The organism is Chryseobacterium herbae, assembly GCF_025154075.1.
Lineage (GTDB): Bacteria > Bacteroidota > Bacteroidia > Flavobacteriales > Weeksellaceae > Chryseobacterium > Chryseobacterium herbae.
Map to the genome: position 1 here is coordinate 1,267,279 of NZ_JAOAMU010000001.1, position 57,671 is coordinate 1,324,949.

Genomic DNA, 57,671 nt, shown 5'->3' on the forward strand with positions numbered 1-57,671 from the left:
AAAAAACCAATGGAAGTGGCTATTTTTTTAACCAAAAACTTGAAACAGCGATCATTGAGGAAGAATTAAGCCGTTCCCAAGTTAAAAACGGAGTTTTGAGGCAGCTGCTCGCTATGGGTTCATTTCGGTATCATTCTGAAATTTCGGGAAAAATAACGGCTCCGGTTTTAGTCATTCACGGAACGGAAGATCCAATTTTCCACCCAGACTGTGGCAAAGACATTGCAGATTCAATCCCAAATTCTGAACTGATTTTAATAGATGGAATGGGACATTCCATTCCTGTTGAACTATATGGTTTTGTTTGTAAAAGCATTGGAACTTGGTGTATGGGACTTAAGTAATGAGTTTTAAATTATTTTATGTTAAATCACAACATCTAGATTTATTGTTTTTTTTACCCAAAAACTAAAAATTAAACAATGAAAAATTTAAGGAGAATTTCAAGAGATTGATTAAAAACAGTTAAAGGCGGGGTGAAGACATGCCCTCCCGGAATACATTCATATCATTGCCCGGGAAGCCCTACTCCTCAATGTTATTGGGATACCAATACTCTTGAGTGTCCTGAATTATAATAAGCCGAGGCTGTCCCATTTTTGAGACAGCCTCTTTTTATAGATTACTGATTAAATTATTGTATTTCCAAGCTGATCAATTAGCTTTGGTTAAGACACCAATGCAAGATCTTCGCAATATTCTTAGCATCATCCACACCTCTGTGGTGCGTACCTTCCAGCTTGAGATTCAGCTCACCTAAAGCTCTGCTCATGCCTACACTTTTTCTTACGGTAGGATGCAACTGCCCGAACAATGTTTTCACATTGATATGGTCATCGCTCAATGGATAATCCACATTAAATCTTCTGGCCTGATTCTGAAGCATATTCAGGTCATAATTGCCGTAGCTCGCCCAGGTAAGGTCCTCAGAATCGTATTCTGCCCTCAGGATATCCAGAGCGTCTTCCAGCATGATGCCTTCATCATCCAGCATATTTTGTGTAATGGAAGTCAGTTCCGTACAGAAAGGACTCACCTTTGAATACTGTGGTTTCACTAAAATGCCTTCATTTTTGGAGACCTTGCCGGTAGCTGCATTCATGATGCACACCCCAATCTCAATGATCTCGCTTTCCTGGCCTCTGGGCGGTCTGTCATCCCAGCAGGTGGCTTCCAGGTCTATAATTAATATATTTTCTGTTGTTTTCATTTGTTTAAAATTTAATGTTTTAAAAGAGGGAAGATGGGAGCTGGAGGATGGAAGTTAATTTTGTACATCCATCACTGCCTGTTTCCCGCAGTCAACTTTTCTCCTATCTTTTAAAGGATGAAAGACTGGAGCTTGAGAATATTATCTTCCGGTATTGGACTTCCATCTTCTAATTTCTAATTTCTAGTTTCTAACCTCTAACTTCTATCTTTATTTCTACTCCAAAATCTTCCGTAAAATTTTGGCTGCGTTGTAAGCATCGTCTGCTCCGCTGTGGTGGTTGCCTTCAAAATCCATTTTCAGGTACTCAAGAGCTCTTTTCAGACCTATCATTTTATGAAGTCTGAAATGCTCTCTGAATTCTTCCATCACATTCAGATATTGTCCGCCAAAAGGAATTTCTATTCCGAGCCAGTCACACTGCTCGAAAATCTGTTCCTTGTCGAAGTTTCCGAAACCCGCCCAGGTAAGATCTGAAGAATGATATTCATCCACAATCTTTTCACAGGCTTCTTCAAAATAGATTCCTTTCTCTTCAATAAGCTGCGACGTAATTCCGGTCAGTTTTGTACAGAATTCATTGATCTCTGATCTTTCCGGAATAACATAAATGCTCTGTTTCTGGGAAATAGCTTTTGATTTTAAATCCAATTTGCAGATCCCTATTTCTATAATATCGACTTTCTCGCCAATGGGGATTCTGTCATTTTCCCAGCACGTAGCTTCCAGATCGATGATTAATATTTCGTTTGTTGTGTTCATAGTTTTTTTTTAAAATGTACAATGTAAAAAAGTACAATGTAAAATGTATTCATGATTGTGGTACTCCAGTGCAATTAGAATGGCTGACACTCATTACTCATTACTCATTACTCCTCTCTTGCTCCAAACGGGGGTGTCCATTTTTTTCGCTTCATCAATTCTTTGACTTCTTCGTAAGAAATCGGGTAAAAATCGTGACAATCTACTCCCACGTCGAAGCTTAAAGCCATTTCGTCATCGGGTAAAGTTCCGTGTGAATGGCCGTAGAGCTGCCAAACTCCGCGGTGTGAACCGTTCCAGCTACGCATGGCGTAATGCAGGAGAATGATTTTCTGCTTGCCGTTGCTGTTTTCCGGTTCATCAATTTTCAATTCATGATAATCTCTTACGGATTCGAATCGTTTGGGGTATGTGAGTGCGGCACCTTCGTGGTTTCCTCTGATCAAATGGATATTCCCGTTTAATCTGTCGAGAATTTCTTTGGTGAAATCCGGTTTTCCTAAACTGATATCACCAAGGTGGTAGACGGTATCATTGGTACCGATTCTTTCATTCCATCTTTTAATCAGTTCTTCATTCATATGGTCTAAGGACTCGAATGGTCTGTCTGAAAATTTTATAATATTAGCGTGACCGAAATGATGGTCCGCTGTAAAAAATATATTAGGTTTCATTTTTTTTAATTTGTTTGTTTAATTTTTACTACGTTTTTTTCCACAGATTACACAGAATACACAGATGTTCTGTTGGTTTGTGTAAATAACTGGTGGTATTTGTTTTTAAAAAAAAGACCGTTTTTCTTAACCACGGATTTCACAGATTTACACAGATGATTGTGTTTATTTGTGAAGATTATTAGTGGTATTTGTGTTTAAGAAAATCAATTCTTTTGTAGTTCAAATTTTTAATTAATTTTCGTGAAATGCTTTATAAAAAGCAGTTTCAATTTCAATAACATCAGTTTCCGTATATCTTCTTGAAAAGTGAATAGGAACGGCTTCTTTCACCTGACAGTCTTTCATGATCTTTCCGGATGCAGAAGCAAAACTGTGATAATTAAGTTTTGCAAATTCCTGATCTGAATCTTTATAAAAACTCTCAATATAAACGAGATCTGCCTCGCTGAACACCGTTTTTATTTTTTCATAATTTCCCTGATCTGCCGCATGATCCATGATTACCCCAAGCCTGTAACCTTGATTTCTGGTCAGTAAATGAAACAGATCAGATGCTTTGTAAACGGTTCCTTCAATCTCAATTTCCTTATCTTCATCATTATTTTCAAAAGCTGATTTCAGTTCGCTGATCCATTTTCCTTTTCTGAAGCCGGAAGCCTCTTCATGAAAGGTGACTGAATCTTTTTCTTTGAACAGATACGCAATGGAATCTGTTTTATGATCAAGAATCGCAAACTCTACTTTTACCTGATCATCTTCAAAAAGGAAATTCTGCATCTTGATCAGTTCCAGGTTCCAGTGTGGTGGACGAAGGATATACACATTAATTTCTTCAGGGGAAATAATCTCCCGGATCTCATATTCAATAGCCTTTTCATCGATCAGGTTCCAGGTGTAAGATTTTAACCGTGCTTCAATCTGGTGATGGATATTTTTCGGTCCGCAGATCACAACTCTTTCTCCGCTACCAATCTGATGTCTGAAAATTCCGTCAAAATTTGAAAAATGATCAATGTGTGTATGGCTGATGAATATTGCTGAAACCGACTGTATTTCTTTTACCGTCAGCTGGCTGGCTTCACCGCAGTCACACAAATAGTGTTTTCCTGAATTTGCAATTTTTATTAATATGCTGATGTCTTCTCTCAAAAGACTTTTTATCTCTGCCAGTATCATTGTATTAGTTTTTAAACATAAAAAAGTTCCGGTAAAAATATACCGAAACTAAACTTTAAGAGTCATCAACTCTTCTTTTATAAAATCAATCACTAAAGTATTCAACTTTTTGTTGATTCTTTTCTGTTCGTCTTTTTCCACTGAAGCGAAAGCATCCGGAAAATCTTTTCCAAAGTCTTCCAAAATGTCCTGAGCAAAAAGACCTATGATCTTGCCTATCATTTTGGATTCAAATTCTCCAACTTTGCTCACCACATTATGCAATCTGTTGACTGTAGCATACCTTTGAATTTCCTCCCAGATATTCTGAGCATTTTCTGAAAAATCTGCCGGTTTTTGGACTTCTTTACGGTCTTTTTTAACCATTTTAGATTTTTCGACCCACTTATCATTCTTGTTTTTAAGAATAACTCTGGCGCCATTTCCAAAATATCTGGTTTTCAAAGTTTTGACAATCGTTCCTTCGCACATATTGTTGTCCATTTCGGGTAGGCCCAACCAAGCCGGAATTTTAGAGTCAAATACATTCGGGAACCTCAAAGCGTCTTCCAAACTGCCCTGAAACACAATTTTAGCGTAGAAAAATCCGGTTTGCTCAAAAATCTGATTCACCACATCGGTGTCCAAATAAGTAGTTCCGTTCAACTTAATATCGAATCCATAAAATTCGTTATAAGGTGCGTATTCAATACCTTTTTGTACTTTGATAGCCTCTTTTACGGGTTCTACTTCTGTATGTTTGTAGCCACCTCCGAACAGTTCACCGTAGATCACTACCGTTTCCAATTCCGGGTGATTGGTTTTCACTTTTTGGAACAAATCAATTACATTTTTTCTGTAACGTTCTAAAATTTGGTGTGCGTTGTAGAATTTTTCATCCTTTTCAATAAAGGCGGTTCTCTTCGCGATCTTAATTTCCTTTCCATCGGTAAAGAAAGAGAAATTAGCCCCGTGAACCTTTTCCTGCACGATGAAAATCTCATCCCCAAAACCCTGCAACCTGATCTGATCGATCACGCGGGTTTGGTAAGCATTTTCTATAGAGTTATATGTTTTGAAAATCATTTTTTTAGTTTTTAGTTTTTTTATAGTTTTCCAAAAGGCTTAGAACATTTTCCGGCCTTTAGATCAATCATCTTCAGATTCTTCCTTTCCATCATCTTTGATATGATGATTCTGCAAAGTAAAAAAGTAATTACGCAATCTTTTTGCGCTGATCTAAAAATGTTGATTATAGTTGTTTAAAATTTTCCAAAAGGCTTAGAATATTCTTCTTGCCCACCGGATTCATGGAATGACAATAGAATTTTGGGAGATCCAAATAGTTATCCATACAATATTCTACCAGCCATTTGGCACAATCGTAGCCTGTTTTTTCAGTGTACTCGTCAGCATTGGGCTTCAGATAATGTACATCTGCCAGGTCATGGTCAAAAGAAATGAGTTCCGGAAGTCCTTTTTCCATAATTCTGTTAACAAACTGCTCGTAATTTCGAACAATATGCCAGTCTTTTTTGAGGAAAATATCCTGTTTGGTATAATGAAACGCCTCAATCGGGTATCTTATATCATCCAGAAATAATAATCTTTTGGTGATTTCCATCCTGTTATTTTTTAAGCCCGAAAGCCTTTGAATACAATCTTTATTTATTAAACCATCATATCAGCACAATTGGTACTTGCGAATGCGTAAGGTTTTGCTTTAAACACATAGCCCATTCCCAGAATATAGCCCATAGCATCTTTCAATGCTGCATTTGACTTAAAATCAGGGTCGGTATTAATGTCTGCGTGTACCTCCATTTCCACACCATAAGCATCCAGAACGGCACAGATAGCGTAAGCAATTTCTACGGATCTGTTGACCTCGTTCAGCATTCGTTCTTTGATACTGATCTTCTGTATTTCTCTTTCTTTTCTGATAAAGGTAAACGCTCCTTTTCCCTCACGGACAAATACTACTGCTGTAGCATAATTGATCGCTTCGCCGTACACGTGGGAATCTGAGCCCACACATACTTTCAGGCGGTGACCGTTAGCCTGTTCGCGGATGATGGCTTCTTCTACCAGCTGTGTGATAGGTTTTTGGAAAAAATTTCCTTTCATATTCTGCCATACTTCTTGTTGCGTTTCCATTTTTTTACATGTTTTAAATTCTGTTTTATATTAATTTATCAATTGTGAATTGTCAATCCGTTTTACGGTCAATTTTATAAAATTCACCATTGACAATTCACTATTGACCTTCATTTTTTGCACTCCGAACCGGACTCGAACCGATACCATCAGTTTTGGAGACTGAGATGCTGCCATTACACTATCAGAGTTTTTTTATAATTGATGGATGATGATTGATAATTGATACTATCTTGTCATCATCATTTATGTTTTGGTGGAACAGACAGGAATCGAACCTGTACCTCTAGTTTTTCAGACTAGCGTGCACACCTTGTACACCACTCTTCCTTGGTTATTAATAATGAGTAATTGGTAATGAGCAATGAGTCATCCCGACATAGTCCTATTGGCATTTATCATTCATCAATCATCTCTCATCATTCATGTTTTGTACAGAAAAAGGGATTCGAACCCTCAATATCTTGATCCTAAATCAAGCGCGTCTGCCAGTTCCGCCATTTCTGCAGGTTTTATTAATAGTGAGTAATAGGTAATCAGTAATTTTAAAAATTGACTTATTGACCATTCACAATTGATTACTCATTGCTATTACTCATTACTTATAAAATTGTGAATGATCGGATCAATTTTATCTCCTCGATCTGAACTTTCATGGTATTATTTATTCACAATTGATTTTTGACCATTCACATTTTGTACTCCATAAGGGAATCGAACCCTTATCATCTGCTCGAAAGGCAGGCGTCCTAGCCGTTAGACGAATGGAGCGTTTTAAACCAACTGACCAGGAATCGAACCTGAACAACAAGAGTACTTTTCCTGCATGCTGCCATTACATTACCAGCGGTTTTTGTGGAAGCGGTAGGATTCGAACCTACTCAGCAATAAAGCAACAGATTTACAGTCTGCCCCGGCTCTCCAACTCCGGCGAGCTTCCAGTATGATGAGTAATAGGTAATTAGTAATGAGCAATTTCTAACTTCTAATCTCTAACCTCTCTTTGAAGAAAAACAAAGCCTGTCTTAATTTTTTGTTTGATATAAGAACTTCTGCGCCTGACAAACTTTTATTTTTTCTTCTGAACTAACTAAATTTTATAAATGATAAGTGATATGTAATCTTACAACTCCCTCTAATTTCTAATTTCTAACTTCTAACCTCTAATTTCTATTTGGAAAAAAACAAAGCCTGTCTTAATTTTTTGTTTGATATAAGAACTTCTTCGCTCGACAAACTTTTACTTTTTCTCCGGAACTAATCTCATTTTAGTTATTTGAGATGGTTATGGGATTGTTCATAACCATTTTATTTTTTTATTGAATTCACGAATGTTTCTCATTTTAAACCCACTCAGCTTACGCAACGGTTTTGTAGACCGCCCCGACTCTTCCACTACGGCGAACCATCAGATGTGATTATAAATGATAATTGATAGTTGATAGTGAATTTTCACACCACTTTTAATTTCTAACATCTAACTTCTCAATAAAAAAAGAAAAAGGCTGTCGGTATTTTCCATATTTGGCGTAAAGATCTTCTGCTCTTGACCCACCTTATTTCTTCTCTTTTGAAACAATTAACATTTAGTTATCTGCGATTCCGGAAAGATTCGAACTTTCAACTTCCGGTTTAACAGACCGGCGCTCTACCATTGAGCTACGAAATCATTTTTTTATGTGAATTGTGAATGGCAAATTATCAATCCGCTTTGTTGTCAATTTTCAAATTCACTTGCGAAGCAAAATTCACAATTGACCATTCACTTTTTCATCTTTTGTAATTCCGGAAGGACTCGAACCTTCAACCTTCGGCGTATCAGACCGACACTCTAACCACTTGAGCTACGAAATTGTTTTTTATTTGTGAATGGTCAATTGTCAATTCGTTGTACTGTCAATTTTTTTTAAATTCACTTGCGAAGCAAAATTCATAATTGACCATTCACTTTTGCCTTTGGCAAAACTTGTCTGGAAAGCAAGATTCGAACTTGCGACCTCCCGCGTCCAAGACGGGTAAACAACCACCGTTATCTTTCCAGTTTTTAAGGTTCTGCTTCCAATTTCTTTTCCGGGAGACAGCCGGGATTAAAATTTTCCATGAACCTTTGCGGTCTATGCGGGAATCGAACCCGCAGTGCCCAAGAGACAGTCGGGCAGGTTAGCCTTTACCTCAATAGACCTTTTTGTAATTCTGAGAGGAATCGAACCTCTAACCTTCGGTTTAGAAAACCAACGCTCTATCCGGTTGAGCTACAGAATCAATAATTGATGAATGATGCTTGATGAATGATAATTATTTGTCAAACGATGACTCTTATTTTTCATCTTCTAACTTCTAATTTCTAGTCTCTAACATCTATCGTAATCCCAGAAGGAATTGAACCTTCAACCCCCGGTTTAAAAGACCGGTGCTCTGACCAATTGAGCTATGAGATTGTTTTTTACTGTGAATGGTCAATTGTCAATTCGCTTAACCTGTCAATTTTAAATTTCCAATTCACCATTGACCATTCACATTTACTTTTACTTTTGGGTATCTTCGGGGATCGAACCCTGTTCTCCGGTTCCACAGACCGGCGCTTTACCAAATAAGCTAAAGAAACCATAAAAAAAGCACCTCTTTTCGGGAGGTGCTGTATATATTTTGACGTGTCAGATCACTGAGACCTACGTATATAAGCACCTTTTATCAATAAATTCACTATTCAGAATACATGTATATCCTTTCGGATCCTGTCCGTCTAGTCCTGAATACTGATTAGATATGTTATGTAATTGTTTCATTATATTCTTGTTATTTAAAAAGTTTTGAATCCTGAAAACCTGTTGCTTTCAATTTTCGGTTGCAAAGTAAGTATGAAATTTTTTAATCTGCAAATTTATTTTTCGTTTAAATATTTGATAATCAATAAGTTAAATTCAATTTTCAGCATATAGAATAACCGTCCACAATATCCTGCGGATCTCTTAAATACCTAAATGACTGTCTCTCATCGGGTTACTTATCACTCTTATTTATCGTATTAAATTGTCATTGTTAATTAAAAAATTTTTGTTTTTACGGTTATTTTTTTTCATTCTAAATAATTTATGGCCTAAAACACAAGAAACGCCTCGAGTTATCGAGGCGTTTCTGTGGTATTTTGTTTAAATTCTTACGGGTTTATTGTAAATAATTTTCAAAGCAAGCACATTTCGCCTCATTCCATATCATCCATTCGTATCCGAATAATCCTTTTATTGAAGGGCTATCGCATAGATTTACATTGATATGTGCTCTTTGTAGTGTCATAATTTTATGGCGCAAAGATAGGAAAAATTGTTTTTCAGCAATGAAAATAATGCTTTTGCTCACCGAGCAGGGGAATATTTTAAGTGGAAAAACTATTTAGGCGGTGGCTTCGAGTTCCTCAGCCACCTTGTATTTGTCGATGTAAGAAATTTCTTCTTATCTTTTAATGCTTGAATTTCTAAATCTTTAAATTTTAAAATAACTGCCTCATTCATAAAGAAAGTATTTCATTAAAACTAAGGCTACAGTTCTAGGTGGCTGAGGCAACTCGAAGCCACCTGCCATTTTTTAAATCTTTAAAATCTTTAATTTTTCAATTCCTCAACATCTTATTCCTCCCCGTCTTAAACCTCGAAATATCCTTCAAGATCACACTGTCATCAGGGTTAAAATATTTCAGTTCATTAATGATCTCAGAACGTGTACCTACCTTTTCTGCAATAATTTCATAGGCGATACTCCGTGTTACAGGCTGTAGTTTATGATCTTTTTTAAACTCATGTTTCATGGCTTCAAGGTAGGTCGTCTTTTTATAGGACGGTGTTTTCTGATAAAGCTTCTGGATTTCCTTTTCCAGTTTTCCGATATCAAAAACATTGGCGAAATAGTTATTCAGACAGTTGAAGGCGTCTTTATCTTCCTCCCAGCCTTTCAGCAGAATTTCCTGGGCTTCTTCTGGCTGCTCCATCTTTTTGCTGTATACCAAAGAGGCTTTTACCATCTGATTATTGCCTGTATAATCATCTGCAACCATCTGATAATAGATGTGGGCATTTTTTATATCATTAATTTCCCGGTAAAGATCCCCTACTTTTTCTTTCTGTTGCAATTCTTTGTACAGGTCAATTGCTTTTTTGTACTGTTTTGCCTTTTCAAAGCATGAGGCAGCTTCTGATTTATTGTTTAATTTTTTCAGATACACCGCTGCCGCTTCATTGTAGAAACCGCCGTCTTCCAGTGTTTTCGCCCCGCGGAAATTGTCCTGAAGGAGATTCATATATACTTTAGCCGCTTTTTTGTAATCGTTTTCTGCGATATATTTTTCAGCAAGTTCTTCATATTTACTTCGGATCCTGTCAAATAAAGAGGCTTCGAGGTAGAAATTTCCACCCCCTGAACCCCGTCTGCCGGAATTATTTCTATTCTGTTCCTTATCTTTTAGCGCAGTGATTACTATCATGATAATAAAAGCTACCACAAGGAAAATAGCCAACGTTCCTACAACACTCCAAAAGCTTTCGTGAAACAGCTGTGCTCCTATCCCAATGATTTTAAACACCGCCAGGATCATAAATGCGAGCAGGAATTTGTCTATAAATTTCTGTTTATTCATCGTTGTCAGGGTTTAAAATGGTTTTGTCTTCACTGAACAGCCTGTAAAGGAGAAGGATGACACAGATCACCAGAATCCATACAAACCAGTTGTAACCGAACATTTTTATCAGTGGATAAAACAGATACACCAGCATGGACACAAGGAATACCGACAAAATAATCTTCACCCAAAGCGGAACACTGTCTCCGCCAAGGTTTAAAGATTTTCTTTTGAAGATAAAAGAATAAATTCCTACCGCTCCAAACATAAAAATCACAAGATAGAGGATATCCGAAACTTTTGTTTTTTCAGGTGAACTGCTTTCGCCGGACTCGAGTTTTCCTATTTTTGAATCTTTAATTGGAGACGGAGGAAGCTCCATCATATCAAGTGTTCCATACAATTTTCCAAGAGAATCTGCCATGAGCACCTGCTTTTTCTTTAAAACAAATTTTACAACCTCGCCATTCACAGGTTTTCCCTTACTGTATTGCTTCAGGGAATCTGAAATGCGGCGTTTCATGGTCGCTTCCTGCTGAACCAGATGCTTCGTTATCTTTTTTGAGTATACGATTTTCAGGGAATCTCTGCTGTTCTTTTCTCTGCTGTTGAGTTTTTCTATGTCGTTACCAACCTCGCCAAGGTTTCTGCCGCCTGCTTTTTTATATTGTTCTCTTTCGTTTTGATCTTTTGACATCGCGGCACCGGCTGTAGAATATTCACGGGACAGTTTTTTTCTTGTCTTTCCGTAAATGGAATCAATTTTCATGTCAATATCCGTCACGCCGGACTGGTACGCGATCATATCGGCGCGGGCTTTATCAGCACCGTTCATGATTTTACCTGATGAAACGAGAAAATCTTCTTTCAGCGTCTTGTCTTTATCTGAAGGCATGAAAATCCTGAATAGTATCGCAATGACGACAACAGCCCAGAATATTCTACGGAAATTGCGGGTTCCAGCCGTTTCTTTTTTATCTCCGGAGCCTCCGAACAAGGTGCTCAGCCAGCTGTTTCCAAATGTAAAATTTCCAAAGCCATCACCACGGGAAGTTCCCATAATATCCAATGGCACTCCCAGATCAACCGCTCTGTCAGGATATTTTTCTATATATTGTAAATATTTTTCAATCTCTTTTTTATTTCCGTCCATCACTTTTTTAAGGTCAAAAGGCAGGTTTTTCATCCATTCTTCTTCGTTCTTCGGTTGCTGAAGGGCGGCCAGAATTTTCTCATCATCCATCTCAACCGTAAAACTCTCGATGTATTGAGGGGTTTTCACGCCATTCGATGGTTTTCTTACTTTACCTTGTGTTATTTCTGGTTCCTGTAGCACAGAAAGCCAGTCTATTTCTTCTGACAGTTTTACAAATCCAAATTCCGGATGCATAATCATCAATCTTGTTCCTGCAGACTGCCAGTCTTCAGGATTGATCTTTGGGTAGAATATAGTATTTTCAGGGATAAAAATTTGATCGTCTACACATTGGAAATAGGCATTCTTTCCAATTTCCTGAGGAGCTTCATGATAAAATACCAGCAGACATCCGTACAGAACATTAGGCTGATCTGCCGGAATTGCATAGGATTTTACTTTATTGAGATCGAGTCCCAATACTTCCATTTCGTGAAGCCATACCTTCGGTGACGGGTCCTTGATCAAAACCCCTTTCTTAGGATAGCTGTTTTTCGGAAAAGGTTTTATTCTAAGCTCCATAATCCAGGATTTGATCAATAAATGATGTTAAATACTGGGAATACATTTCGTCCAGGGTTTTTACTTTCAAAAGCGTCTGCTTCGGAAGATAATATTCTGAACCTCCATACTCTGTATTTGTGGACAATGCAAGAAAACCATACTCCGTGGAGGGAATATAAAATGTGGGAATTCCTGTATTGCTACTATTAAAAGTAAGCATTCCACGGGCATCTGTAATGATTTCACTGCCGTCCTGAAATGTAAATTTATTTTTGTTCTGCTCAGCAAGAATCTTCACCGTAAATCTGTTTTTGTAAAGGTTTAGTGAATTATCATACAATCTGCACAGTTCATTTCCTGAGATCACCAGATTATTATTTTCATTGATTCCCATCCGGTTGAAATTGCTAATGATCTTCATTCCACTTCGGTTCAGCTTCGCCACTTCCGTTTCAGCTTTTGCAATATTTTTATCTATTTCACGGTCATCATTAAAAACGGATTCTACAGATAAATTCCCCTCTAAACTGATTTTATAAAGAGAAGAATTCGTAGGCTGGTGCAGATAAAAATTCCTGCTGAAATAGGTCAGATGATAGGAACTCTGAATATTCAATCCCGTAACGTTGAATTCAGAATATTCTTTTGTGTTCAGATTCAGTTTGGAAATGAGTTTTTTATCCGGCTGATACTGGCAAAGGATAAACTGTTGCTGCTTATTTTTCGCCAGGGCAAACTGTCCTCTCGGTTTTACGGAAATATCTTCGATCAGGACTTCGCATCCATGATACGTTTTGTAATAATCGTAGGAGCTGCGGTCATAATAATTATCAGAAAGATACGTTTTCAGCAGCTGTTTTTTTGAACTTAAAATATAAAATTCGCCTTCGTATAAAAACTGCGCAATTTTATTGGAAGGTGTCGGAAACAGGATCGGATAATTTTGTGGAAGATCCGTTTTCTTGCCATTAATGGAAGTCGCTTTCAGTTTACGCTGTGGCGGATTAGCCCATAATTCCTGTAGCGGAAGTTTTATCTTTTGGATGTGTTTCCGGGCTCCTTTATGATGCTTATAAAAATTCAGTTCGCCATCTGAGGAAGTCGTAATCAGGAATTTCAGGCGGTCCCTGTTTTCGTGGATCACTTTCCGAACTTTTTCATCGGCAAGATTTTCCTGATGGGTAATGAAGAACACTTCAAGGTCTTTTTCCCGATGATCTTCATTAAAAAATTTCGCCAGCGCTTCCGAAACTTCCAGAATAGGACTTACCTGATTCAGGTTTTCAATAACGTCTTCCGTTTTATCAAGAGACACCGGTAATCCGGCCTGTCCTAATGCAAAAACCTTACATTCAGAATGGGCTTTCGGATGTCTGATCACTGCAATAGCCGATGCAAACGCTAATACTTTTGGGGTTCCCCAGTTTCTCAGGGAAGTATCAATTAAAATGGCTCTTTCAAATATATTTTCTTCCGGCGGAATCTCTCTCTGGATGTACAGGGCTTCATTATTTGCGACACGGTTCATGAACACCTCATCTTCATTGGCAAATTCGGAAAGCAGCATTCTGTGGAGGTCGCCTTTATTCGCCATATCAGAAATTCCCCCGATGGGTTGTTCCCCGGGAGATAAATGACGCATGGGAATTCTCAGTCCGCTCCAGATTCTTTTGATCAGACTTCCTACCTGAAAAGTTTTCGGCTCTTCGATGAGTTGCTGGATAAAATCTTTATCGGTTTCTACGGTAGTTTCTTCCTCTACAACTTCATCGTCCAGCTCAGGTTCATCGATGTGATCGCGCATAGCATCAATGATAGACTGTACGGTAGGAAATTTTTCATTCAATAAATCAAGGGCGCTTAAATCTCTGTTGATGGCGGATGGTCCTGCATATTTTTTCTCCGCACTTGCCGCCAGCATGTAGGGCCTTTTATAGTAGATTGTCAGAATCATTTCTGCTTTGCCGGGAGCTATCCTATTGTGGGCATCCTGAAAAAGGGTCTGAAACAGAACGATCCTGTTCTGTCCATGTTTGTAAACTCTGTTTAATGACTTCAGCTTTTCAAGAAACTCGATACTCTTCTCTGCGGTGAAGTCGAAATTTCCAATGCTGTGAAAATTAGCCGTATGTTTCAGAGGACCTGCAAAATCGGTGTAACCGTCCTGCATCGCGTACAAAACCATCAGCAATGCCCCGAAAGGAGGCCATCCCTGTGGCTGTAGCTCTTTCAGTATCTCCATCACATAAGGTCTGTAGGCTATTGCCCCAACACCCGGAATCGAGATGAGATTATGATCATGGTACCCGGAATCTCCGGCGATATCCTCGTCGGTTTCCCACTCCCAAAAGTAGTTTTCGTATGACTGGAAATATTCGTTTAAATCCATTCTTTTGTTTTTTCAGTAAGGCGGAATGAGCTTACGGACAGCTTTCGGAAATCCTCTTTTTTCACAGGAAGATAAGTTCCGTCTTCGTTCCATAACAGCCATTTGTCCGACGCTTTGTTATATTGCTGCTGCAGGAGTGAACTCAAATTTTTAAATTCAAAATCAAAACCTGAAGGCAAAAGGTGACCATCTCTGGTCCAATATGTTTTTCCCGGCAGGCTCAACAGCGGTGTTCCGAGAAACAGGGCTTTATCATCAATCACCGTCCATTCTATCTTTTCCAGTTTGAAATTCGGCTGTGCAGGAATACTATCTTTAATTTCTGTTATTGAGCTTAATAGTGCTACAGCAGGATGTTCTTCATTTCCCGGTTTCAATCTCACTTCCACTTTTTCACTGATCCCAAAATAATTATTATTGGAAGCAGGAAAAGCAAGACGCAATGCTTTATCTATCGGAGACCAGAGCAAAGCTGTTCTCATTTTTTTGCTGGGTACCAGTGCTTCTTTTTTGAATAAAAGTCCGTCACGCAGTTCGTACAGCATAAAATTAGGCAGCTGCTGGATATCTGCGGAGATAGCCTGCTCTTCGGTGAAGCCTTTCAACCAAACCGTGTCGTCATCTACTGCAATCTGCACATTTTTCCAATCCCTGATGCTGCCCAGAAAATCTTCATCGGCCCGGGGAAGTTCTGCCCAGAATTCTTTTACACCGTTTGAAGGATCTTCTGCCATAAGCTTTCAATTTCTTGCTGAATATATTGCTTTTGCTCCGGATTTCTGATCCAGTCGCAACGGGTCTGCAGGTATCTCAATTTATCTTTGATTACATTTTGTTCTTCAAAACTCAACGTTCCGCTGTTCCATTTTTCCACAAGGATCTTTACGTCCTTCATCACTTCCTCCGGATTAGGAGTTTTGTTCTGCATCGCTTGTGGATGGGATTTCGGGTTGTCATCTTTTTCAATGGTTCTGTTGATGATTCCTTCTAGAATTTCGATCTGTTCTTCCGTGTCCCAGATATGTTTCAGTACCCAAAGGTCGGAAAGAACGGCTTCATTTCTTCCGCAGATCAGGGCACTGGCCGCGATCAGGTTCTGAAGTTTTACCGCTCTACGGTCGGAAATAGCAATTCCCGTATTTCTTAAGCTGATGATGGTATTTAAATAGACTTCGTAGATAGGTCTCAAATCCACTGCTTTACACAGATTCTGAAGTTCTCTGATTTCGTTTGCAAGAATTTCAGGAATATCGGTTTCCGTTTCGTTCTCTAGCTTTCTTCCAGCCAGAAGTACCTGTTGAAGAAGCTCAGGATTTACATAATCTACATTAATTCTCACCAGAAAACGGTCAAATAATGCGTTTAGAGATTCATCTTCGGGAAGAACATTACTGGCCCCTACGAACATAAGCGTAGGCAAATGTTTTGTTTCTTTTCCTCTTTTGAAAATTTTCTCGTTCAGAGCCATTAGCAGTGAATTCAGGATGGCAGAATTCGCATTGAAAATCTCATCCAGGAAAACCAGTGAAGCTTCCGGCATCATGCCTTCGGTATTGGTAAGAAGTTCACCCTCTTTTAATTTTCTGATATCAAACGGTCCGAAAATTTCGTTCGGTTCTGTGAAACGGGTCAGCAGATATTCAAAGTTTTTGCCGTCTTTCACTGTTTTGGACAGCGTTCTTACAATCGCAGATTTTGCGGTTCCTGGAGGCCCATACAGAAATGCGTTTTCTTTAGCCAGAAGACATATTCCCAACAGGTCGACGACATCATTTTTTCCTACGAAGGTGTCTTTTACGTAGTTGAGAACGGTATTGAGTTTTGTAATATTTTGAGTCATTAGTATTTATTTAATGAAAAATCTTAATCATAAAAAATATATAAATTCACTTTTGATCAGTGAGAAAGCAAGATCGATATTAAAAGTAAACGAGAGTTTCGGAAAAAAGGTATGTATTCAAGTTGAAACGTGATTAATCTCCATTGGCAACAATCTTCAAATCCCGCCAGTACATCTCCTTATGCAGCCCAAATTCTGCCATCAGCAATCTGTTGATATAAGGAATTTCAGCAAGTGCATACGCTTTCTTTTCAACAATTCTTTCGAGATACAATTTCCGGTACACCTTATCCTGAAGCTCTTTTTCCCAGTTTATTTTCTCTACATTCAGCGGATATCCTATTCCTGAATAATGAAATTGTGTGAGAATATCTTCCAGAATCTTCACGAGTGGGTCATAAGGATCCGCAGTCTGCAACACGGAAGCAATCTGTGGTAAAAACCTCAGGCATAAATCTGCAGACAGAATTGAAGAAACATCAGAAGTTATTTTCATCTTCGGGATCAGTTTATCCAGATCTTTAGATGTATTTTCCCGGATCAGATAGAGCTGAGCACTGTGATACAAAACTTTAGCTCCCCAAACTGCAGCTTCTTTATTACAATTCACATCAGTAGCTAAAAATTCCAGTCTCTCTTTTTCGAACTCTGCTTCAAAATAGTCTCCGGCTTCCAGTTCTTCTTTTTTAGAAATTTCCTGCAGATTTGAAAAAACGGTAATGGATCCGCTGTTTCGCAGCAGAAAAATAGTGTCTAGAAATGGGGACTTGGTTTCCATCATCTAACAAAAATAAAACTATTTCGCAGAGAATAAAATTTTTATGTGAATGATTGACAGTTAAATAATATTTGGGATAAATTATTTATAAATATGTTGATTCAATTAATGGTGAAAGTCATTTTTCTGCTTTTTTTGGCTCTCGCGGATTGAGCAAATAGTGCAGATGATTTTTAGTTTCGGGTTTGGGGACGCGTCTTCGACGCGGCCCCAAACCCGAAACTAAAATGTTCTTCCAGATCAAAATCACTCTGTTATTTCAATGATGTTGTTTTCAGGATCTAAAATGACACTTTCATAATAGCCATCACCTGTTGTACGCGGTTCTCCGGCGATTGTATAGCCGTCCTTTCTTAAAGTTTCAGTGAGCTCGTCTACTTTTTCTTTACTTCCCGTTGAGAATGCAAGGTGAATGATCCCGTATTGCTGGGAATCGTATGTATTTCCGCTTTCCCGGATATCAGGTCGGGTCATGATTTCGAGGCGACAGCCGTTATCAAAACTTAAAAAATAGGACTGAAAATGTTTTACGGGATTATGGTATTTCTCATTGGAAACGGCTCCAAAATATTTCTGATAAAATTCTCTGACCTTTTCCAGATCTTTTACCCAAAAAGCGATATGTTCAATTTTCATGATGGTTTATCTTTTAACTTTTGCTAAAATAAGAAGGAGATCCTGCCCATACTTCTTCTGTATTATTCTATTTTGAAACTGTATTGGCATTAATAAATGGTGTGCTAGTTTTCTCTGTTGATTATTATTGATTAAATCTCATCGGTTTTGGAAACCGATGAGGTTTGTTTGGAGCATTAAATTATTGATTCTTTTTTACAATACGGTCAGGTCTTTGATCTACTACCCCATCAGATGATAGGAATTCCTGATTAAAAAACTTAGTCTATTGAGATACAAACCTTTGGATATTTCAATCTAAAAGTTGTTATCTTTGTCCCTTCAAAATAACATTATGAGTATTCACATCAGTGCAAAAAAAGGAGAAATTGCTAAAGTAGTATTGCAGCCGGGGGATCCACTTCGTGCACAATATATTGCTGAAAATTATTTGGAAAATGCTAAACTGGTAAGCAAAACAAGAGGAATCTTTTATTATACAGGTCTTTACAAAGGAAAAGAGATCACTGTAGGCGCCAGTGGAATGGGCTTTCCGAGCATCGGAATCTATTCTTTTGAATTATTTACGGAGTATGAAGTAGATACCATCATCAGAATCGGAACGTGCGGAGCTTATACGACAGACCTTAAACTTTTTGATATTTTAAATATTGAAAATGCAGCCAGCGAAAGTACGTATGCAAAATATGCATGGGAAATTGAACATGATATTCTTCCTCACCAGGGAAATATTTTCGGAACGATCAATGAAACGGCTCAGGAGCTTTCTTTAGCGACCAAAGCGATCAATGTACACAGCAGTGATATTTTCTACAGAAAAGATCCTAATGTTCCTGCCATTGCTACGAAATACAACTGTCCTGCAGTAGAAATGGAAGCTTTCGGATTATTCGCGAATGCACAGCATTTAGGAAAAAATGCAGCAACGATTCTTACGGTAACCGATATTATTCCTACCCACGAAAAAATTTCTGCTGACGAAAGAGAAAAAGCCCTTAAACCTATGATGGAACTGGCTTTGGAATCTGCGATAAAAAGTCTTTAACAGAAAAGAAAGTTAAGCTGCGGTTTTGCAGTTTCACCATAAAAAAAGAGCTTTACTTCATCAGTAGAGCTCTTTTTTATAGTTTGAAAAAATTCCTGGCGGTTTCCGTGGTTTCCTCTGCGACTTCAGAAATACTCATCTTCTTCCAGTGAGCGATCGTCTGTGCTACATAAGGAAGGAAAGACGGTTCGTTCCGTCGGTTCTGCATTCGCGGCATATTTTTCGGAAGCATAAACGGGGCGTCGGTTTCTATCATTATCCGGTCCAGCGGAGTGTATTTGATTACCTCTTCCAGCTGTTTAAATCTTTTGTCATCACTTATCGCTCCCGTAAATCCTAAATAAAATCCTTTATCAAGATAGATTTTAGCTTCTCCAAGCGTTCCCGTGAAACAATGAACAACCGCTTCCGGTAATCGGGAAAGGTATTCATCTGTAATTTCATTAAATCTTTTAAAAGCTGATCTTTCATGCAAGAAAAGGGGTTTTTCAACCTCAACGGCTAATTCCAGCTGGGCTCTGTAGCATTTTTCCTGAATGGGTCTGGGTGAGAAATCCCGGTCAAAGTCCAGTCCGCATTCTCCTACGGAAATCACATGATCTAATTTCAAAAGATTTCTAAGTTCCCGGATGCTTTCCTGGTTAAAAGATTTGGCATCGTGGGGATGAATTCCTGCTGTAGAAAATAAAATCTCAGGATATTCTTCTGCAATTTCAGCAGATTCTTTGCTTCCGCGTACGCTTGTTCCAGTGAGGATCATTTGCTCTACCCCATTATCCAGGGCGCGGTTGATAATTTCTTCGTGTTCATTATAGAACTGTTTATTGGTCAGGTTTATGCCAATATCAATGTATGTATTCATTTGTTTTTGTTTTGTCTTTGTTTATAAAAAATCTTAGAATGTTGGGTCCTTTCAAAACATTTTTGAATTCTTTTTCAGAATAAAATCCTCTGAAATCCGAACGCTTTACTCCGTTGAATTCTTTCGTTATTTTCACCCAGATTATTTTGTGTCTGGCCTTTCTGGCTTTTTTAAATGTAAAAGTTTCGCTTAGCTCATCCTTGATGACTTCTTTTGCTGTCCTTCGCCATTTTTTATTGCCATATTTTCTAAGTTCCTGAGAGATTTTCCCGTCTTCTCCGGCTCTGAAACTTCCTTTATTATACGTATTCCTCATCTTTTATTCACATTAAAAAGGGAAGCAAGCAGGATTCGAACCCGCGTATCACATTAGCAGTGTGCGTTTTTCCGTTAAACTATTGCTTCCGTTTATTTGAAAATTTAAGAGTTTAGTATTTCTTTTATTGTTTTAGTTTTAAAATAGAAACAGACAGGGCCCGAACCTGCAACCTTCCGTTGAAGGGAATGTTTTTCCAGTTAAACTACTGTTTCTTTATTTATGCTTCCACTTCCAACAGGCTGAAATATTCTGATGCTGTCAGCGCTCTGGGAAAGCCACGTGGCGTAATTTCCCTTTCCAGTTCACAGATCAGAAGATCTCCTTGTCTTTTCAGACATTTGATGTGTGGAATAATGTTTTCATGTATTCTGAAAGTAGATGCGATGGCGGTAAGTGCATTTCCTTTATACTCCTGTTCTATCCAAAGCCAGTGTTCCTTTTCTGTGGAAGGACACCAGCATTTTACGGCGTAAGAATACTGATCTGTTTCACGCCACGTATAAATTCCTAATTTTTTATTTTCAATTTTATACACCTCATAACGGTTGATTCTTCTGATCTGGGTTTTATTTCCGTTTTGATCGTATTCGTTGTAATTCAGTTCTGCTTCTTCTTCATTGATTTTTTCCGCTTCCAGACGATTCATCAGATTTCCTACTCCAATATAATTAAAACAGAAGAGACGCAGATTTCTGTCCGTGGATTCAAAGAATTCCTCAAACTTTATCGTTTCCACCGCATTCCAGAGTTTTTCTATTTTTTCCAGAATTTTAGTGAAAAACGGTGTTTCAAACCTCGTCCACTGGCGTTCATATTCTCTCGTCATAAAGTTCTGAAAACTGCTGTGACGCAATTTCAGGATGGAAACCAGTTTCCGGATGGTGTAATTCTGCTGATGCACCACATAGTTGAAAGACGCTCCGGAAAGGATCAGTTTATCTTTGGAAAGATACATTCTGTCATTGATTTTAAAATAAATATTTTTAGCCAGATGTTCAAAATGATCGTCTTTCTGATACAGATAAAAATTAATTTCCTTTAACGCCGGAAGACCTGGCCTACTCTGTCTCTCGTCACCGAAAAAATTAATATACTCCAGAGACTTAAAATTCACATTGAATGCATTAATCAGTCTTCCATTGATTCTCTTAAGATGGTCAAATTCTACAGAAGTATCCAGATCCAGATCTCCGACTTCCTGAAGCCTGGGAGCCATCGTATGGAGTGTCTTATAGGTTCCTTTCACCTTTTCAAGAGCGGTAAAATGACAGTTTTCCCCCTGATTCTGAATATTTCCGTTCACATTTTTCAATAATGGACATCTTATGCCTGAATGATAGTTGACAGAAATGCTGCCTGAAGTTTCCAACATCGGAAAATTAGCATAACACATCATTCCCATCATGATATTCCCTTTGATCTCCTGAAGCACCGGAAAAGAAGCTTTTGTTTTATCAAACCTTAAATGTCCGGTTACTTTTTTTAGTTTAGGAAAATTATAGAAAATCTCATTTGCCACTCTGTTCCGGTATTCCATATTGATCTGCCCCTGAAGAAATTCAAGGCTAGGAAAAGATATATTTTTACCATAAACATTAATCCTTCCACGAATTTCATAGTGCGGAATAATAATATCGTCTCCGAAAATATCAGCATTGAAAATACCTTCTTTCGGAAGAAATTCCACTTCGTACTGATGATTGATGGGGATTACGATTCTCGCCTCTACCAGCTTTTTACCCCGTGCAATGACATTGGCTTTTTTAAGGGAAATTGTTCCTCCCACCGTGGCCAGATTTTTAAAATCAAAATCAATGATGCATTTGAAATGACCTTTTACCGTTTCCAGCCTGGTGATTTCTGCCGGGCAGTGAAGCGTAAAATTTTCGTCTACCGTCCTAAGATTAGGAAGAGAGCAGTTTGCGGCATCTACAGACAGAGATCCATTGACCCTTGTCAGGTTCGGAAGATGACATCCTTCTCCACGTAGCAGTAGGTTTCCGTTCAGTTCTTCAATGTCCCATGTGATATTTTTAGCATATATTTCTACGGTCACTTGGTCATCAAAAGCCGTCTCCGGAAGGTCTTCCGCGGAGAATACTTTATATCTTGTAATGGGATCAGTCGTATGCATTTTCTGTCAGTTGGGTTATGGGATTGTATTCCTGCTGGATGTATTTCACAAAATAGTCACTTTCTATGCGAAGGATTTTGTGTTCACCGTGAAAAATAAAGCTATCTCCATAGATTCTAAAGGTTTCCGTACTGCCATCTTTTTCAAGGATCTTATATCCGGGTGCTTTCAGGGTATGCTGGTTGCTTGTCTTTTCCAGACAGTATTCTTTATAGGTTTTGGTGTGTTCTTCTAAGTTGTTGATTTTTTCTCTTGCCTCTGAGCTTTTTCTTAGGAAAGGTTTAATGTCAGATGATTCGGGAATATTCACGTTTTCTACAAAATGAAGGGTACTTTCCTGTGCGACAGGAACAACTGTTATTTCGTCAACAGGACCGTTTTCTCTAAAAAATTCAAATATCTTTTTCAACATGGCTTTTATTTTTTGGTTGTAAAAAAACGGAAAGAAAATCGGATTCGAACCGATAATTCGCTTCTTAGAAGCTGGTTTTCTCCGGGTTAAACTATTTCTTTCTTTATTATTCTCTGTGAAACGGCAGGATTCGAACCTGCGCCTCTGGCTTGCCGAACCTGCGCTCTTCCATTGAGCTAACGTTTCTCCTTTTACCAGGCATTTATTTTATAATTTTTCAGCAGTACTCCGCTGTAATAATTTCCTTTTATACCTTCAATGACCGGATGCAAAATTCGCGCAGCTCCGTCTACAGAATCCAGTGGCGGAATATATCCCTGCTCAAACTGTTTCTTTCGGAGACTTTCTTTCGCACCTGTAGAAATCCATCCTACATCTACAGCACTCATATAAATCTGATCGTTTTCAAATTCTTTTGCTGAGGTAAGCGTCATCATATTCAGGGCCGCCTTTGTCATATTCGTATGCGGATGAAATACCGTTTTATTATCGTAACTGAAAATACCTTCCGAAGAGGTTACATTGATGATAAATTTCTCATGAAATGCTGAGTTTTTCATCAAAGGTTTCAGTTCTTTGATCAGAAAATAAGGCGCCATATGATTGATCAGATTTACCTCTACCAGTTCGTACATAGAAACTTCTTCCAGCGTAGAATTCCAACTCGTTTTTTCCCTGTTATCCACGGGCTGTCCGAAACGGGTAAGTGCCACCGGAGTTTCGTCGTTCTGCGCATATTCAAGTTTTGCAATTTCACTTGAAATTTCCGTCTGATTGGGGAAAAGATTCTGAATATTTTTAAATTCAACACACTTTTCTTTCTCACGATTGATGATCGGAAGATAATATTCATCAGGATATTTTATGGTTTGAGCTGCATTGTTGATCAGGATATCCAGTGTATCAAAACGGGTTTTATAAAAATCTATAAAATCCTGTATCGCCTTCAGATTTCTCAAATCCAGTCCGTACACCCAAAGTCTTTCTTTCCATTCTTCATAGTCTGCTTCCTGCTGCATCATTTCCAGCGCCAATGCGGGAAAACGCGTTGTCAAAACCAAATTGGCCCCATTTCTCAACAGTTTCAGTGCGGTGGCCCATCCTACTTTTACTCTTCCTCCCGTCAGGATAACATTTCTTCCTTTGAGGTCTGCCATTTCAAAACGTTTTTCATAGTTTTCTGCGGCACATTTCGGACAAAGTCTTGTGTAAAAAGAATGAGCATACTGATAGCTCTGGTTACAGCAGTAGCAGTTTTTTGGGATCTGAAGCGGAGTGAGTTTTGTTTCCTCTTTTTCTTCATCATAGAAAGCTGAAGCACCTGCCAATGCCTTTTGCATCAGGGCAGCATCAGAACTCACTGCGAGATCATGAGATTTCATCATGGAATAATTTTCATGACGGCTCTGCTTTTTCGCGTTCTTATGAATTTTCGTTATTAATCCTGAAAATGTTTTATTGTCAGGATTGAGGAATGGATCGTCTTTCAAGGCATTCAGTACCTTGAGACATGTTTCCCATTCATTTTGCGAAAATTTTTGATCTGAAAAATCCATAACTTCAGTTTATATGGGCAAAATTATCTGCGTAGTACGCAATCTTTTTACGTACTTAAATTTTATACGTTATTCGTTGATAAATTTTTCAAGAAAACCGATCAACTGTTTCCCGCCGTGGCTCCACCGGATTCCGTAGCCTTCTTTTTCCCTGATCTCGAAAACAAGTTCATGTTTGTAATGATAGAAAACATTCCACCAGGTTCTGTTGTCCAGAATATAGCTGATCTTTTCCATGACTTTTTCCTGTTTCTGCAGATTATTTCCTTTGATTTCACCCCAGAATTGATCATCCATTCTTCCGATATGCTTTTCACAGGCTCTCTGTGCAATGGTAATTTCACTGTTAAAAGGTTTCCTGCAGGCTTCGAGCAACATTTCTTTTAATGGCGGAACAGCATTTTCATCGCGGATGCTGGCAGAAGTCAGACGCTGGCCCAAAATATTCAGCCAGTGTTCAAACTGAATATTTTCAAGTCGCGATGCCTTGACCTCATCAGAGTCATGACCTTGGAATATATCGATGAACAATTCAAAGCTTTTCTTTCGGTCTGGTTTTATTTCTTCATTAAAATACGGAAGCTCGAATTCCAGTATATTATCCTGAAATTTTCTGATATTGTTTTCCATAGCCTGCAGGTGTTCTGCTGCAAGAATAGCCTGGTGTTTTTCTTTCCAGAGGTTTGAAATAAACGGAATGCAGGATATAAATAATTTCATTTTTAAACCGTTTTGACAAGATTAACATCCAGTTTTTCTTCTGCGATCAGATGTGCGATCAGATTGAACCATTTTTGACAGTGATCCAGAATCCATGCGTCTGAAGACACTGCAATTTCTGAATTTTCTGCTAAAAACTTATCGGGATTGAACTCCAGTTCTGCTTCCCAGTTCAGTTTATTTTCTTCTGCAAAATCAAGGACGATTTGTTTAATTCGTCCACTGTTGGAAACCGGTCTATCGAAAATCCAGACCAGCTTCTGTACCTCAGCTTTTTGAAAAAATGCAGCAACAAGTTCAACCGCTCTCTGGGTTTGGTTGACTCTTTTATACGTTCCGTGAACCCCTGAAAGATCCCTTAAACATCCATCTGTACCTTCAAAAACATAAGCCCCGGACAGTAAACTTTCCATTAAAATCAATACATTAAAACCATCCAGATAAAGGATTTTATTTTTCAGATCCGAGACATCCAGCTGTTTATTTTTTCTATGTTTTATCTGCTGTTCAGATGCTGAAGCTCCTCGCAATGCCTGAATCTGACGTGTTTTCAGCTTATAACGGTTTCCCACGAGTTCTGAAGAAGCTTTCTCTGCGTAATCTCTGCTCAATAAATACATCATGTCCTGAACCGCCATTTTCAGCTTATCAATTTGTTTTTGTGAACCGAAAATCACATCATCGCCCGTATTTTTCCCGCGGTTTCTGTTATGCATACTCAAAAATAGTTTTTTAAACGGATATAATTACAGGAATCTGTTTCTGTTCCTCTCTTATCTATTAATTTATCAACATCTGAAAGGTGGAGTTATACATTTTACAACAAAAGAGATATTTCATACAACGTTTTGATTTTCATAAGGAATATGTTTGCAGAGAATAAAAATATCGATTATGAATACCTTGAAAAAATTATGTTACCTCTTGACAGCAATACTTTTCTCTGCTGCGTTTGTATCATGTTCTGATAACGACGACATGGTTATGGAACAGATCACTCCCTCACAGATGCTTTCTTCTACTCCCTGGGAAACCACGGCTGCAAGAGACAAGAACGGTCAGCCTGTTAATCTTACTGATGCGAGCGTAAACGGATTTGTGGGTTTTGCTTACTTTAAGGCCGATGGAAATTTCGTGATTTACGGTCTGAATGATGTTTTAAGATCCAGAGGAACTTGGTCTGTAGATCCGCTAGGAAAAACCAGAATCATCACGGCATTGAACCCAGACGGAACGACCATCTTTACCCGTTCTGTGGATATTCTGGTGCTGAACAGCAATGAATTCACGTACAGAATTCACACCAATCCAAGTGATCCTTCCGTTTATTACGATATTGTCCATACCAAAACGGCTCACGCTGAACCTGCTAATGGCCAGCTTACTTTGGCTTTTACCCCGTGGGAAACTACAGGCGCTAAAAACAGCAGCGGAAATCCGGTAGCTTTAACGGATCCTAATGTCTCGGGTTTTGTTGGATATTCTTATTTTAAAGCGAACGGTACTTTTACCATTTACGGACTGAATAATGTACTGAGATCCCAGGGAACATGGTCTATTTCTCCGGACGGCAAGAAGAGAACAATCACCGCTCTGGACGCGAACGGCAATGTACTCTTCACAAGAACCGTTGATATTCTTACGCTGAACAGTTCTGAATTTACCTACAGAATCACTCCTGATGCAGGAAATCCTTCTGTCTACTACGATATCATCCATACCAAAGTAGATCATAAGGAACCTTAGATATTTTTTAAGTTAGTTGAATGGATGGAATTCCGGCGGCCCTTCGGGCCGCCGGAATCTTTTTAATAGGTTTATGAGCGTATCTCGCTCAATAAAATCATTGAAACAGGATTCTTTTTCTTACATCGAGTCTTGCCACCATTTCTTCCATTTCACTTCTCCCAGCTGATTCAGGTTTACTTTTTCTCCGATCATAGGATGCGTAACAGGTACATTATTGTCTTCCGCATATTGGGAGACCAGTTCTAAAGGCTCGAACCATGGATGTTGGGCCAGTTTGAATTTTGAGTTATGAACAGGAATAAAGTTTTTGGCTTTCAGTTCCTGTACTTCCTGAATAATCTGTTCGGGTAAGCTGTGGATGTACGGCCATTTTTCATTGTATTGCCCGCATTCCATTACGGCAAGGTCAAAGGGTCCGTACTTCTCTCCTATCTCTGTAAAATGATTTCCGTATCCGCTGTCGCCACCCAGAAACAGTTTTTTGGTCGGAGTCTGCAGCACAAAGGAAGTCCAAAGTGAGATATTTCTGTTCAGGAGTCTTCCGGAAAAATGTCTTGCGGGAGTCAGTGTAATATTGAAACCATCTACCAGGTCAATGCTTTCCCACCAGTTTTTTTCAATTATTTTTTCTGCTTCCCATCCCCAATATTCAAAATGTTGTCCGGTTCCCAAACCGCAAATAACAAGACCTACTTTATCTTTCAGCGCCTGAACGGTTGAATAATCCAAATGATCCCAATGATCATGGGAAATAAGAAGTACATCAATCTCAGGCATATCTTCCGGTTTGTAATGATCTGATCCCGAAAATGCTTTGATAGAACCGGGCATTGGAGAAGCATTCCCACTGAATACAGGATCTACCAGAAACTTTTTGCCATCAACCTGAATAAAATAAGAGCTGTGCCCGAACCATACGAGAACATTGTCTTCGGGTTGCAGGTTAGTCAGATCTGTGGTTACAAACGGAATTGGTGATTTTGGAGTTACATTTTCTATTTTACATAGGGTCTGCAGGAGTAATTTGGTCATGCTTTCCCCTTCCAGCAATGCCGGTGTAGGAAGGATATTTTGAAATTTTCCATTGGTATAATTGGGCAGTGTACTGAAATAGGTTTTTCTTTGTTCATTGGGAAACTGTCCCATTTGTTTCTTTAAATTCATTCCGTTGTTGTTTTTGTTCTGAACCTTCACCATTAAGGATTAAATCAGAATACTAAATATAAGAATTAGATTCTTTACTTAAACAGATCAACGAATAAAGGAGCTCGTTTACTTTATTTTTCCGGATGAAACATAGATTTTATGCATAGGTTTATACTACAGAAACATTAACTGATTGTCTTTCCTTATTAATTTTTTATTTATTTTCTCTGATTGATGTAACAAACATCCACTAATAAGTGTCTTATTGGTGAAATATCACTTTGAATGAAGATAATTATATGTTCGGCAGCTTTATTGATGTCTTCTTTAGTCTTTTCACAGGCTAAAAACGACACCATTAAACAGAAAGAAAATCAGATTGAGGGAGTTACATTAACCGCAAGAAAACCCACTGTGGAATCTAAAGCAGATAGAACGGTTTTTAATGTATCCAACAGTTCTATCCTGGCAGGAAACACCACCTGGGACGTTTTGAGAATGACGCCTTTGGTAAGTATTGACAATAATGATGCAGTGAAAGCAGAAGGGGAATCTGTCACGGTTTACATTAACGACAGAAAATCTGTGTTTACCGGTAAGGAATTAAAGGAATATCTGAAAACTATTCCTGCGGATAACCTGATGAAAATTGAAGTGATCACGAGTCCGTCATCCCGTTATGAAACGGCAGGATCGGTCATTAATATTGTTCTTAAAAGAAGGGACGATGAAGGAATGAAAGGCAGTGTGACTTTTAATAACAGACAAAATGCCAAAAACTCTCAGTATACGAATATTAACCTCAATTATCACAAGAAAAATTTCACACAGACGTTGATCGGAAGTTATAGCGACAATACCTATTTTCAGAGAAACACCAGTGTGAATAGTTTATATAAAGATAATGATGTTACGAATATTACGAATGAAACCCTGGGAAGGGGCAAAAGCCCATCGATGTCTTCTACTTCCGAATATGAGTTGAATGACAAAAATAATATAGGCGTTATTCTGGAATATTATCAAAGTAAAAACGCTTCCAGTTCTGATGCCGATTTCCTCAGAACCAGGGATAATCATAAGCCTGAATCTTATCATCAGGATCAGGATGTAACGGGGCGCTACCGCACATTGGGGACGAATGTTTTTTATAAATACTATGATAAGGAGAAAAATAGAATTCTGGATGTCAACTTAGGATCCAATTACAATTCTCAGGAGAATCTCAATGAATTTTTAAAAACATACAGCGATAATTCAAAAGTAAATCAGCTGGGAATCAATTCTCATGAACAAACCAGAAACTATTACATCAAAGTAGATTATACCCAGCCTCTAGGAAAAGGAGGAAGCTTTGAAGTGGGTGGAAAAATGGATTTCAATAATAATGTGATCCCCAATACCCTTTCAGGAAACAATGCAGATAATCTCCGTACGAATGATGTTTTTCATTACGAAGATAATATCAATTCCCTATATGCTAACTACAGCAAGACGTTCTTCGAGAAACTGGAAACAAGAGTCGGGGTCCGCTACGAACATATTGATTTTAAAATGAGAGAAGACGTGTCTGGGAAAAACAGAAAAGATTCCTATAGCACTTTGCTTCCCAATTTATTATTGAAATATTCTTTTTCAGAAAAATATGATCTGACCCTGACGTACAACCGCAATCTCTGGCGTCCGTGGTATTCGGAATTCAATCCTTTTCTTGTTCCTACCAACGACGGAACATTCTCCCGTGGAAACATGGATCTGGAACCGAACCCAAGTCACAGAGTTTATATGAAGCTGGGAATACTTAAAAAGTACTTCATTTCCGCAAGGTATATGTATACAGATAAAGATTACTGGACTACTTTAGCAGTGGAAGAGGGCAAAACAGTCACCTTACCTGACAACCTAAATGGAAAGGTTCAGAAATATTATCTTTTTGCAAATACCAACCAAACCTTTCTGAAAAACAAGCTAAACGTAAATGTGGGTGTAGGATGGTATTATATTGATAACCATGACTTCAATTTGGTTAATGATCTGAAAGGGAAAAATTATATTAGTTATTTAGGGGCATCAGCCAATTTATCCTACACAAACCTGTTTAACAAAAACATTAATCTAAGTGTCTGGGCAGAGCTTTCTAACCAGAATAACGGAAATTCATACGCCAATAAAACGAATATTTTCCACAACATCTCTGCCACCAAAATCTTCCCGAAAACACAGATGGAGGTCAGCCTTCAGCTGATGAATATTTTCAGCAGACCTATTTTCGACAATACCACTTTTAGTCAGGATGGTACTAACAGATCTTCTATGCGATCGGACTGGTACGGATTTTCACTTTCATTCGTGAAACGCTTCGGAAACCAAAAAGTAAAAGGAAACACAAAAACCGATGTTGAAAAAAACAGCGGCGGAGGAAAATAAATAATGATTTGACCTTGATCAGTCCTAAAAATAGAGTTCAGAATTCATCAGGCAAAAAAATAAATTAAACAGTAGAAATCTTAGGGTTTTTACTGTTTTTGTTTTTAGGCTGTAAGGAAATTTATTTCCATCCTATTCAAGCAAAAAGCTATTATCTGATCCATTGGACCACATTTTTTTAATCATTCTGGATGAGAGTAAAAAAAGCGGAAGTGGGTAGCTTTACATCAAATTAAAAAGCTTTTCAGATGGAAAAAAACAATCTAACAAACAGAACGGGTGCTCCAGTCTCAGATAATCAGAATATTTTAACAGCCGGAAAACGCGGTCCTGCCTTACTTCAGGATATATGGTTTCTGGAAAAAATGGCTCACTTTGACCGTGAAGTGATTCCGGAGCGCAGAATGCATGCCAAGGGCTCGGGAGCTTACGGAGTTTTTAAAGTTACCCACGATATCACACCATATACAAAGGCTAATTTATTTGATGAAATAGGTAAAGAAACACCGCTGTTTATCCGGTTCTCAACCGTAGCCGGGGAAAGAGGTGCAGCTGATGCGGAAAGAGACATCAGAGGTTTTGCCTTAAAATTCTACACCGAAGAAGGAAACTGGGACCTGGTAGGAAACAATACACCTGTTTTCTTCCTGCGCGATCCTTTAAAATTTCCGGATTTAAATCACGCAGTGAAAAGAGATCCCCGTACCAATATGAGAAGTGCCGATAATAACTGGGACTTCTGGACGCTTCTTCCTGAATCTCTTCATCAGGTAACCATTACCATGAGCGACCGTGGATTGCCAAAATCTTACCGCCATATGGATGGTTTCGGAAGTCATACCTACAGCTTTATCAATCATGAAAATAAACGTTTTTGGGTTAAATTTCATTTCAAAACCCAACAGGGAATAGAGAATCTCACCAATGCTGAAGCGAAACAGATCATTGCTGAAGACCGGGAAAGCCATCAGAGAGATTTATATCAAAATATAGAAGACGGCAATTTCCCTTCATGGAAAATGTATATTCAGGTGATGGAAGAAGCGGATGCAGACACGTATCACATCAATCCGTTTGATTTAACGAAAGTATGGCCGCACGGAGATTATCCGATGATTCCCGTTGGAGAATTCACTCTTAACCAAAATCCTTCCAATTATTTTGCTGAGGTGGAACAGGCAGCTTTCAATCCGGCTACCATCATTCCCGGAATTGGTTTTTCACCTGATAAAATGCTGCAGGGCCGTTTGTTTTCCTACGGCGATACCCAGCGTTATCGTTTAAGCGTCAATCATCACCAGATTCCTGTGAATGCTCCGAAATGCCCATATATGGCTTACCATCGTGACGGAGCGATGCGAACTGATGGTAATTACGGAAGCAAGATCGCTTATGAGCCTAACAGTTTTAGTCAATGGCAGGAGCAGCCGGCTTATGAGGAACCTCCTTTGCCTATTTCCGGATATGCCGGACACTGGGATCACCGTGAAGATGATGATTATTTTTCCCAACCCGGAAATCTTTTCAGGCTGATGTCTGATGAACAGAAAGAACTCTTATTTAACAACACTGCAGATGCTGTGGGAGGTGCTCAGCAGTTTATCCAGATACGTCATATCAGAAATTGCTATAAAGCCGATCCACACTATGGAAAAGGCGTTGCAAAAGCTATTCATTTATCATGGGAAACCGTTTGTGATTATGAAGGCTATGATATGAAAAAAATGACTGATACAGAATAGAGACAGATCCCTGTTTCTTTATCCTTTTCCCCTGACTTATCTGCTTTACACTTATTAACTGTCCATCAAATACTGATATTATACAATGGAGATACAAAAATTTAGTTATGATAATAATATCGTGCGTGCTTTCCTGTACGCTACTGTGGTGTTTGGTATTGCAGGATTTATATTGGGGCTTACTACCGCTCTGATGCTTTTCTATCCTGAACTGCCGGAATTTCTCTTCGGTACGGATGATATGACGATTCAGAGTTTAAGAGAAGGGAATATTCAGGGACTTGTGAATTCGCAGGGGATATTGGGTTTTGGGAGAATCAGGATGATGCATACCAATACGGTGATCTTTGCTTTCGTCTGTAATTCTTTTTTCTGTGCGACCTATTACAGTCTTCCAAGGTTGTTAAAAGCTCCCATGTACAACGCTACCCTTTCGTGGATTAATTTCTGGTCGTGGCAGATCATGATTGTGGCCAGCTGGATCACGTTTGCTATGGGCTTCAATACTTCAAAAGAATATGCAGAACATGAATGGCCGCTCGATATTTTGCTCACCTTTTCATGGATTATTTTCGGAATCAATATGTTCGGAACAATCGCGAAAAGAAGGGTAAGACATTTGTACGTAGCGATATGGTTTTACATCGCCACATGGATTGGGGTGGCTTTACTGTATATTGTGAATAATCTTGAAGTTCCGCTTGATTTCTGGAAATCCTATTCCTTATATTCAGGGGTTAAAGATGCCCTGATCCAGTGGTGGTATGGGCACAATGCCGTCGCACTTATCCTGACGACTCCTATCTTGGGAATGATGTATTATTTCCTTCCGAAAGCGGCAAACAGGCCTGTATTCTCCTATAAACTGTCTATTATTCACTTCTGGTCACTGATTTTCGTGTATCTGTGGGCGGGACCTCATCACTTACATTACACTGCTATTCCGGGATGGACACAGGCTTTAGCTACAGGTTTTTCCATTATGCTGATTGCTCCGTCATGGGGAGGAATGCTCAACGGATTGTTAACCTTAAGAGGCGCTTGGGAAAAAGTACGGGACAATCCGGTCCTGAAATTCTTTGTTGTTGCCGTCACCTGTTATGGGATGGCTACTTTCGAAGGGCCCCTTTTAGCGACTAAAACTTTAAATAAAATCGGTCATTACACAGACTGGGTGATTGGTCACGTACATTTAGGCGCGCTCGGATGGAATGGTTTTATGGCATTTGGTATCGTGTACTATCTTGTCCCGATCATGTGGAGAACCAATTTGTGGTCTGTGAAGCTGGCCAACTGGCATTTCTGGCTGGGCACGCTGGGTGTTCTGTTCTACGTTGTACCCATGTATATTTCAGGTTTCACCCAGGGATTGATGTGGAAACAGTTTAATCCGGATGGTACTCTGATGTATAAAAATTGGCTGGATACGGTAACCGCTGTCATTCCTTATTACAAGATGAGGTTCCTTGGAGGGACATTCTATCTTACAGGCGGATTGCTGATGGTTGTTAATATTTTTAAAACCATAAGACAGGGTTCATTCCAGAGAGAAGTTGCTGCAGAAGCTCCGGCATTAGCAAGAATACACGGGAGAAAAGCCGGAGAAGGTATTCATTTATGGATTGAGAGAAAGCCGGTTATCCTTTCGATAGGGGCATTTTTCACTTTATCAATCGGAGGTGCTGCGGAGATCATTCCCACAATGACCATTAAGAAAAATGTTCCTACGATTTCGGCGGTTAAACCTTATTCTCCATTAGAACTCGAGGGTCGTGATCTGTATATCCGCGAAGGCTGTAATGCCTGCCATTCCCAGATGATCAGACCTTTTCGGGACGAGATCGTGAGATTTGAAGGTAAAAACGGACAGTATTCGAAAGCAGGAGAGTTTGTGTATGATCATCCTTTTCTTTGGGGCTCCAAAAGAACGGGACCGGATCTGCACAGAGAAGGAGCACGAAACCCGGATTCGTGGCACCTTAAGCATATGTATAATCCAAGATCTACGTCTCCGGGATCAATCATGCCGCGCTTTCCATGGCTGATCACCAATAAATTAGACCGTTCTCAGATGCTCAGCAAAATGGAACTGATGAAAAAATCATTTGACATTCCTTACAATAAAGCTCAAATTGACTCCGCCAACACTTGGGCAGACGGCCAGGCATCAGGAATTGTGAAAAGAATTTATGCAGAAGCTACGGATATCAAAGAGCAGATAGAAAAGGAAAAAATGGTAAGGGGAAATCAGTTTGTTCCTCTGGAAAAACGGGAAATTGTCGCGATGATTGCCTATCTGCAGAGATTGGGAACGGATATCAAGACGACGGATGTTAAAACCGCAGGAAACTAGTAGCAACTGAACACTTTCATAAAATATACATCATATTTAAATTATTCATAAATTAGTGATTAATTAAAAACTAAAATATTATGAAAAATTTAAAGAAAGTTTCAAGAGAGCATTTAAAAACGATCAAAGGAGGACTCAGATTTTGCAATGAAGAACAGTATTGCAATATAAAATTCTGCTGTGCTGACGGAGTCTGCCGACATATAGATTCCGCTTACTGCCAATAATCAGAAAATAATCTGATTTATTGTTTAAAATTCACTCATTACACCAGTATACAAAGCTTCTGAGCAATCAGAGGCTTTTCTTGTACCTCATAACTTTCAGGACCACAATCTTAATTCCTTACCCGAATCTCAGGTTATTTTATAAAGAGCAGATTGATATAATTAAAGTACAATCTTAACATTTATTTTCATATTCACGGTATTGAGAAATAACTATTTTGTGTAACTTTACAATCACTAAATTTTTAAACACATGAAAAACAAAACATTAAAATTAGCTCTGGCTTCTTTACTATTAATGAGTGCTGTTTCTTTTGCAAAAGAAACTCATCAAAACAAAAATACCACCATCTCCAATAACGATGGATCAAAAGGGCACGGTCCAATAGGTACTACTACTCCACCGGATGACACCATCGATCCTACAAAACCAGACAGACCTAGATAGTATACAACAAATATGATCTTACTCCCGGCACGGCATTTCGTCCGAGCTATGTAGATATAAACAAATCCAGGAAATTGATTCCTGGATTTTTTTGTTTTCAGGAAAATTTAGGTTTATTCATTGGGATCAAAGTCTACTGCCCACTCTACAATATCCGTGTTATGAGTAGAAAAAATAATGACTGCACTATCGCCTACACTATAATTTTTCCGGGATAAATTTGTGGAATATTTTTCACCATCCAGATAGAAATCGAAAAATGCATAAGAAGATCCCTTTCCTTTGTACTCTATCGCTTTGATTTTTACTTTCTGAGTAACCGCGTAATTCGTCAGTTGGTATTTTTCGTGATTATTTACGGAAATGACTAATCCCAAAAAGGTAGCTCCACAAAAAATAAAAAATAAGGATAGGTAGCAGATGTTTATCATTTTAACTTTTTTCGGACCTATGGTGTTTTTGAGAATTTGATATTTATCCTTGTCTGAAAGGGTTGAAAAACTAATATCCGCTTGGCTCGGAATCATAATCTTTGTTAGAGCAATACTTAAAAAAAGCGACCCGATGGGAATGAGAAAAAAGGCTACGAGCCCTAAAAATCTTACCCCGCTATCAGTCCACCAAACATTGAACCCGATAAATGCTCCCAATACAATAGTGAAGAGACTGAGTAAGATATTTTTTATGTTTTCTTTTGACATAGATCGTATTTAGCGTGCAAAGATAGAATAGTCTGGGGATAATATCTCTTGTAGGTAAGGGAAGACAGAGGTTTTATATTAAGAAAAATATAATCTGTATTCGTATCTGATTTATCACTACATGAAAATATTTTGGCAAGTGGTATCTTTGGAGAAAATTATTGCATGAAAAATTTTCTTATTTTCTTAATTCTTTTATTCGCTCAGAAAGTATTTGCACAATCTGAATGGATGTCAATAACCACCTCAGTTTCAGGAAGAGAATATCAAATTAGAAATCTTGAAAAAAAAGATAATCAATTCTATGATGTATGGGTAAAGAAGATTGATCCGCCTATGAAAATCAAAGGGAAAAATGGAAAATACACTTACAAAAGCAAATATTCTATAAATAATTGGATTGTTTCGTGTGACACTAAGGAATATCAGAACATAACATTTGTCCAATACAATAGTAATGGTAAAATTTTATCTGAAGGCGGTTCTACTGAGGATACATATAAATTTATACCCGATTCAGTAGCTTACGGTGTTTACGAATATATTTGCTCTGAAAACAATTAACTAATCTATAAGTGAAAAATCAATAAAAAAATACTGCCAACCTACTATAACGTTACCAAATCTAAAAAATGATATTGCTGCAGCTATGAAAGGTGTATTCAACAATAATAAAAATTATAATATTATATTTAGGGCTAAAAATGGTTTAGGTGAGACAGATGGAGAAACATTTATATCTCATGTAGATGAATTTGGAACCTATAAAGCTATAATAAATTTAAATGATAATGTGTTGACAAACGCAGCACAAGAATATATACTAGTAACAATGTATCATGAAGTAGTTCATGCCTTTTTGGGCTATGAAAAATTCAGATTGGGAAATGAAGCATTTCAGGAACAATATCCCAGTGTAATTGTGGGTTCCGATTATGCAGCTGATGGAACTATGGTTAATAGATATACCTTTATAGATGAGCATCACCAAGTAGGTGCGTTTTTGACAACACTTCAAAATATCTTGTCTGCTTATAATCCCAGCCTTTCACAAGAAACAATTAAAGCTATGGCCAAGGCTGGAATAACTACAACGACTGCTGCAGAAAGAGAGCTAAATAAAAATGAAAGAGATACGACGCTTGGAAAACATAAAGGAACAAAATGTCCATAGAAAATGTAATAATATGAAAGCAATCCTATCAATCCTACTATTCATCCCGTGCTATATCTATTCCCAGGAATTTCTTCTTTTGGACAGTTTGAAAACAAAATTTAAAGTGAATGAATATACATTGGATACTAATGAAATTTACAATATCAAAAAAGATATAAATATTTACAATGTTTTTGTTTCTAAAAATCTAATCTTGTTAATCTCTGTACTTCCAGATTTAGGTGAAAAAATACTCCCAAGAATGGATGAAAAGGGGCAAAACTGGGAGCTTATTGACTACAATAAAATAAAAGACAACATTGTTTCCAAGAATAAACTCCAAAATATCTTGGAGGAATGGATAATAAATAACAACCCTGACAAGAAAACGCTACAGTATAAGTTGGTGAAAAAAGAAAATGGAAACTACTATATGTCAAAAATGTGTTTAACAGAAGTTTTCACTATAAGAAATATTAAATATCCATTAATCTCTTCCTATGGAGCAATTAATATTGGAGAACAAAAAGTGACCATAAAGGAAATGGAAAGAAGTTTTACACAACAGTTTCCAGGGAAAGATTTTATCATGGATATGAGGAATGGAATTTTAAATAGACAATTGGATGTTTTCTATAATTTTAGAAATTATTTATCAAAAGAATATACAATCAAAGGAAATAAAGCCTATCAGTTCTGGACTTTTGACGGATGGTGGATGCATGATGGATATGATGAACATCGCGGAATAGATCGTTTTTTATATATTCCAGATAAGGGAATTGTTGGCGGTTCTTATGATTTTTATTTCAGACTTAGACCTAAAACCTCATCTAATGATTACTTCACTGTTTCCCCGGATACTTTATGGAATAATATGATTAATGAGAAAATAATGATTGCTAAAGAATTGAACTAAAACAAAATAGCAGTAACTAAACAATAAATTAAAAACCTCCAATTGGAGGTTTTTTTATGCTGCTGCTTAATTTTTGTTTTAAAGAATAAAATTACCTTGTATTTCTTTTATTCAGAGTATTTTCTTATTTAGCTAAATGATGGAGTGCTTATGTTGATTAACCTTATCATAAAGAAGCATAATTCTCATCTTGTATATATTCCAAAAAAACAAAAAAACCGTAAAGCTTTATTAAATAAAGAATTACGGTTTTTTATTGTGGTCCCACCTGGGCTCGAACCAGGGACCACCTGATTATGAGTCAGGTGCTCTAACCAACTGAGCTATAGGACCTCAAAACTTGGTTAAATTTTGTGATTGCAAAAATAGCAAAATTTCTTTCACTACAAAACTTTTTATTGCTTTTCTTGACAAAGTTCTACCAATACACCATTCGTGGATTTTGGGTGCAGGAAGACAACTAATTTGTTATCAGCACCTTCTTTCGGTTCTTCAGAGATAAACTGGAATCCTTCTTTTTTTAATCTTTCAACTTCTTCCAGAATATTTTCTACACCAAAGGCCAGATGATGGATGCCTTCGCCCTTTTTATCGATAAATTTTGAGATCGGACTTTCAGGATTACTGGCTTCCAGCAGCTCAATTTTGCTTTCTCCCGTTCCGTAAAAAGAAGTGACTACCCCTTCCCTTTCCACACTTTCTTTTTTGTAGGATTCTTTTCCTAATAATTTGGTAAAAAGCTCATCAGAGACTCCTAAAGATTTTACGGCAATACCGATATGTTCTAGCTTCATAAAATACTAATAAATATAATTAAATCGTAAATTTGATACCGGAGCTGAATTTCAAAGGTATCAATTCAAACAAAAGTACTAAATTTGCATAACTTATGGAAAGTAACAGACAAAGAAAAGTAGCACAGATCATCCAGGAAGACTTCGCAGAGCTTTTCCGCAAACAGGCTTCGGAAAGCAAGCAAAGTATATTGGTATCCGTTTCAGACGTAAAAATATCGCCAGATCTGGGTATTGCTAAAATTTACTTAAGCATTTTCCCGCAGGAATTCCGTTCCGCGGTGATGAAGGAAATTGAGGAAAACAAAGCTCAATACAGAAATTTTATTGGCCAGAAAATGGCAAAACAGGTACGTATTATTCCGCAACTTAATTTTTATTTAGACACGGCTCTTGATGACGTTGAAAAATTGGAAAGAGAATTAAGAGGCGAAGGCGACAATCCTGTTTTATAAGATCTTGAAGAATATTGCATTTTACATAGCATCCAGATACCTTTTGGCAAAAAAAGGCAGTACCGCCGTGACATTCATTACGTGGCTTTCGGTAGGTGCCATGATGGTTGCTGTGACTGCAATGTTCGTGATCATTTCAGTATTCTCGGGACTTGAAACCCTGAATAAAGACCTGATCTCCAATCTTCATGCAGATCTGACGCTGAAAAGTGCTTCAGGAAAAACGGTGAAAGATCTGGATAAGGTCACTTCTGTTTTAAAAAACAACAAAGCCATCAGCAGTTTTTCCCGTGTCATTGAGGAAAAAGTCTATGTCAATTATAAAGGCAAAGGTGATATCGCTTATTTAAGAGGAGTAGATTCCGCTTATATCAAGGTTAATCCTATCGATAAGGATGTATTCTACGGAACCTATCCGAGTTTCAAATACTCGAATGAAGTATTAATGGAAACCAATCTGCACAACAGGCTGTCCATTCCAATTGACTCCACCAGTAATTATGCTACGATATTCATGCCTAAGCCCGGAACTGGTATCATTAACAAAGAAGAAGACATCTATAATAAGAGAGATTTTCTTGTGACGGGCGTTTTCCCGGGAAAGGACCAGCTGGATAGTTATATCATTGCCCCTATTGAATTGACTGAGGAACTACTTAGTTTACCAAAGAAATCAGCGTACCAGATCGTTATTAAACTAAAGAATCCGGAAAATGCGGATGCGGTAAAGCAGAGTCTTATTAATTCACTGGGGAAAAACATTGAGATAAAAACCAAAGAAGAAGAGAATGCAGCCTTCTGGAAGATGATCAATACGGAAAAAATGTTCATCTACCTGATTTTTGCACTGGTGATCTTCATTACCACCTTTAATCTGGCCGGAGCGATCATTATTCTCCAGCTTGACAAAAAAGAACAGTCAAGATCCCTGATTTCATTAGGTTTCCCGATAAGACATTTAAGAATGACCTATTTCTACACCGGACTTCTCATTGTGATCTCAGGTGTGATTTCAGGATTAATTGTAGGAACTATACTGTGCTATTTCCAGCTTTATACCGAATTCTTCAGAGCGAATGAAATACTTCCTTTCCCTGTAAAAATTGTTGGAAAAAATTATCTTATCGTAGCATCTACTGCCTCCCTTTTCGGGATCATTATTTCATGGTTCTTTTCTAAGATCAGCAAAGACTATATTACTAAAAGTTAATACACTAGATTTGAAATAAAATATACTTCATTTTCAATTTTTTGTACCTTTACGGCCCAATTTTTTTTAAATGAAACGAATTTTATCCTTTTTTTTGCTGAGTTTTACAATTATTGTTGTATCAGCACAGGCACCTGTCGGTTATTATGATGCCGCTGCCGGTTTAACTCTTGCTCCTCTTAAAACCGCACTTAGAGGTATTATCAAGCAAGGTCATCAGGACAAGGGCTACAACGGCCTATGGACCGGTTATGCAACAACAGACCGTGACTACTTTTACGAAAACGACGGAAAGATCTTAGATATCTATTCTGAAAACCCTAACGGACAGGATCCATATTCCTATACGGTAGGAACCAATCAATGCGGACAATACAATAGCGAAGGAGATTGTTACAACAGAGAACACATTGTACCCCAAAGTTTTTTCAACCAGCAAAGCCCGATGGTAGCAGATATCCACTTTATCCGCCCAACAGACGGTAAAGTAAACGGCATGAGATCTAATTTCCCTTTTGGAAAAGTAGGAACTCCTTCTTTTACTTCCGATAACGGATCCAAACTTGGAAACTCGGTATCTCAAGGATATGGCGGAACCGTATTTGAGCCGATTGATGCTTTCAAAGGTGATGTAGCCAGAATGATTTTTTACTTTGTAACGAGATATGAAGTTGAACTTCCAGGTTTCAGTACCGGAAATATGCTGGGTGGAAATACATATCCGGGACTTCAGACATGGGAACTTAACCAGCTTCTGGCCTGGCATACTATGGATCCTGTATCCGCTGAAGAAGTAGCAAGAAACAATGCATCTTATACGTACCAGGGAAACAGAAATCCTTTTATTGATAACCCGGCCTATGCTAACCAAATCTGGGGAACACCGGTTGTGGACACACAGGCTCCGACAGCGGCGACTAACCTTACTGCTTCCAATCCTACTTCCAATACCGTCTCTCTAAGCTGGACAGCTGGTACGGACAATATTGGTGTAGCACTTTATGAGGTATATGCTAACGGAGTATTGAAAACAACCGTTTCAGGAACTACAGCAACGGTTCAGGGACTGACACCTTCTACCACCTATACATTCTATGTGATTGCTAAAGATGCAGCAGGAAATCCTTCTCCTCAGAGCAATATAGCAACGGAAACAACTTTGGCAGGACAGCCAGGAAACACAAGCTGCGGAACAGAAAACTTCGAAACGATTCCAGGATCGGCTTCAAACTATGAGACAAGAACCTGGACTAATAACAATATCTCTTGGACGGCTACTTTTGCAAGAACTGACGAAACTATTAACGGAAAAGCCATTACCATCAGAAATGGTAATCTTACAAGCTCTACCATTACAGGAGGTATTCAGAATTTAGAAATAAAAACTCAACTTAAGTACGGAAGTACGGCAGGGACCCTTAATGTATTAATAAATGATGTGCAGGTAGGTACAATCGCTTATACAGCAGATAAAACAGTATCTACATTGAACATCAATAATATTAATGTCAGTGGAAACGTAGTGATTAAAATTGTTAATCCTGTATCTGCCAGCGGAAACAGAGTCGCCTTGGATGACCTTACATGGACATGCTACAGCGTACTGGGAACTTCTGAAGTGAAAAAAGACAAATCTGAATTCTCAATTTACCCTAACCCGGTAAAAAACAATGAATTATTTGTAAAAGGTGAAAACTTAAGCAAAATTTCAAAAGTTCAGATCTATGACCTTTCCGGAAAACTTATCGAAGTGATTGAAAACCCTTTCAAAAACTCTAATAAGATCAACCTTAAAGGACTTACCAAAGGAAATTACATCCTTAAAACAGACCGTTTCTCTACAAAATTCATTGTAGAATAAACCTTAAAAAATATTTGACTACAAAGACCGATTTATTCGGTCTTTTTTTTATTTTTGATGTATGGATTCCAATAAAAAATTAGGATTAATAGGAAAGAATATTTCCTACTCCTTTTCCAAAAAATTCTTTGAAGACAAGTTTCAGAAGCTGATGCTTAAAGACTTTACCTACGATATTTTTGACCTGAATGAAATTGATGAAGTAGAGAATCTTCTTAACGATCCGGAACTTTTAGGATTCAATGTCACCATCCCATACAAGGAAAAGATTGTTGATTATCTTGACGGGCTCAGCGATGAGGCTGAAAAAATTGGTGCCGTGAACTGTGTTTTGATCAGAGACGGTAAAAAAACCGGTTACAATACAGATGCTTTCGGTTTTGAAAAAACACTTCTGCTCCATAAGAAAACCTATCAGGACAAAGCATTGATCCTTGGAAATGGAGGCGCTGCAAAAGCCGTAAAATATGTGATGGATAAACATGGAATCCCATCGATCACCGTTTCAAGAAATTCTGAAATCAATTTTGAAAACCTTGACAGCGAAACGGTTCGTGATCATAAAATCATCATCCAGTGTACTCCGGTAGGCACATTCCCGAATGTGGAAGACTGTCTGGAATTTCCTTTTGAAGGAATCACTTCGGAACACCTGATCATCGATCTGATTTATAACCCGAACTATACTCAATTCATCATTAAAGCATCCGAAAAAGGAGCCAAAACTGTGAACGGGTATTACATGCTGGAACAGCAAGCAGAAAAAGCTTGGGAAATTTGGAATTTTCAAAAAAAATAACCTAAATTAGTACCTTAATTGGCTTTACAGCTATATATCAAAAGGATATTAACGCCACTCACATAAAAGATTTGCTATGACTACAGAAAACAATCTTTCTGAAAACGAAGAAAATAAAATTCCTAACGAAGTATCTCAGGAGGAAACGTCAGAAACGCCCGTACCTCATGGTGAAAGTGCTCATGATGATGAAGCAGAACATATTGAAGAGGATCACACTGATGATATTTCTCTGGCTGATGCTTTGAAAGAAATGGAAAAAATCATCAATACGGCCAATGCTGGTGAAAATTTCAAAAGATTCAATCAGTTAAAAGAAAAAGCAAGTCATTACATCCACGATGAAGTGGAAGACAAAAAGCATGAGTATGCTGAAGGCGGAAATGCTCCTGAAAATTTCAGCTACGAGCACCCTTCCCAGTCTAAATTGTCTGCTCTGATCAATATTTTCAGAGAAAAACACGACACTTACCAGAGATCTCAGGATGAAGAGCAGAAGAAAAACCTTGATCACCGTCAGAATATCATAGAGAGACTTAAAAATCTTTACACCAATTCTGAGCCGGGAACCAACCTTTTCAAATCCATCCGTGAAATTAAAGAAGAATGGTCAAAAGCGGGACAGGTAGCAAAATCTGAATTTAAGATCCTTAACAATAATTATTTCCACCACCTGAACCAATTTTATCAGATGCTGGATCTGAATAAAGAATTCTTAGAGCAGGAATTCAGCCACAACCTTGAGAAAAGACAACACATCATTGCCCGCGCCAAAGAACTGGAAAGCGAGCCTGTGATTCAGAAGGCATTGAACGAGCTTCAGTACCTTCACAAACTCTGGAAGGAAGAAGCTGAACCGGTAGCTGAAGAATTCCGTGAAAAAACGTGGGAAGAATTCAAAGAAATTTCCAACAAAATTCACGAAAGAAAATCTGAACTTTCTGCAGCCATTGAAGGAGAACAGAATGACAATCTGGAAAAGAAAAACCAGATCATCACAGAAATCAAAAAATTATCTGAACCTTCTGAAACACCTAACCACGGTTACTGGCAGAACTCCATCAAAAGAGTGGAAGACCTTCGTACTGAGTTCCTAAAAACAGGAAGCGTTCCAAGAAAACTGTCCAACCAAAACTGGAATGATTTTAAAACAACACTCAGAGGATTCAACACAACAAAGAACAATTACTATAAATCTCTGAAAGGTTCTCAGCAGGCCAATCTGGAAGACAAATTAAAACTGATCCAGACTGCTCAGGACAATATGAACAATGAAGAATGGGATATTGCTGTTCCGCTATTCAAAAAGCTTCAGGAAGACTGGAAAAAAATCGGGCATGTTCCAAAGAGCATGACCAATAAGATCTGGGATGAATTCCGTGATGCCTGTAATACGTTCTTCAACAATTACAGAGAGAAAAACAATGCGTCCAACGATAACTGGAAAGAGAATTACAAGCAGAAAAAAGAAATTCTTGAAGACCTGAAAACGGTTTCCAATGACGAAGGCAGCATAGAAAAAATTGAAGCCATAAAAACGGCCTGGAACAATATCGGGAAAGTACCGAGAGATAAAATCGCGATCAATACCGAATTCAACAGAACGTTGAGAGAAAAGCTGAAGTTGAATAAGATCAATGAGCTTGAACTGAAAGAAGAAGGATTAACAGAAAACCAGCTTACTGATAAAGCAAGAAAGATCAAGAGCCAGATCTCTGACCTTGAAGGCGAAATTGTAAAACTGGAAAACAACCTTGCATTCTTCAAAAACCCGTCAAAAGAAAACCCACTTCTAAGAGATACTTTCAATACCATCGACGAGAAGAAATCACATCTTGAAACTTTAAGACAAAATCTTCACAGCATCATTGCTGGAGATTAATCTATTAAACAATATCATAAAGGCGAAGCAAAGAAATTTGTCTTCGCTTTTTCTTTTCACCCTATGAACAACGACGAATTATATATCAAAAGATGCATTGAGCTCGCCCAAAAAGCACTGGGCAAAACCTACCCCAACCCTTTAGTTGGCAGTGTGATCGTCCATGACGGAAAGATCATCGGGGAAGGTTATCACCACAAAGCCGGCGAAAATCATGCGGAGATCAATGCCATCAATTCTGTAGAAGATAAAAGTCTGATCCCGGAATCTACGATCTACGTTTCCCTGGAACCGTGTGCGCATTACGGAAAAACACCTCCTTGTGCTTTAAAAATTAAAGAACTTGGATTCAAAAAGGTGGTTATCGGAGCGATGGATTCTCATGATAAAGTAAACGGAAAAGGAAAGAAAATCATCCAGGATGCAGGCATAGAAGCCGTTTCCGGAATACTGGAGAAAGAATGTATCCAATTAAACAAAAGATTCTTCACCTATCACGAAAAGAAAAGACCGTACATCATTCTGAAATGGGCTGAATCCGGAGACGGATTTTTAGATAAAGACTTTAAACCTACTGCCATTTCAAATTCTTTGGTGAATCAGTTTGTACATCAGTTAAGAGCTGATGAACACGCTATTTTAGTTGGAACACAGACGGCTTTAAATGACAATCCAAGTTTAACGGTAAGAAATGCTGAAGGCGTAAATCCTGTAAGAATTCTTATTGATTTCGATTTAAAAGTTCCGGAAGACTTTAAAATGTATAATGACGAAGCCCAAACACTGATCATCAATTCTGTAAAAGAAGGAACAGAAAACAATATCAAGTTCATCAAAGTCGGAAAAGAGAATTTCCTGCCGGATCTGATGGCTGCACTTTATAAGGAACAGATACAATCCGTCATTATAGAAGGCGGAAGCTATACCCTGCTTCAATTCATTAACGCGGGTCTGTGGGATGAAGCGATTGTCATTAAAAATGAAGGATTAAAACTAGAAAATGGAACTCAGGCTCCCAAACTGGATTTAAAACCTCATGACATCAAAGCTTTCAGAGACAATACCATTTCATTTTATCTGCCTATCATTTAGATTAGCATCCTGTCAATTTAAAATGATTTTAATACATTTTATCTTTAGTATTTGCACAAGTCTAATTTAACATAATAAACTTCTCACAAAATCATATTTCCAGTTGAAATTAATTAAGTAACTTAATGGTGAATTAATTAATATGAATCCAAATCATCATTACATGAAAAATCTAAAGAAAATTTCAAGAATCGGCTTAAAAAGTATTAGCGGTGGAGCATTTGTAACCTGTACGTTACCTAACGGACAATCTACAAGATGCAGAGACAAATGCCCTCAGGATTTTTGCGGTCCTACAAGTTATATGTGCTTAATTCCTATGGATCTGTGCGGCGATGGAATATAGTAATTAAATATCAAATTCAAGAAAATACAAGGAGCTGTCAAATAATTTGACGGCTTCTTTATTGATCATAGCGAAACTTATCACACATTTTATACTTTTGCATTCAATAAGTACGTTAGTAATCCATAACGATTAATAACCTACACAAAACATGAAAGCTTTTCTAATCTCAATAACAGCCTTTATATTCTTGGTCTCCTGCAGTTCAAAGAAAAACATGGCTGGCGCCAATCAGGAAAAACCGGCTATTCAGGAGATCAACTATATCCCCTATTATTTGGAAATTTATAAAGTTGACAGTTTAATGGTGATCCAAAAAGATGAAGAAGCTTTTCAAAAACTGGACAGTCTGTTCAAAATTTATCCTCCCATTAACCAGGAAGCTTATTCTGAAATACTGAATTATGTATTGCTTTCCGAAAAACTGAAAAAAAATATTGCCGCCAAGCCCTATGTCGAAAGTCTCATCAAAAATTGGGGTGTTACAGTAAAAGAACTTAAGAAAGAGGACGCTTTAATTCCTATTTTAAAAAATCAGTTTTCTGAAACAGAACTCGCCTCTCTGGAACAGCAACACACTGAAAATATTGACTGGGAATACAGGAAGACCCTGAAAGAAATATCCACCATAGACCAGCACAGCAGAGGAAGACAAGAGGAACCACAGGTAGATGAGGACAATATCAGAAAATTAATTCATCTCATCAGAACCAAAGGCTATCCGGATATTCCCACCGTTGGAAAAATATACCGTGACCAAATTACACTGGGTATGATCTACTTCCATTTTGCCAGAGCAGAAGAGTACAAAGAATTCCGTATCTTATTACTTGAAAACATAAAAAAAGGAAAAGCAGCTCCCTTTGAAATGAAGCAGTTCATGCTTGGAAAATATAATCTTGTTTACCAGCAGAACTATTTTGAGCAAACAACCAGAGATAATGTTCATTCCAGAGGAATCACAACTTATTATCCAAAAGATACCTTCAATATAAGACGCCGCAATATAGGACTTCCCTCCCTGGAATATGAGACCTGGAAGAACAATTTAGTGAAGCAGAATAACAATTAATGTAACCGAAAAAATGTTTGAGTACAAAACGATAGAAAACCCCATAGAAAATACTTTAATAAAGGAAAAAGGAAGCAAGTTCATTGGATTTGCATTTCCTGTCAATAATGAAAAGGAACTGAAAAACGCACTGGAGAAAGTCAGAGCTGAACATCCAAAAGCTACCCATCATTGTTATGCTTTCAGAATGGGACTTGAAGGGGAAAACTATCGGGCCAACGATGACGGAGAACCTTCAGGAAGTGCAGGACTTCCTATTTACAATCAGCTTTTAGCACATGAAATCACGAATGTTCTGGTTATTTCCGTGCGTTACTACGGCGGAACAAAACTCGGCGTTTCCGGGTTGGTAAAAGCCTATAAAGAATGTGCAAAGATCACCCTGGAGGAAGCGAATATCATCATCAGAGAACTTGAAGCGGAAGTTGAAATCCAGTTCAACTTCAATCAGCAGAATACCATATTTACGCTGCTTTCTAAATTTGATGCGAAGGTTTTGAATTTCGATGCCAATGAAAACTGCATTTTAACCGCGTCTTTAAAATTAGCCCAAAAAGAAAGCATCTCAGATAAATTATCCGAGATGCAGTATGTTTCATTTGAATTTAAAGATTAATTTCTTCTTCCCCCAAGCAGTAAAGATCCCCAGTAAAGAAGCTGCGCCAGCGATCCGATGGCCGCTACCACATAGGTTCTTGCCGCCCATTTCAAACTGTCCTGTACGCCTACAAATTCTTCCTGAGTCACAGTGCCTGTATCTTTAAGCCATTTCATCGCTCTGTTACTCGCATCGTATTCAACCGGAAGCGTTACAAAAGCAAAAAGTGTCGTCATGGCAAACATGGCTACACCAATCGCCAGAACGGCTGTATTTCCATTCGGATCTTCAATTGACCTTGTAGCCGCCATGATCCCGATACCTGCAAGCAATACAAACTGCATCAGATTAGACGTTATATTGACAACAGGAACCAGCTTTGAGCGTAGATTCAGCATTGAATATCCTACCGCATGTTGCACGGCATGACCGCATTCATGAGCTGCTACCGCAGCCGCAGCCGCATTTCTCTGCATATAGACTCCTTCAGAAAGATTGACTGTTTTATCTGCCGGATTATAGTGGTCCGTCAGCTGACCGGGAACTGAAATTACCTGTACATCATTGATCCCATTATCTCTAAGCATTTTTTCTGCCACTTCTTTTCCCGATAGACCATTTCTGAGATGTACATTGGAATAATATTCAAATTTCGACTTCAACCTTGATGAAACCCACCAGCTCACCAGCATTGAAATACCGATAATGATATAATAACCCGTCATTTTATATAGATTTTTGTGTTTAAATTTTAACCATAATGATGTAAAAACTGTGCCAAAGTATTACATTTTATTATTTATATTTGTCCTCTAATTACCCTCTAATTATGTCAGAAGTTTCAGTTATTGAAGTAAAAAATCAAAGCGAATTAAAACAATTCGTAAGGTTTCCAATGGATCTTTATAAAAACAATCCCTATTATGTTCCTTCTTTTATCAAAGACGAATTTAAAATCTGGGACGCCAAAGAAAATCCGGCTTTAAATTATTCAAAATCCAAACAGTTTCTGGCTTTAAAAGACAATAAAGTGGTTGGAAGAATCGCTGTGATCATCAATCATAAAGAGGAAAAGGAACTGGGCATTAAAAAAGTCCGTTTCGGATGGATCGATTTTATTGATGATAAAGAAGTTTCTAAAGCTCTGATTCAAAAAGCGATAGATTACGCTAAAGAACATCATATAGATAAGATAGAAGGACCAATGGGCTTCACCAATCTCGATAAGGCAGGAATGCTGACGATGGGGTTCGAAAAGCTGGCCACCATGATCGGTATCTATAATCATGAATACTATCCTAAACATCTGGAAGATCTCGGATTGACCAAAGAAAAAGAATGGGTAGAATATGAAATGAACTTTCCCAAAATTCTCCCTGAAAAAGTAGAAAAATTCAGTGGTCTTATCGCACAGAAATACAAACTTAAGGTTCTAAATTTCAAGTCGAAACAGGAGATTCTGCCTTTTGTAGAACCTATGTTTAAGCTTCTTGATGAAACCTATAAACACCTTTCTACCTACACCCCTATTTCAGATGAGCAGATCCAGACCTACAGAGAAAAGTATTTCCCGTTTATAGACAAGAACTACGTTATCTGTGTCGTAGATGAGAATAACGAACTGGTTTCATTTGCCATTACCATGCCTTCTTATTCAAAGGCTTTACAGAAATCTAAAGGAAAACTATTTCCTTTTGGATGGTGGCACTTTTTACAAGCTGGAAAGAAAAACGACCGTGCGAATTTTTATCTGATCGGAATTCATCCTGAATACCAAAGACGTGGCGTTACAGCCATCATATTCAAAGAAATTTTCGTACGATTTACCAGTATGGGAATCGATTTTGCCGAAACCAATCCGGAACTGGAAGAAAATAAAAGCGTTCAGGTTCTGTGGCAGGACTACAATCCGGTGAACCATAAGAGAAGAAGAACCTACTCGTTAATGATAAGTAATGAGTAATAAGCAATGAGTAATCGTTGATGAGTTATTAGTGACTTATTTCAAATCTGAAACTAATAACTCGTATTTTTCTCCTCGTAACACGAATCCCGTGCCTCGCAACCCATAACACGCATCCCCCACCCCATGAAACCACACCTGATTGTTTTTGCCGTTCTAATCTCAGCATTTATCGCCTACAACTTCTTTTTCCGGATCGAGGATGATAGATTGAACACCATAGTTAACATAATCCTAGCCAGTATTCTCTTCGGATATATATCTTTCATGGCCTATTCTCTTCTCAAAAAAATGAAGAAATAAGCGCTATTTTTATTGATTCTAAATTACCGGTTTTCCCTATTTTAAACCCACTTTTAGGCTTATTAATTTCATGCTTTCTTGTTTATTCGCTAAATTTGCAAATTGAGATAATAATGCAAAAATGAATTTACCTGAAAGTTATATTCCAATCCTTCTTCAAGCAGGTGTAGCAGTGGCATTTGTAGCCGTTTCTTTGCTTGGAGCCCATTTTCTGGGACCGAAACAGAAGAAAGGAAATTCTGTGAAAAACCAAAGCTGGGAATGTGGAGTTCCTGTAGAAGGAAATGCGAGAACACCGTTTTCCATTAAATACTTCCTGACTGCGGTATTGTTCGTACTATTCGATATTGAAATCGTATTTTTTTACCCGTATGCGGTTAACTTCAGAGAATTCGGCGTAGAAGGATTCCTGGCCGTACTTACCTTCGTCGCGATCTTCTTCATGGCGTTTTTCTATGTTTGGAAACGCGGTGCATTAGATTGGGATAAATAAAAGCTAAATTATGAATTTTGAATGATGGATTTTGAATCTAAAATCCAAAATTTATAATTCAAAATCTAAAATTAAAGAAATGTCAGATAAAAAACCAGTAATAAAAACAGATGCACCTGCTCCCGAAGGATTTGAAGGAGAAGGGTTTTTCGCAACAAAACTGAGCAGTGTGATCGGGATGGCCAGGAAGTTTTCTCTTTGGCCTTTACCATTTGCAACCTCTTGTTGTGGTATCGAATTTATGGCTACCCTGAACCCTACATATGATGCTTCAAGATTTGGTATGGAAAGAAACTCTTTCTCTCCAAGACAGGCAGATATGCTGATGGTTTGTGGAACGATATCTAAAAAATTAGGACCTGTCCTAAAAGAAGTTTACACTCAGATGGCTGAGCCGAAATGGGTGGTGGCTGTTGGTGCTTGTGCATCCAGCGGTGGTATTTTTGACACGTACTCTGTATTACAGGGAATCGATAAAATTATTCCGGTAGACGTTTACGTTCCGGGATGTCCTCCAAGACCGGAGCAGATCATTGAAGGTGTAATGCAGGTTCAGGCTCTTTGCGAAAGCGAAAGCATCAGAAGAAGAGATATGCCTGAATACCAGAAATTACTAGATTCTTACAACATAAGCAACTAAGGGAAATGACAAACGAATTTGTACTAGAAGCCATTACAAGAGAATTTCCGGATTCTGTGATTTCAAGTTCAGAACCTTATGGAATGCTGACGATTGAAGTGAAGAAGGAGGACATCAAAAAAATCATTCATTATTTAAGAGACTCATCACTGGAATTTAATTTCCTTACTGATATCTGCGGTATTCATTACCCTGAGTTTCCTGAAAAGGAGATCGGTGTCATCTATCACCTGCATAATATGATGGCTAATTTCAGATTACGTCTGAAGATCTTTATGTCCAGAGAAAATATTGAGGTGGATTCTCTTGTAGAATTATTTGCCGGAGCGAACTGGATGGAAAGAGAAACTTTTGATTTTTACGGAATTAAATTTAAAGGACATCCTGATCTGAGAGCAATCCTGAATATGGAAGATCTGGGATACCATCCTATGTTGAAGGAATACCGTCTGGAAGATGGAACAAGAACAGATAAGGACGATAATATGTTCGGAAGATAAAAAGCGAATGGCCAATGGCAGCTAGCCAATAGCCTGAAGCAAATAGCTAAAGCAATCATTATGAAAGATAACTCATTATCTAATATACTTAACCAGTACGAAAGTAAGGAGCAGATTGACGGGCAGCTGTATACCCTCAATTTAGGACCTACCCACCCTGCTACCCACGGGATCTTCCAGAATATCTTAACGATGGACGGAGAAAGAATCCTTCACGCAGAGCAAACGGTAGGATACATCCACAGAGCGTTTGAGAAAATTTCCGAAAGAAGAAATTATGCTCAGATCACTACCCTTACCGACCGTATGAATTACTGTTCAGCGCCTATCAATAATCTTGGTTGGCACATGACAGTAGAAAAGCTGATCGGCATAGAAGTTCCAAAGCGTGTAGATTATATGCGTGTTATTTTAATGGAACTAGCCAGAATCGGTGATCACCTGATCTGTAACGGGGTAACCGGAATGGATGCAGGAGCGATTACAGGTCTTACTTATATGTTCATCGAAAGAGAGCGTATTTATGACATGTACGAGCAGATCTGCGGAGCGAGAATGACGACGAATATGGGAAGAATCGGAGGATTTGAAAGAGATTTCACCCCGAAATTCCATGAGTTATTACAGGATTTCTTAAAAACTTTCCCGGCGAGATTCAAAGAATTCGGAACTTTACTGGAAAGAAACAGAATCTTTATGGACAGAACCATTGGTGCAGGAGCAATCTCTGCCGAAAGAGCATTAAGCTATGGTTTTACAGGTCCGAACTTACGTGCAGCAGGAGTGGATTATGATGTAAGAGTTGCACAGCCTTATTCTTCTTACGAGGATTTCGACTTTATCATTCCTGTAGGAACTGCAGGTGATACGTACGACCGTTTCATGGTTCGTCAGCAGGAAATCTGGGAATCATTGAAAATCATCACACAAGCATACGAAAATCTCCCTGAAGGACCATTCCACGCGGATGTTCCGGATTTCTATCTTCCTGAAAAGGCCGATGTTTACAAGAAAATGGAAGCTTTGATCTACCATTTCAAAATCGTTATGGGAGAAACTGAAGTACCTAAAGGAGAAGTTTACCATGCCGTAGAAGGTGGAAACGGAGAATTAGGATTCTATTTGGTGAGCGACGGAGGAAGAACCCCTTACAGACTTCACTTCAGAAGACCATGTTTCATCTACTATCAGGCATATCCTGAAATGATCACAGGTTCTGTAATTTCAGACGCGATCGTGACGATGTGTAGTATGAATATTATTGCGGGAGAATTAGACGCATAAAAAAATTATAGATTTTGGATTATGAATTTTAGATTAATCCAAACTAATATATAAATTGAAATTTTTTAGAATTCAAAATCTAAAATTCAAAATTTAAAATTTAAAAAAGTGAGCGAAACAATAGCTTTTAAACCGGAAAGTTTAGAACAGGTACACAAAATTATCGCAAGATATCCTGAGGGAAGACAAAAGTCTGCTCTTCTTCCTGTACTTCACTTAGCACAGAAAGAATTCGGAGGATGGTTAGACGTTCCTGTAATGGATTATGTTGCTGAATTATTAAGTATTAAGCCAATTGAAGTATATGAAGTAGCTACTTTTTATACCATGTTCAATATGAAGCCGGTTGGTAAATATGTTTTGGAAGTATGCAGAACCGGACCTTGTATGGTTTGCGGAAGCGAAAAAATCCTTGACCATATCAGAACCAAACTGAACATTAAGGACGGAGAAACTACCGAAGACGGCATGTTTACTCTAAAGCCTGCTGAATGTCTTGGAGCCTGCGGATACGCACCAATGCTTCAGCTGGGTAAATTCTTTCACGAAAATTTAACGATAGAAAAAGTAGACGAAATCCTTGATCTTTGCAGACAGGGACAGGTTGCTTTGGACTAATAAAGATTTTGAATCCTGAATTGTGGATTTTAAAATCAGTTAATTTTTAAAATAATTATAAAAAGCTAGAAGCCATAAGCCTACAGCTAAAAGCATAACAAAACAATGAGTAAAAAACTTTTACTTAAAGACGCACATATAGAAGGCATTCGCTACTTTGAAACTTACCGTAAACAGGGAGGTTACACGGCTGCTGAAAAAGCCTTGAAAATGACACCTGACGAAATTCTTGAAGAAGTTAAAACTTCAGGACTTCGTGGACGTGGTGGAGCTGGATTCCCGACAGGAATGAAATGGAGCTTTCTGGCAAAACCGGAAGGCGTACCAAGACACCTGGTCGTGAATGCCGATGAATCTGAGCCCGGAACTTTCAAGGACAGATATCTAATGGAATTCCTTCCTCATTTATTGATTGAGGGAATGTTGATCTCATCTTTTGTTTTAGGTTCAAATGTTTCTTATATCTACATCCGTGGAGAATATTCATGGATTCCGGATATTTTGGAAGAAGCCATTGAAGAAGCTAAGGCGGCAGGATTTTTAGGTAAAAACATCTTAGGAACTGGTTTCGATTGTGAAATTTATGTTCAAAGAGGTGGTGGAGCTTATATCTGTGGTGAAGAAACGGCATTGCTTGAATCTCTTGAAGGAAAAAGAGGAAATCCAAGACTAAAACCGCCATTCCCGGCTGTAAAAGGACTTTGGGAAAGACCAACGGTAGTAAATAACGTTGAATCTATCGCAGCCATTGTTCCTATCATTGATATAACAGGAGCTGAATACGCTAAAATCGGGGTTGGAAGATCTACAGGAACGAAATTGATTTCGGCTTGTGGAAATATCAACAAACCTGGAGTTTACGAAATCGACATGACCATTACGGTTGAAGAATTCATCTACTCTGATGAATACTGCGGCGGGATTAAAGACGGAAAAAAATTAAAAGCTTGTATCCCTGGAGGAAGCTCAGTTCCGATTGTTCCTGCTAATTTATTACTGAGAACTGTAAACGGAGAACCGAGATACATGAACTATGAATCATTGGCAGACGGTGGTTTTGCTACCGGAACCATGATGGGTTCAGGTGGTTTCATTGTTTTGGATGAAGACCAGTGTATCGTAGAACATACCATGACTTTAGCGAGATTTTATCATCATGAAAGCTGTGGACAATGTACCCCTTGCCGTGAAGGAACGGGATGGATGCATAAGATCTTAAAAAAGATAGAAAAAGGAGAAGGAAAAATGGAAGACATCGACCTTCTTTGGGATATACAGAGAAAAATTGAAGGAAATACCATCTGTCCATTAGGTGATGCAGCGGCCTGGCCGGTTGCAGCAGCGATCCGTCACTTTAGAGACGAGTTCGAATGGCATGTGAAAAACCCTGAATTATCTCAGACACAAAATTATGGATTGGCACATTATGCAGATCCAATTCCTGCTGTTGAAAAAAATGCTTAGAATGAAAAAGTTATTGGTAGTTGGCTTAATGATGTCGAATTTTGTATTTGCACAGGTAGCTAAAAATAAAAATGATACTTTATCTTATAAAGAGTCTGCTGGTTATATACCTCTTAAATTGAAGGAGGTTAAAGTAGAAACCACATCTTATAAAGCTGAAAAAAAGGAAAAACCTTTACCATTAAGCAAAAAAGGTCAGGTGTTTGTTTTTTACGGTTGGAACAGAGGAGCTTTCAGCAATTCTGATATCCATTTCACAGGAAACGGTTATGATTTTCAGTTGAATAATGTACAGGCAAGAGATAAACCTACCAAGTTCGGAATCGTTTATATCGATCCAAGCTGGTTTACCGTAACACAGTATAACTTCAGACTGGGGTATTTTATAAAAGATAACCTGGCTATAGTTTTAGGGATCGATCATATGAAGTATGTGATGAAACAAGACCAGACGGTTGATTTTTCAGGAACCATTTCAGATCCAAAATATGCAGGAATGGTACAGAATGGACAGGTGAATTTAGCAGATACCGAGTTCCTAACTTTCGAGCATACAGACGGATTGAATTATGAAAACTTAGGTCTTGAGAAATACAAAAATCTTATTCATAAGAAAAATATAGATTTAGTATGGTCTTATGGAGCAGGAATCGGGGTGATGTTTCCAAAAAGTAATATCAAGCTTTTCGGAAACGAAAGAAGCGACCGTTTTCACGTTGCAGGTATGGGAACCGACCTTAGAACCAGCCTTAACATGGTTTTCTGGAAAAACTGGATGATCAGAGCAGAGGCTAAAGCCGGATATATCAATATGTGGGATATTAAAACTACATTGAATAACAAGCCGGATAAAGCACGTCAGGATTTTGTTTTCGGGCAGGTCCTTGCAGGAGTCGGGTATACATTTAACACGAAGAAGTATAATTAAAATATAGCTTAACGCCTTAAAAGCATAAGCGAAAGCATAGAATATGAGCGAAGAGGTTAAAAAATTCAAAATAACTATAGACGGACAGACTGCTGAAGTTTTGCCTGGGACTTCTATTTTGGAAGCTGCCAGACAAATTGGTGGAAAATCTGTACCTCCTGCAATGTGCTATTACAGCAAATTGGAAACCAGTGGAGGGAGATGTAGAACTTGCTTAGTCGAAGTTTCGAAAGGATCTGAAGCAGATCCGCGTCCTATGCCTAAATTAGTTGCTAGTTGCAGAACTAACGTAATGGACGGTATGGAAGTGAAAAATCTTTCTTCTGAAAAAGCTCAGGAAGGTAGAAAAGCCGTTACCGAATTCTTATTGGTGAATCACCCTCTGGACTGCCCTGTGTGCGACCAGGCCGGTGAATGTCACCTTCAGGATCTTGGCTACGAGCACGGAAACCTTGAAACCAGAACTGAATTTGAAAGAAATACTTACGAAGCAGACGATCTTGGTCCGAATATCAAGTTGAATATGAACCGTTGTATTCTTTGTGCAAGATGCGTACTGACCGCTAATCAGCTTACCGATTCAAGAGATCACGGAATTCTTTTCAGAGGAGATCACGCTGAAATTTCTACCTATTTAAATAAAGCTTTGGATAATGACTTCATCGGAAACATCATTGATGTTTGTCCTGTAGGAGCATTAACAGACAGAACTTCCCGTTTTGCAAGCAGAGTTTGGTTCACAAAACCGATGAATGCTTCTTGTAAATGCGGTAAATGTTCAGGAAAAGCCGTAGTTTGGATGAAAGGTGACGAAATTGTAAGAGTTACCGCCAGAAAAGACCAGTGGGGTGAAGTAGAAGAATTTATCTGCGATACCTGTCGTTTCGAAAGAAAAGAACTTTCCGACTGGAATATTGAAGGTCCCAGACATATCGACAGACACTCGGTAATTTCATTGAACCACTACGAAAAACCTAAGGATGAGCTAAGAGTATTAGACAATCCTATGGCGAAAGAAATCAGTGAAAAAGACGAAAAATAATTAATAAGACATCAGATCTCAGACAACAGACGTCAGACCGTAGATTTTAAATCTGATATCTGGCATCTGACATCTAGTATCTAAATAAATAAAAAATGGATTTACTAACATTTAAACTTATACTTGTACTAGCACTTTTCCTGCTGTCTCTTACGATAGCCGCCTACTCTACCTGGGCAGAAAGAAAAGTTGCCTCTATCATGCAGGATAGAATTGGTCCTAACAGAGCCGGACCTTTCGGATTGCTGCAGCCACTGGCCGACGGTGGAAAGTTTTTCTTTAAAGAAGACTTTACTCCTGCCAATGCTGAAAAGTTTCTTTTCGTATTGGGACCGGCATTGGTTATGTTTATTTCATTGATCACAGGAGCAGTTATTCCTTGGGGTAAAAGTTTAAATATTGGAGGTACTTCTTTTGATTTACAGGTTGCCAACATCGACGTTGGGGTACTTTTCATCATTGGAATGGCCTCAATTGGTGTATACGGAATCATGATCGG

At 38.2% G+C, this 57,671-nt stretch carries 55 protein-coding genes and 15 tRNA genes (2 of these 70 only partly in view); 30 read left to right on the plus strand and 40 right to left on the minus strand.

Annotated elements, in window-relative coordinates:
* On the plus strand, positions 1-344 hold the final stretch of the coding sequence (locus N0B48_RS05455; RefSeq protein ID WP_259837314.1) for an alpha/beta fold hydrolase. 553 nt of this gene lie to the left of the window's left edge; 344 of the gene's 897 nt are visible here — the last part of the coding sequence; its start codon lies off the left edge, out of view; its stop codon occupies positions 342-344.
* 314 nt (positions 345-658) lie between these two features.
* Here N0B48_RS05455 and N0B48_RS05460 read toward each other — a convergent pair whose 3' ends face one another.
* From N0B48_RS05460 to N0B48_RS05585, 26 genes are all read right to left on the minus strand, one after another.
* Positions 659-1,210, minus strand: a complete 552-nt coding sequence (locus N0B48_RS05460) for a 3'-5' exonuclease (RefSeq protein WP_259837315.1) — start codon at positions 1,208-1,210, stop codon at positions 659-661.
* A 216-nt stretch (positions 1,211-1,426) separates the two neighbouring features.
* Positions 1,427-1,972 (minus strand): 3'-5' exonuclease, encoded by a 546-nt coding sequence (locus tag N0B48_RS05465; RefSeq protein WP_259837316.1) that lies wholly within the window; start codon positions 1,970-1,972, stop codon positions 1,427-1,429.
* Between the two features lie 107 nt (positions 1,973-2,079).
* The gene (locus tag N0B48_RS05470) at positions 2,080-2,646 is read right to left on the minus strand and encodes a metallophosphoesterase family protein (protein WP_259837318.1); all 567 of its coding nucleotides are present in this window, start codon (positions 2,644-2,646) and stop codon (positions 2,080-2,082) included.
* 234 nt (positions 2,647-2,880) lie between these two features.
* Positions 2,881-3,825: an MBL fold metallo-hydrolase gene (locus N0B48_RS05475; RefSeq protein ID WP_259837320.1), complete on the minus strand. Its 945-nt coding sequence runs from the start codon at positions 3,823-3,825 to the stop codon at positions 2,881-2,883.
* Between the two features lie 48 nt (positions 3,826-3,873).
* Positions 3,874-4,890 (minus strand): RNA ligase, Rnl2 family, encoded by a 1,017-nt coding sequence (locus N0B48_RS05480; RefSeq protein WP_259837322.1) that lies wholly within the window; start codon positions 4,888-4,890, stop codon positions 3,874-3,876.
* 166 nt (positions 4,891-5,056) lie between these two features.
* The gene (locus N0B48_RS05485) at positions 5,057-5,428 is read right to left on the minus strand and encodes a cyclic-phosphate processing receiver domain-containing protein (protein ID WP_259837324.1); all 372 of its coding nucleotides are present in this window, start codon (positions 5,426-5,428) and stop codon (positions 5,057-5,059) included.
* 47 nt (positions 5,429-5,475) lie between these two features.
* On the minus strand, positions 5,476-5,961 hold the full coding sequence (locus N0B48_RS05490) for a ribonuclease H-like YkuK family protein (protein WP_259837326.1): 486 nt from the start codon (positions 5,959-5,961) through the stop codon (positions 5,476-5,478).
* Positions 5,962-6,081: 120 nt separating this feature from the next.
* Positions 6,082-6,152 (minus strand) — tRNA-Trp (locus tag N0B48_RS05495).
* Between the two features lie 63 nt (positions 6,153-6,215).
* Positions 6,216-6,291, minus strand: a tRNA-Phe gene (locus N0B48_RS05500).
* Positions 6,292-6,394: 103 nt separating this feature from the next.
* A tRNA-Leu gene (locus tag N0B48_RS05505) sits at positions 6,395-6,468 on the minus strand.
* Between the two features lie 192 nt (positions 6,469-6,660).
* Positions 6,661-6,732, minus strand: a tRNA-Glu gene (locus N0B48_RS05510).
* Positions 6,733-6,817: 85 nt separating this feature from the next.
* Positions 6,818-6,901: transfer RNA gene (locus N0B48_RS05515), tRNA-Tyr, on the minus strand.
* Between the two features lie 657 nt (positions 6,902-7,558).
* Positions 7,559-7,630: transfer RNA gene (locus tag N0B48_RS05520), tRNA-Asn, on the minus strand.
* 111 nt (positions 7,631-7,741) lie between these two features.
* Positions 7,742-7,815, minus strand: a tRNA-Ile gene (locus N0B48_RS05525).
* A 115-nt stretch (positions 7,816-7,930) separates the two neighbouring features.
* Positions 7,931-8,002: transfer RNA gene (locus N0B48_RS05530), tRNA-Pro, on the minus strand.
* Positions 8,003-8,071: 69 nt separating this feature from the next.
* Positions 8,072-8,143 (minus strand) — tRNA-Asp (locus tag N0B48_RS05535).
* Between the two features lie 6 nt (positions 8,144-8,149).
* Positions 8,150-8,223 (minus strand) — tRNA-Arg (locus N0B48_RS05540).
* A 102-nt stretch (positions 8,224-8,325) separates the two neighbouring features.
* Positions 8,326-8,399 (minus strand) — tRNA-Lys (locus N0B48_RS05545).
* A 95-nt stretch (positions 8,400-8,494) separates the two neighbouring features.
* Positions 8,495-8,567: transfer RNA gene (locus N0B48_RS05550), tRNA-His, on the minus strand.
* A 1,001-nt stretch (positions 8,568-9,568) separates the two neighbouring features.
* A complete protein-coding gene (locus N0B48_RS05555; RefSeq protein ID WP_259837327.1) occupies positions 9,569-10,588 on the minus strand; it encodes a soluble NSF attachment family protein in 1,020 nt (339 codons plus the stop codon).
* Positions 10,581-12,287 (minus strand): bpX3 domain-containing protein, encoded by a 1,707-nt coding sequence (locus N0B48_RS05560; protein ID WP_259837328.1) that lies wholly within the window; start codon positions 12,285-12,287, stop codon positions 10,581-10,583. The genes N0B48_RS05555 and N0B48_RS05560 overlap by 8 nt, the downstream gene beginning before the upstream one ends.
* Entirely contained in the window at positions 12,277-14,658 is a 2,382-nt protein-coding gene (locus tag N0B48_RS05565) for a hypothetical protein (RefSeq protein ID WP_259837329.1), read from the minus strand. The genes N0B48_RS05560 and N0B48_RS05565 overlap by 11 nt, the downstream gene beginning before the upstream one ends.
* Positions 14,649-15,392: a hypothetical protein gene (locus N0B48_RS05570; RefSeq protein WP_259837331.1), complete on the minus strand. Its 744-nt coding sequence runs from the start codon at positions 15,390-15,392 to the stop codon at positions 14,649-14,651. Before N0B48_RS05570 ends, N0B48_RS05565 begins: the two co-directional genes overlap by 10 nt.
* Positions 15,365-16,498, minus strand: a complete 1,134-nt coding sequence (locus N0B48_RS05575) for an AAA family ATPase (protein WP_259837333.1) — start codon at positions 16,496-16,498, stop codon at positions 15,365-15,367. Before N0B48_RS05575 ends, N0B48_RS05570 begins: the two co-directional genes overlap by 28 nt.
* Positions 16,499-16,631: 133 nt before the next feature.
* On the minus strand, positions 16,632-17,279 hold the full coding sequence (locus N0B48_RS05580; RefSeq protein ID WP_259837335.1) for a conflict system bpX4 domain-containing protein: 648 nt from the start codon (positions 17,277-17,279) through the stop codon (positions 16,632-16,634).
* A gap of 243 nt (positions 17,280-17,522) precedes the next feature.
* Positions 17,523-17,912 carry a VOC family protein gene (locus N0B48_RS05585; protein WP_259837337.1) on the minus strand — a complete coding sequence of 130 codons (390 nt, stop codon included), beginning with the start codon at positions 17,910-17,912 and terminating at the stop codon, positions 17,523-17,525.
* A 334-nt stretch (positions 17,913-18,246) separates the two neighbouring features.
* Between N0B48_RS05585 and deoD the strand changes: the two genes are divergently transcribed.
* A complete protein-coding gene (gene deoD / locus N0B48_RS05590; protein WP_259837339.1) occupies positions 18,247-18,957 on the plus strand; it encodes a purine-nucleoside phosphorylase in 711 nt (236 codons plus the stop codon).
* Positions 18,958-19,033: 76 nt separating this feature from the next.
* Here the strand turns inward: deoD and N0B48_RS05595 are convergent, their stop codons facing one another.
* The 9 genes from N0B48_RS05595 to N0B48_RS05635 all read right to left on the minus strand — a co-directional run bounded on the left by N0B48_RS05595 (position 19,034) and on the right by N0B48_RS05635 (position 25,676).
* Entirely contained in the window at positions 19,034-19,819 is a 786-nt protein-coding gene (locus N0B48_RS05595; protein WP_259837341.1) for a TatD family hydrolase, read from the minus strand.
* Positions 19,803-20,135 carry a hypothetical protein gene (locus N0B48_RS05600; protein WP_259837342.1) on the minus strand — a complete coding sequence of 111 codons (333 nt, stop codon included), beginning with the start codon at positions 20,133-20,135 and terminating at the stop codon, positions 19,803-19,805. The genes N0B48_RS05595 and N0B48_RS05600 overlap by 17 nt, the downstream gene beginning before the upstream one ends.
* A 20-nt stretch (positions 20,136-20,155) precedes the next feature.
* Positions 20,156-20,224: transfer RNA gene (locus N0B48_RS05605), tRNA-Ser, on the minus strand.
* Between the two features lie 131 nt (positions 20,225-20,355).
* Complete coding sequence (locus N0B48_RS05610; protein ID WP_259837344.1) at positions 20,356-22,272, minus strand: hypothetical protein; 1,917 nt, start codon at positions 22,270-22,272, stop codon at positions 20,356-20,358.
* Positions 22,259-22,684: a hypothetical protein gene (locus N0B48_RS05615; RefSeq protein ID WP_259837345.1), complete on the minus strand. Its 426-nt coding sequence runs from the start codon at positions 22,682-22,684 to the stop codon at positions 22,259-22,261. Before N0B48_RS05615 ends, N0B48_RS05610 begins: the two co-directional genes overlap by 14 nt.
* Before the next feature lie 116 nt (positions 22,685-22,800).
* Positions 22,801-22,870 (minus strand) — tRNA-Ala (locus N0B48_RS05620).
* A 5-nt stretch (positions 22,871-22,875) separates the two neighbouring features.
* Positions 22,876-24,240 carry an SDR family NAD(P)-dependent oxidoreductase gene (locus tag N0B48_RS05625; protein ID WP_259837348.1) on the minus strand — a complete coding sequence of 455 codons (1,365 nt, stop codon included), beginning with the start codon at positions 24,238-24,240 and terminating at the stop codon, positions 22,876-22,878.
* Positions 24,241-24,309: 69 nt separating this feature from the next.
* Positions 24,310-24,960 (minus strand): tRNase toxin domain-containing protein, encoded by a 651-nt coding sequence (locus tag N0B48_RS05630; protein ID WP_259837350.1) that lies wholly within the window; start codon positions 24,958-24,960, stop codon positions 24,310-24,312.
* A gap of 2 nt (positions 24,961-24,962) precedes the next feature.
* Positions 24,963-25,676: a DUF434 domain-containing protein gene (locus N0B48_RS05635; RefSeq protein ID WP_259837351.1), complete on the minus strand. Its 714-nt coding sequence runs from the start codon at positions 25,674-25,676 to the stop codon at positions 24,963-24,965.
* A 208-nt stretch (positions 25,677-25,884) separates the two neighbouring features.
* Here N0B48_RS05635 and N0B48_RS05640 point away from each other — a divergent pair, with 208 nt between their 5' ends.
* Entirely contained in the window at positions 25,885-26,706 is an 822-nt protein-coding gene (locus tag N0B48_RS05640) for a DUF4822 domain-containing protein (RefSeq protein ID WP_259837352.1), read from the plus strand.
* A gap of 120 nt (positions 26,707-26,826) precedes the next feature.
* Here the strand turns inward: N0B48_RS05640 and N0B48_RS05645 are convergent, their stop codons facing one another.
* A complete protein-coding gene (locus N0B48_RS05645) occupies positions 26,827-27,873 on the minus strand; it encodes an MBL fold metallo-hydrolase (protein WP_259837354.1) in 1,047 nt (348 codons plus the stop codon).
* A 267-nt stretch (positions 27,874-28,140) separates the two neighbouring features.
* On the opposite strand from N0B48_RS05645, the gene N0B48_RS05650 reads away from it, so the two are divergent.
* The 5 genes from N0B48_RS05650 to N0B48_RS05670 all read left to right on the plus strand — a co-directional run bounded on the left by N0B48_RS05650 (position 28,141) and on the right by N0B48_RS05670 (position 35,052).
* The gene (locus tag N0B48_RS05650; protein WP_259837356.1) at positions 28,141-30,282 is read left to right on the plus strand and encodes an outer membrane beta-barrel protein; all 2,142 of its coding nucleotides are present in this window, start codon (positions 28,141-28,143) and stop codon (positions 30,280-30,282) included.
* 248 nt (positions 30,283-30,530) lie between these two features.
* Entirely contained in the window at positions 30,531-32,024 is a 1,494-nt protein-coding gene (locus tag N0B48_RS05655; protein ID WP_259837358.1) for a catalase, read from the plus strand.
* An 85-nt stretch (positions 32,025-32,109) separates the two neighbouring features.
* Positions 32,110-34,377, plus strand: a complete 2,268-nt coding sequence (gene ccoN / locus N0B48_RS05660) for a cytochrome-c oxidase, cbb3-type subunit I (protein ID WP_259837360.1) — start codon at positions 32,110-32,112, stop codon at positions 34,375-34,377.
* Positions 34,378-34,457: 80 nt separating this feature from the next.
* Positions 34,458-34,604 (plus strand): bacteriocin-like protein, encoded by a 147-nt coding sequence (locus tag N0B48_RS05665; protein ID WP_259837362.1) that lies wholly within the window; start codon positions 34,458-34,460, stop codon positions 34,602-34,604.
* 253 nt (positions 34,605-34,857) lie between these two features.
* Positions 34,858-35,052: a hypothetical protein gene (locus N0B48_RS05670; RefSeq protein ID WP_259837364.1), complete on the plus strand. Its 195-nt coding sequence runs from the start codon at positions 34,858-34,860 to the stop codon at positions 35,050-35,052.
* A gap of 113 nt (positions 35,053-35,165) precedes the next feature.
* On the opposite strand, the gene N0B48_RS05675 is transcribed toward N0B48_RS05670, so the two are convergent.
* The gene (locus tag N0B48_RS05675) at positions 35,166-35,753 is read right to left on the minus strand and encodes a hypothetical protein (protein WP_259837367.1); all 588 of its coding nucleotides are present in this window, start codon (positions 35,751-35,753) and stop codon (positions 35,166-35,168) included.
* Between the two features lie 165 nt (positions 35,754-35,918).
* Between N0B48_RS05675 and N0B48_RS05680 the strand changes: the two genes are divergently transcribed.
* The 3 genes from N0B48_RS05680 (at position 35,919) to N0B48_RS05690 (ending at position 37,828) form a co-directional block, all read left to right on the plus strand.
* The gene (locus N0B48_RS05680) at positions 35,919-36,317 is read left to right on the plus strand and encodes a hypothetical protein (RefSeq protein ID WP_259837368.1); all 399 of its coding nucleotides are present in this window, start codon (positions 35,919-35,921) and stop codon (positions 36,315-36,317) included.
* 85 nt (positions 36,318-36,402) lie between these two features.
* The gene (locus N0B48_RS05685; protein ID WP_259837370.1) at positions 36,403-36,927 is read left to right on the plus strand and encodes a hypothetical protein; all 525 of its coding nucleotides are present in this window, start codon (positions 36,403-36,405) and stop codon (positions 36,925-36,927) included.
* 13 nt (positions 36,928-36,940) lie between these two features.
* Positions 36,941-37,828 carry a hypothetical protein gene (locus tag N0B48_RS05690; RefSeq protein ID WP_259837372.1) on the plus strand — a complete coding sequence of 296 codons (888 nt, stop codon included), beginning with the start codon at positions 36,941-36,943 and terminating at the stop codon, positions 37,826-37,828.
* A gap of 259 nt (positions 37,829-38,087) precedes the next feature.
* Here N0B48_RS05690 and N0B48_RS05695 read toward each other — a convergent pair.
* Both N0B48_RS05695 and mce read right to left on the minus strand, forming a co-directional pair.
* Positions 38,088-38,161: transfer RNA gene (locus N0B48_RS05695), tRNA-Ile, on the minus strand.
* Between the two features lie 62 nt (positions 38,162-38,223).
* Complete coding sequence (mce, locus tag N0B48_RS05700) at positions 38,224-38,622, minus strand: methylmalonyl-CoA epimerase (RefSeq protein ID WP_259837374.1); 399 nt, start codon at positions 38,620-38,622, stop codon at positions 38,224-38,226.
* A 95-nt stretch (positions 38,623-38,717) separates the two neighbouring features.
* On the opposite strand from mce, the gene rbfA reads away from it, so the two are divergent.
* The 9 genes from rbfA to N0B48_RS05745 all read left to right on the plus strand — a co-directional run bounded on the left by rbfA (position 38,718) and on the right by N0B48_RS05745 (position 47,955).
* Positions 38,718-39,077: a 30S ribosome-binding factor RbfA gene (gene rbfA, locus N0B48_RS05705; RefSeq protein ID WP_259837376.1), complete on the plus strand. Its 360-nt coding sequence runs from the start codon at positions 38,718-38,720 to the stop codon at positions 39,075-39,077.
* Between the two features lie 4 nt (positions 39,078-39,081).
* Positions 39,082-40,287: an ABC transporter permease gene (locus N0B48_RS05710; RefSeq protein WP_259837379.1), complete on the plus strand. Its 1,206-nt coding sequence runs from the start codon at positions 39,082-39,084 to the stop codon at positions 40,285-40,287.
* 70 nt (positions 40,288-40,357) lie between these two features.
* Positions 40,358-42,148 carry an endonuclease gene (locus N0B48_RS05715; RefSeq protein WP_259837381.1) on the plus strand — a complete coding sequence of 597 codons (1,791 nt, stop codon included), beginning with the start codon at positions 40,358-40,360 and terminating at the stop codon, positions 42,146-42,148.
* 61 nt (positions 42,149-42,209) lie between these two features.
* Positions 42,210-42,947, plus strand: a complete 738-nt coding sequence (locus N0B48_RS05720) for a shikimate dehydrogenase family protein (RefSeq protein ID WP_259837382.1) — start codon at positions 42,210-42,212, stop codon at positions 42,945-42,947.
* Between the two features lie 76 nt (positions 42,948-43,023).
* The gene (locus N0B48_RS05725; RefSeq protein WP_259837384.1) at positions 43,024-44,829 is read left to right on the plus strand and encodes a DUF349 domain-containing protein; all 1,806 of its coding nucleotides are present in this window, start codon (positions 43,024-43,026) and stop codon (positions 44,827-44,829) included.
* Between the two features lie 63 nt (positions 44,830-44,892).
* Positions 44,893-45,921: a bifunctional diaminohydroxyphosphoribosylaminopyrimidine deaminase/5-amino-6-(5-phosphoribosylamino)uracil reductase RibD gene (gene ribD, locus N0B48_RS05730; protein WP_259837385.1), complete on the plus strand. Its 1,029-nt coding sequence runs from the start codon at positions 44,893-44,895 to the stop codon at positions 45,919-45,921.
* Positions 45,922-46,084: 163 nt separating this feature from the next.
* Positions 46,085-46,267, plus strand: a complete 183-nt coding sequence (locus tag N0B48_RS05735) for a bacteriocin-like protein (RefSeq protein WP_139259665.1) — start codon at positions 46,085-46,087, stop codon at positions 46,265-46,267.
* A gap of 151 nt (positions 46,268-46,418) precedes the next feature.
* Positions 46,419-47,339, plus strand: a complete 921-nt coding sequence (locus N0B48_RS05740; protein WP_259837389.1) for a hypothetical protein — start codon at positions 46,419-46,421, stop codon at positions 47,337-47,339.
* Positions 47,340-47,352: 13 nt separating this feature from the next.
* Positions 47,353-47,955: an IMPACT family protein gene (locus N0B48_RS05745; RefSeq protein WP_259837392.1), complete on the plus strand. Its 603-nt coding sequence runs from the start codon at positions 47,353-47,355 to the stop codon at positions 47,953-47,955.
* On the opposite strand, the gene N0B48_RS05750 is transcribed toward N0B48_RS05745, so the two are convergent.
* Positions 47,952-48,662 carry a zinc metallopeptidase gene (locus tag N0B48_RS05750; RefSeq protein WP_047454732.1) on the minus strand — a complete coding sequence of 237 codons (711 nt, stop codon included), beginning with the start codon at positions 48,660-48,662 and terminating at the stop codon, positions 47,952-47,954. The two genes, N0B48_RS05745 and N0B48_RS05750, sit on opposite strands and share 4 nt — an antisense overlap.
* A 104-nt stretch (positions 48,663-48,766) precedes the next feature.
* Between N0B48_RS05750 and N0B48_RS05755 the strand changes: the two genes are divergently transcribed.
* The 10 genes from N0B48_RS05755 to nuoH all read left to right on the plus strand — a co-directional run.
* Positions 48,767-49,900: a GNAT family N-acetyltransferase gene (locus tag N0B48_RS05755; RefSeq protein ID WP_259837394.1), complete on the plus strand. Its 1,134-nt coding sequence runs from the start codon at positions 48,767-48,769 to the stop codon at positions 49,898-49,900.
* A gap of 424 nt (positions 49,901-50,324) precedes the next feature.
* Positions 50,325-50,696 carry an NADH-quinone oxidoreductase subunit A gene (locus N0B48_RS05760; RefSeq protein WP_034730696.1) on the plus strand — a complete coding sequence of 124 codons (372 nt, stop codon included), beginning with the start codon at positions 50,325-50,327 and terminating at the stop codon, positions 50,694-50,696.
* A gap of 79 nt (positions 50,697-50,775) precedes the next feature.
* Positions 50,776-51,336 carry an NADH-quinone oxidoreductase subunit B gene (locus tag N0B48_RS05765; RefSeq protein ID WP_259837397.1) on the plus strand — a complete coding sequence of 187 codons (561 nt, stop codon included), beginning with the start codon at positions 50,776-50,778 and terminating at the stop codon, positions 51,334-51,336.
* 5 nt (positions 51,337-51,341) lie between these two features.
* Positions 51,342-51,836 (plus strand): NADH-quinone oxidoreductase subunit C, encoded by a 495-nt coding sequence (locus N0B48_RS05770; protein WP_259837399.1) that lies wholly within the window; start codon positions 51,342-51,344, stop codon positions 51,834-51,836.
* Positions 51,837-51,896: 60 nt separating this feature from the next.
* Complete coding sequence (nuoD, locus tag N0B48_RS05775) at positions 51,897-53,120, plus strand: NADH dehydrogenase (quinone) subunit D (protein WP_259837401.1); 1,224 nt, start codon at positions 51,897-51,899, stop codon at positions 53,118-53,120.
* A gap of 108 nt (positions 53,121-53,228) precedes the next feature.
* The gene (locus N0B48_RS05780) at positions 53,229-53,738 is read left to right on the plus strand and encodes an NADH-quinone oxidoreductase subunit NuoE family protein (protein WP_034703555.1); all 510 of its coding nucleotides are present in this window, start codon (positions 53,229-53,231) and stop codon (positions 53,736-53,738) included.
* Positions 53,739-53,843: 105 nt separating this feature from the next.
* Positions 53,844-55,202 carry an NADH-quinone oxidoreductase subunit NuoF gene (gene nuoF / locus N0B48_RS05785; RefSeq protein WP_259837402.1) on the plus strand — a complete coding sequence of 453 codons (1,359 nt, stop codon included), beginning with the start codon at positions 53,844-53,846 and terminating at the stop codon, positions 55,200-55,202.
* 1 nt (position 55,203) lies between these two features.
* Entirely contained in the window at positions 55,204-56,130 is a 927-nt protein-coding gene (locus tag N0B48_RS05790) for a hypothetical protein (protein WP_259837403.1), read from the plus strand.
* Between the two features lie 43 nt (positions 56,131-56,173).
* Positions 56,174-57,172 (plus strand): NADH-quinone oxidoreductase subunit G, encoded by a 999-nt coding sequence (locus N0B48_RS05795; RefSeq protein ID WP_259837404.1) that lies wholly within the window; start codon positions 56,174-56,176, stop codon positions 57,170-57,172.
* 95 nt (positions 57,173-57,267) lie between these two features.
* Positions 57,268-57,671, plus strand: the start of a protein-coding gene (gene nuoH / locus N0B48_RS05800; protein ID WP_034742385.1) for an NADH-quinone oxidoreductase subunit NuoH. Its footprint extends 661 nt past the window's final position; the window shows 404 of its 1,065 coding nt (coding positions 1-404); it begins with the start codon at positions 57,268-57,270; its stop codon lies off the right edge, out of view.

Excerpts from the sequence above, each read along its gene's own strand:
- N0B48_RS05460 (WP_259837315.1), bottom strand. The coding sequence starts at position 1,210 with ATGAAAACAACAGAAAATATATTAATTATAGACCTGGAAGCCACCTGC.
- N0B48_RS05465 (WP_259837316.1), bottom strand. The coding sequence starts at position 1,972 with ATGAACACAACAAACGAAATATTAATCATCGATCTGGAAGCTACGTGC.
- N0B48_RS05470 (WP_259837318.1), bottom strand. The coding sequence starts at position 2,646 with ATGAAACCTAATATATTTTTTACAGCGGACCATCATTTCGGTCACGCT.
- N0B48_RS05475 (WP_259837320.1), bottom strand. The coding sequence starts at position 3,825 with ATGATACTGGCAGAGATAAAAAGTCTTTTGAGAGAAGACATCAGCATA.
- N0B48_RS05480 (WP_259837322.1), bottom strand. The coding sequence starts at position 4,890 with ATGATTTTCAAAACATATAACTCTATAGAAAATGCTTACCAAACCCGC.
- N0B48_RS05485 (WP_259837324.1), bottom strand. The coding sequence starts at position 5,428 with ATGGAAATCACCAAAAGATTATTATTTCTGGATGATATAAGATACCCG.
- N0B48_RS05490 (WP_259837326.1), bottom strand. The coding sequence starts at position 5,961 with ATGGAAACGCAACAAGAAGTATGGCAGAATATGAAAGGAAATTTTTTC.
- N0B48_RS05555 (WP_259837327.1), bottom strand. The coding sequence starts at position 10,588 with ATGAATAAACAGAAATTTATAGACAAATTCCTGCTCGCATTTATGATC.
- N0B48_RS05560 (WP_259837328.1), bottom strand. The coding sequence starts at position 12,287 with ATGGAGCTTAGAATAAAACCTTTTCCGAAAAACAGCTATCCTAAGAAA.
- N0B48_RS05565 (WP_259837329.1), bottom strand. The coding sequence starts at position 14,658 with ATGGATTTAAACGAATATTTCCAGTCATACGAAAACTACTTTTGGGAG.
- N0B48_RS05570 (WP_259837331.1), bottom strand. The coding sequence starts at position 15,392 with ATGGCAGAAGATCCTTCAAACGGTGTAAAAGAATTCTGGGCAGAACTT.
- N0B48_RS05575 (WP_259837333.1), bottom strand. The coding sequence starts at position 16,498 with ATGACTCAAAATATTACAAAACTCAATACCGTTCTCAACTACGTAAAA.
- N0B48_RS05580 (WP_259837335.1), bottom strand. The coding sequence starts at position 17,279 with ATGATGGAAACCAAGTCCCCATTTCTAGACACTATTTTTCTGCTGCGA.
- N0B48_RS05585 (WP_259837337.1), bottom strand. The coding sequence starts at position 17,912 with ATGAAAATTGAACATATCGCTTTTTGGGTAAAAGATCTGGAAAAGGTC.
- deoD (WP_259837339.1), top strand. The coding sequence starts at position 18,247 with ATGAGTATTCACATCAGTGCAAAAAAAGGAGAAATTGCTAAAGTAGTA.
- N0B48_RS05595 (WP_259837341.1), bottom strand. The coding sequence starts at position 19,819 with ATGAATACATACATTGATATTGGCATAAACCTGACCAATAAACAGTTC.
- N0B48_RS05600 (WP_259837342.1), bottom strand. The coding sequence starts at position 20,135 with ATGAGGAATACGTATAATAAAGGAAGTTTCAGAGCCGGAGAAGACGGG.
- N0B48_RS05610 (WP_259837344.1), bottom strand. The coding sequence starts at position 22,272 with ATGCATACGACTGATCCCATTACAAGATATAAAGTATTCTCCGCGGAA.
- N0B48_RS05615 (WP_259837345.1), bottom strand. The coding sequence starts at position 22,684 with ATGTTGAAAAAGATATTTGAATTTTTTAGAGAAAACGGTCCTGTTGAC.
- N0B48_RS05625 (WP_259837348.1), bottom strand. The coding sequence starts at position 24,240 with ATGGATTTTTCAGATCAAAAATTTTCGCAAAATGAATGGGAAACATGT.
- N0B48_RS05630 (WP_259837350.1), bottom strand. The coding sequence starts at position 24,960 with ATGAAATTATTTATATCCTGCATTCCGTTTATTTCAAACCTCTGGAAA.
- N0B48_RS05635 (WP_259837351.1), bottom strand. The coding sequence starts at position 25,676 with ATGCATAACAGAAACCGCGGGAAAAATACGGGCGATGATGTGATTTTC.
- N0B48_RS05645 (WP_259837354.1), bottom strand. The coding sequence starts at position 27,873 with ATGAATTTAAAGAAACAAATGGGACAGTTTCCCAATGAACAAAGAAAA.
- N0B48_RS05650 (WP_259837356.1), top strand. The coding sequence starts at position 28,141 with ATGAAGATAATTATATGTTCGGCAGCTTTATTGATGTCTTCTTTAGTC.
- N0B48_RS05655 (WP_259837358.1), top strand. The coding sequence starts at position 30,531 with ATGGAAAAAAACAATCTAACAAACAGAACGGGTGCTCCAGTCTCAGAT.
- ccoN (WP_259837360.1), top strand. The coding sequence starts at position 32,110 with ATGGAGATACAAAAATTTAGTTATGATAATAATATCGTGCGTGCTTTC.
- N0B48_RS05665 (WP_259837362.1), top strand. The coding sequence starts at position 34,458 with ATGAAAAATTTAAAGAAAGTTTCAAGAGAGCATTTAAAAACGATCAAA.
- N0B48_RS05670 (WP_259837364.1), top strand. The coding sequence starts at position 34,858 with ATGAAAAACAAAACATTAAAATTAGCTCTGGCTTCTTTACTATTAATG.
- N0B48_RS05675 (WP_259837367.1), bottom strand. The coding sequence starts at position 35,753 with ATGTCAAAAGAAAACATAAAAAATATCTTACTCAGTCTCTTCACTATT.
- N0B48_RS05680 (WP_259837368.1), top strand. The coding sequence starts at position 35,919 with ATGAAAAATTTTCTTATTTTCTTAATTCTTTTATTCGCTCAGAAAGTA.
- N0B48_RS05685 (WP_259837370.1), top strand. The coding sequence starts at position 36,403 with ATGAAAGGTGTATTCAACAATAATAAAAATTATAATATTATATTTAGG.
- N0B48_RS05690 (WP_259837372.1), top strand. The coding sequence starts at position 36,941 with ATGAAAGCAATCCTATCAATCCTACTATTCATCCCGTGCTATATCTAT.
- mce (WP_259837374.1), bottom strand. The coding sequence starts at position 38,622 with ATGAAGCTAGAACATATCGGTATTGCCGTAAAATCTTTAGGAGTCTCT.
- rbfA (WP_259837376.1), top strand. The coding sequence starts at position 38,718 with ATGGAAAGTAACAGACAAAGAAAAGTAGCACAGATCATCCAGGAAGAC.
- N0B48_RS05715 (WP_259837381.1), top strand. The coding sequence starts at position 40,358 with ATGAAACGAATTTTATCCTTTTTTTTGCTGAGTTTTACAATTATTGTT.
- N0B48_RS05720 (WP_259837382.1), top strand. The coding sequence starts at position 42,210 with ATGGATTCCAATAAAAAATTAGGATTAATAGGAAAGAATATTTCCTAC.
- N0B48_RS05725 (WP_259837384.1), top strand. The coding sequence starts at position 43,024 with ATGACTACAGAAAACAATCTTTCTGAAAACGAAGAAAATAAAATTCCT.
- ribD (WP_259837385.1), top strand. The coding sequence starts at position 44,893 with ATGAACAACGACGAATTATATATCAAAAGATGCATTGAGCTCGCCCAA.
- N0B48_RS05735 (WP_139259665.1), top strand. The coding sequence starts at position 46,085 with ATGAAAAATCTAAAGAAAATTTCAAGAATCGGCTTAAAAAGTATTAGC.
- N0B48_RS05740 (WP_259837389.1), top strand. The coding sequence starts at position 46,419 with ATGAAAGCTTTTCTAATCTCAATAACAGCCTTTATATTCTTGGTCTCC.
- N0B48_RS05745 (WP_259837392.1), top strand. The coding sequence starts at position 47,353 with ATGTTTGAGTACAAAACGATAGAAAACCCCATAGAAAATACTTTAATA.
- N0B48_RS05750 (WP_047454732.1), bottom strand. The coding sequence starts at position 48,662 with ATGACGGGTTATTATATCATTATCGGTATTTCAATGCTGGTGAGCTGG.
- N0B48_RS05755 (WP_259837394.1), top strand. The coding sequence starts at position 48,767 with ATGTCAGAAGTTTCAGTTATTGAAGTAAAAAATCAAAGCGAATTAAAA.
- N0B48_RS05760 (WP_034730696.1), top strand. The coding sequence starts at position 50,325 with ATGAATTTACCTGAAAGTTATATTCCAATCCTTCTTCAAGCAGGTGTA.
- N0B48_RS05765 (WP_259837397.1), top strand. The coding sequence starts at position 50,776 with ATGTCAGATAAAAAACCAGTAATAAAAACAGATGCACCTGCTCCCGAA.
- N0B48_RS05770 (WP_259837399.1), top strand. The coding sequence starts at position 51,342 with ATGACAAACGAATTTGTACTAGAAGCCATTACAAGAGAATTTCCGGAT.
- nuoD (WP_259837401.1), top strand. The coding sequence starts at position 51,897 with ATGAAAGATAACTCATTATCTAATATACTTAACCAGTACGAAAGTAAG.
- nuoF (WP_259837402.1), top strand. The coding sequence starts at position 53,844 with ATGAGTAAAAAACTTTTACTTAAAGACGCACATATAGAAGGCATTCGC.
- N0B48_RS05790 (WP_259837403.1), top strand. The coding sequence starts at position 55,204 with ATGAAAAAGTTATTGGTAGTTGGCTTAATGATGTCGAATTTTGTATTT.
- N0B48_RS05795 (WP_259837404.1), top strand. The coding sequence starts at position 56,174 with ATGAGCGAAGAGGTTAAAAAATTCAAAATAACTATAGACGGACAGACT.